The sequence below is a fragment of the Methylomonas sp. AM2-LC genome, assembly GCF_039904985.1.
GTDB lineage: Bacteria > Pseudomonadota > Gammaproteobacteria > Methylococcales > Methylomonadaceae > Methylomonas.
On the sequence record NZ_CP157006.1, the window covers coordinates 171672 to 229216 of the forward strand.

Here is a 57545-nt window from a genome sequence, read left to right on the forward strand (position 1 = left end):
GCTTTGTTATATCTATTTTTCAAGAGCTTTTTTTGCTTTTTTAGTTGTTGATGCACCTATGTATGGTGTAGATAAAAGTTGAAAAATCACTTTGTTTTTTAGGAAATCATCAGGTTGAATCATCACTTTGCAAGGACCAAGCTTATTGTTTTTATCAAAAATTAGATGAAACCACATTTCTGGAACGATAAAGTTGTAATGTTTAAAGTCATCAAGTTTATCTATAGGCAGTGATGAGCAAAACGCCTTAAATTCTTGTCCATAATTTAGGTTTACTATGAGGTTGAAATCACCTTTGCACCTTCCTAAAAGATAGTGTTCAAGCATGCTAACCTCTTCTTGGGAAAGGAGATTCTCAAGGAGGTAGAGTTGCCGAAGTACATACGAAGCAGAAAAGTACTTTAAAGTCTCCGCTTTTTCATTATTAAAATATCCTAGGTCTTTTATCTGTTTATATTCAGAAAAACTAACATCAGGTTTTGCCCTCCTTCGCTGAAAATCGTGGAAACGGAGCGCAAGCGAAGTGAAGATTTTTAGTCCCCGATAGGCGTAGCGCCGGGCGGGTTATCGCAGCGAAGCGAAGAAAACCTGCAAGGCATCGCGAAACGCCGTCAAGCCATTTGGAGCCTAGCTCTTAAGCCGTTTAGGCGCAAGAGCAGGCGACGAGGGCGAATCGGGGCCGCCGGAGGCATTAAATGGTCGCGTAGTTTTTGCCGCTTGTTGGGGCTGGGATGCCCCTAAACAAGCTTTCGCAAAAATAGCGACTCGCTTGAACTCTTCAAATAGTTGAGCATCGTCTGTTGAATAATATTCCTTTGCAAGCTCCTCTTTTTTCATAAGATTAATATCATGGAGGATTCTAGCAAATTTTGTTTCGTTTTTTGAAAGTAGTAGCTCGCAATCCTCACAAAACAATTTATCCTGCCATTGTCTTTGAGTTACATCAATTTGTTTCTTTTTACTGTCAAGTGTTAATAATCCATTCAAGTTATTTGTCGTATCTTGATGCTTACGCATATAACGGTAAATCAATTTTGGAATGACATGACTATCCTTTAATTCTTTTGTTTCCTTGCATAATTTACATTTTCCTAGCATGACACTTTCCATAAATATAACGTTTGACATAACCGACGTCTGTGTTGATGGATGGGTTTGCCGTCATTTTTCTCCGGCTACGAATGAACTGATATCTTGATCGGTGAGTCTTTCGTCTTCCAGCATTTTCTGCATTCCCTGGACAGGTGTGTCAGGTCGCAAGTCTGGGGCGACAAATGGTGCTCCTTCTAGGTGTTTGAGTATGCTTGTAGAGAGGTCAAGAACGTTCGACCACCTGTCAAGCAGGTGAAGCAGCCCAACAAGCCGAACGGTCTCAATTTTAATACTTGTACCATGGTGCGGTTGTGCGCGTGATGAATGTTCAAAGAGTACAGACAAGTTCTCAGATGTATTCGAAAAGTTGAACCGTCGAATCTCGTCTTGAAGGCGTAGTAGAGCGTCGTAGACGGGCGTCTCCTTGTACGAGTTGCTCGAAAGTTCGAATTCAAGGAAAGTTGGCCGTGATAAGACTTGCGGTAAAACGACTGGATGAAGCTGCCGGGCTAAGAGGTGCATAGCAAGCATTGAGATAGCATCCCAGCGTTTCGTGGAAACGGAAATGAACACATCTCTTTTCTCTTCCAGATAGATTGGACATTCCTCGTGAAATCTCTCTATTACAAACCGAGGTGAGTAGACATTGCCTTTGCTTTCAAACTTGACAAGGCATTGACCGACGAATTCACGCAACTCTCGTCGGAGCAGGCGTCGAGCCGCCATGTCCTCAACAGGTATTGAGAAGAAGACCTGCCCTTGAAGGACGTCAACTACATCCCGAAAGACCGAAACCGTGTGAAGCCAGTTTCCAGTGGGTGACGGGGTCTGACCTTGTACCGCGAGCTTCGTCTCTCGATTGCGCCCAACTTCGTTGAGAAAGTTGATGAGAAACTCTGCATCCGTAGCAAACTTGCTAGGGTGATTCTCAATCGACTTGCGTGTTGTTTCACTCAAACCAATCGGCTCAAGAAACTTGGCGAGTTCACGCCGATCTTCCTTCATCTGCCAGACTTCAGATCTTACGAAGCTGAGAATCTTAAGTTTGCCGAGAAGATGCTGTTCGTACGCTTCTCTATATTCTCGTTGTGTAATGGATATGCGATTCGGCTCATCATACCAGCCGCCCACTCTTGCACCAATCAGGAGAACGAAATAGTCGGCGGTGTGGATGGCCTTTAAGCATGCGTCATACGAATGTTTGTCTAGCGGCTTTTCGAAGTCGTTGAACTCGGACGCCAGCACTTTGCAACCTTGCTCCTCAAGATAAAACTTAATTGCGGAACGAAGATCTCGGAAGTCATGGATCGTTGACGATATAAAGAAGGTCGGGCGTTTCATGTGATCTGACACGAGAGTGTGATATGCGAGACTATGGCGGCTAACGCAAAGTTCAGCCGCGTAGCGTTAGGCTTGGTTACTATTAAAGGTCTATTTAAAATTAGGAGTTGTGAAGACGGCATTGTATCCAGCTTTAGTAATAGAAAATATTTCACCGTGTTCATCGCGTCGCTCGAAATAATTAAAAGTGCCGTAGGATATGTTGTGAGGCACGAACCGCATCCTACAGGTTTACCTATTGTGCAACATTTTTTACACATGTAAAGGCGATGGCCGCTATGAAAACAAAAGCAGGCTGTTGAATTTCATCTTCAATGTCTAGAGTGGGTCGTAACAAGACGATCAAGCCCCCATCCAACCAAGCTATAAATATCCGAAAGTCAAATTCCAACCATTTGATCAACTTCAATGATAAAGCCTATCGTTCATCATTCCAACCTCATTTGGCAAATAGCCACAAAAATGGGCTTGACTTAGTTACTGGTTTTTTGTCTCAAAACTTGTCTTACTGCCTGCCGAACAATCCAACAATCAAAATTTCCATACAATAGGCTACGCGAAAATCGATGTTTTCACTATCGTATTTTAGATCTTAAGTCATATACCATAAGACCCAAGACAAATTATTAGGGTTTTTTACATGAATCTACATAAATCGATTAATACAGTGCTAACGTACACAACCGAATCTATTGCAAATGATCATGGATTTTTACAGATAACCTTGCCGAGCGGAGAACGTATCGAAGAAGTTTGTCGAGTTTTTTTGGTTGAAGTTGACGAGACAAGTATTGAAGACTCGAATTCCACCAAGAAAGTCCCGGATTTAATTATGATGTATCCCTCAGGCGGTATGAAGTTAATCGACAAGGAAATACCTTCTTTAGCTTATATTGGCTTAAGAAGCGAGCAGCTTGCTTCAATAGTTTACAATCAAAATAAAGAAATTTTTGATGAAATGTTTGCACTGGCCAATAACGATCACTACTTCTACAGAAAGGATATTAAGCAAGAATTTTGCAATGCAGTATTGACACACGCAAAAACTCTTTCCTCTGAGTATTGGGCTGACAAACGTACCCATATTAATGGTATCTGTTTCGAAGATTCCAATAACTTTAAAAATATTTCTCCTGAGGAATTAATTAAAATTGGAAACGTTAGTGAATCTTCAAGTGATCTAGATGAGTTCGTAATTAGCGACGGCGTAAAAATAGGAAACGTCTTTGGCCAACCAGTTTACTTTGTTGAAAAATACGGTGCCTATTACTATTGCGGAGATCCAAATGGTTGGGGAGTGCTTGAGTTGTGGATTTCAGGTGGCGTGTACCCAGAAGGGTGGTAATCATGGGATGGAAAGCGCTAAAAGAACACTACAAAATTGGTCATAACGTACATGTAACCAAAAAAGGTATCTGCATAGGCTCCGGTTATATTAACGACATTATTGTTATTGATCAAAATGGTTCAATAATTAAAAGGTATTCCGGTAGCAACAACGAACTTAATCGGTATCAACAAGAAATGGAGGCCGATCTCGAAACTCTGCGACAAGTTATTATCTCAGATGATGAGTTCAATCAGCCATCTATAACAGTTTATACCTATAATGAATGCACGATTATCGAAAAACAGTGCGAAAAACTAGGTTGGCCAAATGTTACGCATGACGGAGTAATGATGTACGACAACACTTTTTCAACAGATAAGGATGTGATCATTGCTACAGCAAAACATAACGCGAACTGCGCTATCAGAATCTTTCGTGAGCAAATAATTGAGAAAGAAGAAGATCTAATGCGTACTAGAAAATTGTTATTAAATTACCTAGCTGGGCTTGAAAAACTAGAATCTCTCCACAGTGAACCAGAAATCTAAAACGGCTCTTCGGAGAGTTGTCTGGAATTTACCATGCGGTAGCGCTAAACGCTTCAGGTTGGGGATGAAAGCGACTCAGCGATAGCCGAATAAAAGTTCTAAGTACCCTTACAATATAGTTTGACTCTTTCAAGTTTTAATGTTCTAATAACCGCAAGTCAAAACAATCTGTGCCTCGGGTTACAGAGTTTTCCAGTAATGGGGGTTATTATGTCATCAGCACTTCTATCAGTAGAAGAAAACGACAACCGATTTTGGTTGATAGGTCCAACGTTTGAGTTTCGAAAAATTATTAAACGGCTTGGCGGCAAGTTTGATGCTGCCAAAAAAATGTGGTTTTCAGAAACGCCTGATATTGCCTCCCAGATTGTTATTGCGGTAGATCGGCACGTTGAAATTCAACCAGCTGTATCAATTACCGAAAATATCATCAAAGGCAAAGCAATCTATAAAGGACATGAATACTTTATTCTCCAGGATGTTTTGAAAGGTGACAAACGTATAATCAAACTGGTATACAAAGACGGTTCAAAAGTGTTCCATCCAAAAAGCGCCGACGATGTCGAAATTAAAGCAAAATACGGGAACCACCCAAGATCAATTTACTCATTAAATCAGTTTGAAACAGGCATCGCTTCTATTCGTCGCGAATTGGAGGCCCATTAATATGGATATTCAATACTACCCAACACCTGAAGCGTTAAGCGCTATGGCATGGGCGAAATTTCAAAACAAAAACATAGTTCGCCTGCTTGAGCCATCTGCAGGCGATGGACATCTTTTAAAATGTCGCACGGACTCTGATCATCGTTTTAGCCGAAAAATTATTATCGACTGCTGTGAAATTGATATCAACAAGCACGCCACACTTAAATCACAAGGATTTAATGTTGTTGGAATTGATTTTATGCAGTTCAAAAGCGGTGCGTGTTACGACGCAATACTGATGAACCCACCTTTTATGTCAGGTTGCTCCCACATACTAAAAGCATGGGAGATTCTTTTTGAAGGTGAAATTGTTGGAATAATTAATGCGGAAACGCTAAAAAACCCTTACACAAGAGAACGTAAACACTTAGCAAAGCTTATTGAACGACACGGATCTGTTGAATATTTAAGTGGAATGTTTTCGGTACCGGATGTAGAAAGAAAAACCAAAGTTGATATAGCGCTGATATGGCTTAACAAGAAATCGAATTTTGAAAATGAAATTCTGGGCAATATTTTAGACAACCTGAGAAAAGATCAAGCTAGCAGCGAAGATTTGGCCGGAGATTATCAGGAAACTAATTACCTTGTGCTTCCTGAATCCTTTGTAGAAAACTCTGTTTTGATGTTTGAAGCTGCGCTCGAAGCAACTCGGAGATCAATCATAGCTGAAGCAAGGGCTCGCAAGTATTCCTTAATGATGGGTAAGACCATGGAAGAATTTAACGGTGGTACCGAATTAGAAAAAAGTCATTTAATTAATAACAGTACAGAGTGCTCAGTAGAGTGGGTTAAAGAAACGCTACAAAATCGGTATAGCACCTTAAAAAACAAAGCATGGACTAGCATTTTAAAATCGACGAAGGTAAGCTCAAAGCTGTCCTCAAAGGCTCAAGATCGTTTGGAATCAGATTTTGAAACCATAAAACATTTGGAATTCACTGTACAAAATATCATGGGATTCTTACAGGGGATTTTAGATAGGCAGGGTGACATACAGATATCAATGGTCTGTGATGTTTTTGATCTAATTTCACGTTATCACAGCGACAATAATGTGTGGTTTAAAGGATGGAAGTCCAATACGAAGCATCGCACACTGGGAATGAAAATTAAGTCATCCAGATTCATTATTCCTGGCAATGGCGTTGACTCTTATCACAGCCAAATGCCATACAAAACAATGCAAATGTTTAGAGATATAGACAAAGTTTTTGCGCTACTGGATGGAAAAGTTGAACCAGAACTAAGTTTAGAATCGGTAGCTCACAGTCAATTTAAAAATCTAAAGAGCAGTGAGCGAGTTTCTGGAACTTATTTCGACATTCGCCTATATCCAAAGGCTGGAACCATTCATTTTTTTATAAAGAACAAGAAACTAATTGAACGTATGAATCGAATGGTTGGAAATCACCGTCAGTGGCTGCCACCGGCCGACACATATGCAAGCGAAGATTTTTGGAAACAATACGAAGGTGCCGAAAAATTCAATACAGATTTTGTAAATGAACTGCAAAAACGTATCCAATTCAAAAATTATCACAGAGATGTTTTTTGGATGGAAGAACATGGTGATGAACATGAAAAGCGTCGTGCACAAAAAGCGATGGAAGAGGCTATGAATGAAGTATTAATAAAGCACGGCATTAATCCTGAAGGACTTCTTTCGCATGTCGATACTGATATTCGTTTTCTTGAGTGCGCTCAGAGATAAAAGCCAACAACACCAGCTAAAAGCGCCGGAGATTGGTTTAACGTTTTAAGTTTAGTTTGACCAGGTAAGCGGTACCCAACCGGCTAGGTGATACACAAGGCCGTGATTCAACGCGTAAACGCCCATGGATTATTCGTTAACATTGATAGCAAATCACAAAGGAAATGCGAGATTGGCCGCCTAACAGCGGACGCTATCCCTCCCAGACTAAAGAAATGGGTTTCTCGCGTATTATGATGAATACAAATAACAAACAGCAGAAAATTAACGTTTCTAAGCAGGATATTCCCAAAAAAAACAAATTAGGCCGCCCCAGAGCTGAAAGAATATTTTCTGATGAAAAGGATCGAATAGCGCACAGATACGCAGTCGCATTGCACGAAGCAAATCCAGAAGCCTGGCCAACCATTAGGCTGATTAAATTTCATCAAAAATTCGCCGAAAGCATTGTGGAAATGAATGCATACGAATTAAGTTACCTTGGAGATACTGATAGCAAGGTAGGTAGACAGTTGTTTATGATCGAGACTGGATTTGATTTGCCAGAAAAGGATCCTATAAGATGCCAGGAGCTGTTACGTGAATGGGCTGGAATATCTGAAATAGATCATGCTATTAATATGGCGAAATACAAAGTCTTATTGGAATTCAGAAAAGCCAGCCAGAAAAAAAGTTTTGTCAAAGTATATGGTTGGATTAAAGACACAATTACAAAAGGTTTTAATGTAATAACTACAGATGAAAACAAAAATACGTACTTAGAAAATAGCCAAGGTAAAAGAGTTCCTTTATCTGGGGCGGATTGTATTTTTCCCCTTATACAAAGCGAAATCGCGCTTAATCAACTAATTAAACAAAAAAATGATTAGTAGACGCATCCATTTTTAAGTTTAAAAATTGCAACTATTTCAAACTAGGCTTTTTTTTGGCACCTTTCTGCATAGTAGTTTTGAGTGGTATGGCCTTATTATTAATTAAGCCAGACAAAACGCCATAAGTGTAAATTTGGCCAGCTGAAGCACTGTGACTAAGTGCGTGATTAAATATGCATAATCACAATACCTGTCAGCGCGGGTGTGCTTATGATCCACAGAGTTCATCTACTTTAGCCAGTAGATGAACAGGTCAACCGTGAAGTTCCTTGTTGCATATTATGGCTAAGTTGTTTTGCCACCCGTCAAGCGCGTTACTACTTGACGGGACTTTTTTAACGGTTCGAAAATGGCATTAATTGTAGTGTTATTTTAGAAGCGTTTAAAACGTCTTCTTACCTTCGCCGTTAATGACGGCACACTCAAGCCCGCTTGTGTAAGCTCGCGGGCTCTTTTAAATGAATGAGTAGGGATATACAATTTTTTTATGAACAAGTTATTAGAAAAATTAGATACATTACTTAAAGATGCTCGAATAAAATTCTTCATTATTGGGGTCTTTTTTCTATTCTTCTGTGGAAGAATTACATATCAACAAGTTTTTAGTCATGAAGCCGTTCGTTTGGAAGAATTAAAAAAGTCTTGCGATAAAAAAGATGGTGTTCTTATCTCTAATTCTCTAAGTAACAACAAAATCTTTCCTGTGTGCATTTCGAAAAATCTAACTCTATAGAGTTTCGTGCTCTTATAGCACAACAGTTTTAATAATCTTGATGATAAATACCAATGGCCACAGATACTTATTCCGAACCCCACCTTAAATACATAAAGCTAGCAGCAGATTCCATTGAAGATTTGCGAAAAATTGACGTATATCGAGTGCTTAATGCGGCCGCCGAAGACAACATGCAAACAGTCATTGCCAACTACATAAAAGAAAAACGAAGCGATCTCACAACTGAGATTATCGAACCTCGTCGTGATCTTAAAGAAGCCGCCTAATTTATAAATAATTTCACATGGCATTAAAAATCAACTTAAAGGACAAGAAAAAAGGTTTAAATTTTTATCAAGCTGTGTCAATTATTCCTACTACACTGCGTAACATAAATTTTTTAATCAATGCGATCTGCGTATTAATCTGCCTTTCCGTTGCTTTGGGAGGAATTGCATTCAGTCTCTTTGACAATTTTTTTGATTACGACACGCTAGTTGTCCACTCATTAAACAAAGTGCCTATCTTGCAAAACATAGTAGTAATGTATAAAACAAACTCATTTGTATACGAAAACTTTAATGCTCGTGATTCTGTTATGTTTTTAGCGATTGGATTGGTAGTTGTGGTTTCCCTGGCCGGGGTCACAATAGATCAAATTTTGTACTATTTAAACCTACCTATCCGCAAGGCATCTATCAGGATCGAACAAAAATCAAGACTTGAACAAAACAGACAAAAAATCAAAGCAGGATATCATCGGGAGATTGGAGTTGATAAGCATAATTCTTGAAGCGATACCATTCGCTATATTTTTCATTGCCTACAAAATAGGTGACATTTATATCGCCACAGAGGCTCTGATCGTTTCCAGTTGCTTGCAAATAGCTATTAATGCAGTCATTCAGCGGAAAGTGACACAAACGCAATGGGCTATCCTCGCAATAGTAATAGTTTTTGGCGGGGCCACTCTTTATTTTAGGGACGAACAATTCGTAAAATGGAAACTAACGATTATCGAATGGCTGTTTGGTTTTGCATATCTCATAAGCTCAAAAAAAGAAAAAACGCTCGCAGAACGATCCGTAGGTTTCTTTTTTGATAAAGCATTCGATTCAAAGATTAGATTCTCAAAAACAGCGTGGAGTCATCTAAATAGTTTATGGGTTGGGTTCTTTTTTTTTATGGGATTAATTAATATTTATGTCATCCATCACTACGATACTGACGCATGGATACATTTTAAAACATTCTTTATCCCATCAGTACTTATAGGGTTTACATTACTCCAAACGTACATTGTTTACGAAAGATTCAAAGACCGGCCACGGACAAAAATATGGATAGTGTTTAAGTGGTTATGCACTTGCACAATTTCAATCACTGAAATAATTTGGGCAGTGTCAGCACTCTTTGCAACTATTCTGACTGGATTTTTTATTATCACAATTACCATTGGATGCGGATCTCATTTTGTATCAAGACTCGATCCGTTAACCGTTATTAATGAAATTATTAGCGCCACACAAATTGACTATGTACTTAGCAGTGTCGCATATATTTCAGGAATTCCATCAGGAAATAATCTAACAATGATCATAAGTTTAATCGTATTAACTATTACTTTAAGCATAATATCAAGTCTATTCAACAGGCTAACATCAATTACCAATTTCTATCTTGAACATTTGTCTGCGCACCCCTTTATTAGGCGAGTTCATTAGCTGCTTTTTGCCCAGAGGGTATCAAAAGAACAATTTTGACTTTAATTTTTAGGCGTTGTACCCCCGTTTTTTCTTCAACATCGATAGCAATTAACAAAGGAAATGCGAGATTGGCCGCCTAACAGCGGACGCTATCCCTCCCAGACTAAAGAAATGGGTTTCTCGCGTATTATGATGAAACGCGTGTTACTGTTAATGCTCACTATCTGGCGGCAACGCTTAAAACTGTATTTCAACGCCGGTTATATTGGGGCACTGGTGGGGGTTTTAATTTTAGCGCCAAGTTATGATTATATATACGCGCGCGAACATTCAACGGGCTCCTTGTCATCACTGGGTTTTGTGTTCGATCAATTAAAATACATGGTAACGGGTCGCATCAGCCACGACAATTTTTTACTGCTGTTATTCTATGCTCAAATAGGCGGGATGCTAGGCATGGTCTCTCTTTTTCTGTATACCCTAATTCAAAATCGCTTAAAACATATTGATTTTCTACAAGAAGAGTTGAATAAGGATATTCCTAGTATTGTTAGGCAAGGCGAAGGGCCTTATCTGGAATTCAAATCTTCGTTACGTTGGGATTTGGTTGAATCCAGAGTCAATCGCAGTTTAGAAGCGGTGACTTTAAAAACTATAACAGGCTTTCTAAATAGTGCCATAGGCGGTACTTTATTAATTGGTGTGGCTGATAATGGCGAAATTCTGGGAGTAGAGCATGACTATCAATCCTTAAAAAAACAAAATCAGGATGGTTTTGAGCGAGCCATTATGACTTTTGTTTCAGAGTTTCTTGGCGCAGATTTATGTCCTTTTTTACATATATTGTTTCATGACATTGATGGCAAACAAGTATGCCGGGTGATAGTCACACCGTCGCCTCGTCCGGTTTTTCTGGAACAGAATAATACGCCTAAGTTTTTTGTGCGTACTGGTGGCGCTACCCGCGAATTGAATATTCAAGAAGCCTTAGGTTATGTTGCGGGGCGTTGGCCACGTAATCATTAAAGCCCAATACACGCCAACTGCTTGACACTTATACATTGACATCCTCCCCGAATTAGGCCGGTGATTCCTACTGCTTTCAGCCCAAAAGGGCTGAATAACTTCGGTGAGTTCCTGTTGCTGACGGCATTACTTCACCGTTCACTTGGCAGACAAGCCGGGCATGTCCTGCCCTAAAGAAGTGATCGATGACTTGCGAGACATCTTCACTGGCGTGTTTACCGACTTCGAGGCCGAACTGGTTAAGTTCGATGGTGAAGATGACCACGTTCACCTGTTGGTGAACTATCCGCCCAAGGTCGCGGTGTCGGCACTGGTAAACAGTCTGAAAAGATAAACCAGTCATTAAGGACTGGTTTATTTTAAATGATTAAATGTGCCTTATTTACTGCGGATCCATTAGCGCGACGCGTGGGCTTGGACAGGCCCAGTCTTTCCATGAGTATATTTTCTTGAAACTAAATAAAGTCTCAAATTCTCTATATCACATAATTTTTAGAATACTAACTCAATAACTTCTGAAAATAAATCAATAAAATACTAGTTACCTTCTCTCTTGTAGGAGAATAATAAAGATTCATATACACAATCCTAATCCACCAATTCGGCAAATTCCCCGGAATAGTGTTCTAACTGCACAAATTTGATGACATTTGGATAGATAGACTCGACATCGACACGTAGTTCATCGTTTGTATATTTAGACGACCAAAGCAAGGTTGCTGAATCACTAGTAACCTCAAGAGACGGCCCTTGCCATGTTGGTGCATAACGGGATAATACATCCACTAGCTGGGCAGGTACTTTTGTACCGTTCTCAACATAGTACAAAGTCGGCTCAGATTTATTTTCATCATCCAGAAAATCTGGAAATTCATCAGCATCCAAAAAACCAGCCCCTGCCGGCTCACCTACAAGGTAAAACTCAATTTTTCCTGCTCCAGATAGCTCAAGCGCCGCACGCCCTTTAGAAATTTCTGTGGCATACTTGCTGGGGTCTGTCACATAGAAACCAGGATCGTCAGTCCAATCTGTGCCACCTAATACTGGAAATACTTTAAATTTTGACATATTTATTCCTTTTTATTTCAATTAATAACTTAAGCGGATATCTTAATCCCCAGGGTATCTATACAACGGTTTACTTTGTCTACGCCGTCTAGCCATTTGCGAATAAAATCGCGCACTATCTGTACACTTAGGCATTAATTTCGCTATTAAAAACAGTTTGACTCTTTCGAGTTTTTAGGTATTTTATATGTGGCACAAAAAATGTCAAGAAATATTTTATGTTAGTTATTGATATTAAACGTCTTTCTTAGTTGGAATTGTTTTGGAGTTAAATCTGAAATGGATTTATTTATCGGATTGCGCGAAAAACCCCGTCGTTCAGGGCGAGGATGAATAGCGCGGACACGATAGCGTCCTGATCGCGAATATTTAACGGAACGGTGCTGTAATGCCGTCAGCAACAGAAAATCATCGAATGGACTCAAGCATAGCTGCTCTTCCGCCGTTGTAATAGCCTTTGTTGTGGAATCAAGGATGTCAAATCGTAGATAGCTATAATCTGTAAAACTATAATCTGTTAAAGTCAAAACCAAATCTGACATTCGCTGAAAATCGTGGAAACGGAGCGCAAGCGAAGTGAAGATTTTTAGTCCCCGATAGGCGTAGCGCCGGGCGGGTTATCGCAGCGAAGCGAAGAAAACCTGCAAGGCATCGCGAAACGCCGTCAAGCCATTTGGAGCCTAGCTCTTAAGCCGTTTAGGCGCAAGAGCAGGCGACGAGGGCGAATCGGGGCCGCCGGAGGCATTAAATGGTCGCGTAGTTTTTGCCGCTTGTTGGGGCTGGGATGCCCCTAAACAAGCTTTCGCAAAAATAGCGACTCGCTTGTAAGTTTTTGATGATGGAATAAATCTGGGGTTAAGCAGTACCTCTCAATCATAGACATTAGAAAATCTTCAGCTTTAGAAGCATTTTCGGAATGACTGGCGGCCAAACTAAAACTACGAACATAATCCGCCAAGACCCCTCCGCTAACTAGTTCCGTGAACAATTCGACACGATATCGTTACCATAGTCATTCTAAATTATTAGCCACCTATTCGGTGTGTAACTTTGCTACTCTTTGCCACTTTGGCGAAGTAATATTCTTAGCCACCATATTTTCGGTGAGTACCTGGACATTCACAAGAATAATTCAAACAAAAAGTAGATTAGCATTAAATATCCATTTTTACCATGCGATTTATAGTGGACCCCGATTTTCAGACAATAAATTAAGATGGTAACCTACCCCAAAAGGAGTAGGAAATGAGTGAAACGAAGCGCAAAAACTTTACAGGAGATTTCAAGGCGAAAGTAGCACTTGAAGCGATCCGTGGCGTTAAAACCGTTAACGAAATTGGACAAGAGTTCGGCGTACATCCAACGCAAGTCGGCCTTTGGAAGAAAGAGCTGCAAGATCAGGCTCCAAGCATGTTCGACGCTAAACGCGTACCTAAACCTGTTGACCCCTCTTCAAGTTCAGAACGGCTTTATTCTGAGATTGGTCGGCTGAAAATGGAACTGGATTGGCTGAAAAAAAGTCAGGGATTTGCCTGTAGAGCACCGTAAGCAATGAGTTAGCCAGCTTGAACCACTGGCCCTAACCCGGCAATGCGAACTGACGGGAGCCAACCGCTCAATGGTCTATGCGCCACCAATGGCCGCAATACCCGGTGCGCAATAAGTTGTATCTAAGGTATAAATGCTAAACTCAACAAAAGTACCTTTACTTCCAATACTAGAACTTCTACAGTGAGGACAGTTCATGCCGGATTTTTGGAGGTATTCTGAGTTTTTCATTATTAACAGCCTGTGTATGGGTTGTTGTAAAAGTTATAGTTTCTCAAGTTAGTCAAAATGACCGTTTTTCAACAGGTTGCATAAAGTTGGTATGTATGGCCCATAGTGCAAAATCTCAACTTCGTCATTGAATTTAGACTCAATATCAATAATTTGACTTGAAAATCCTTTTTCGGATAGACCTATCTCGGTAATAGCGTATGCAATGGCGTGTTCGCTTTTAAAGCCAGATGAAAGACAAATTCTTCCATCGAATTCGGCTACAGTCCAAATTTTGTCGTTATATATTTTGGCTATTTCGTTCACATAGACAATATCTTCACCTTCGTTTCTGAAAAGTATTCCAAGCTCACGCCCATTGTCAACATCGACAAACATAGGTTCATCAACATTTAATTTGTTTTCAATTGGCTTAAACGATTCACACCAAGATTGATAGTCCATGGGTAACACCTTTTTTCTAGTCCATAAATTCTTCTTCAGAATTAACTTCTACTGTAAGCTGAGAAATGCCTTTTTCTGAAAATCCTATTTCTGTAATGAAATAACCTAACCGGTTTACATAGTGGTAACCGGACTCAATAAAAGACTTGCCATCCACTTCGATCAACGTCCATACTTTTGAATTATGGTTAGCAGCAATTGCTTTCACATGCTCATGTTCTGCTCCATACGTATTAAATAGTGTCCCGTACTCTCGACCGTTAGCGGTAATAGTCATTCCGGCGATTGGATCAAAGGTATTTTCAATGGGCTTAAATATTTCGCACTAAGTTTCATAATCCATTTTTGACGAATCTAAACCGACCTGATAGAAAGTTGTCAATTCAAGCAATAAATCAGGAATGGTAATAAAATCACCGAATTTTGTAGCAACTAAACAGCGTAGAACAGCGGTCAAAAGATTTGCTCCAGAGAGATAGTAGTCTCGCTTATAAGCAATCCATGCACCTCCATCTTCATCGCGTTCGGTGCCGTGAAAGTCTTCATCATAAGTAGCACTTATTTTTTCGCTTTGCATTAATAAGCCAATTGATTCTAGTAAATAGTTCAATTCGGCTCCACCATCAACCTGCATGTTGATCAAATCAATATCAAATATAGCTGGAGCGGTCATGGTGTGGTTATGCCCGATAGATATATTTTTTTCATAAAAAGACGCGACTGCCCAGTTAAGTGCTATTCCATTTAACTCAGAAACATTAATTTTTGCCATTTCTTACTCCTATTTATAGTTTGACCATTTCAAGTTTTAATGAATTTTATAGGTAAAACTCTACTTGTCAACAATTATTTTGATAAGTTTATTTATGCATTTATTGTGTTTGACTGTTTCAAGTTTAAGAGTTAATATTTCGCAAATATAAAGAGAATGGGTAAGCTACAAATGAGTGACTGGGAACGAAAATCCAGAGTTGAAGCATTATTGGTTGAAGCAGCCAATTTGGGTTATGTTTGCAGTCCAGCTGCCCATCCCTGATTCAATATTTGTGGGTACTCTCGACGAATGGAAAAAATCGGTAAAAATGCGAGTCCTCGAAAGAAAAGAAAACGATACTAGTGGAATCGCTGCATGGAATGCATTGGCCGCCATAACTAATGAGAACATTAGTGAAAGCTTAAATTTTTGCAACGGATAATTATCATGAATAAAACTACCAATCTTAGCCAAATTTGTTTGGCCCACAAGTTATTTGCAGACCGGAGCCTAGCTGAATGCAATAAACTTTTATCTCGAATTGCTAAAAACTTTGAGATCGATCACGACGAATACGCTTTTTCAGGTAAATTTGAATTAGATCAGCCATCCAAAGAAATGGCAGAGAAACTAATCGAAGACGGAAAGCAGGAGTTGGTTGGCGATAAAGATTATTTGGCTAAAAATGATTATTTGCGTTGGGAAATTAGAACAATCATTCAAGTAGATAGTAAATCTCCATACGAAACATATTCACTTGAAGATTTAGTTGAAGAAGAAAACGATGCTGCTGAGATAGTAAATCAGTATTACCACGGTAGCTTTCGATTTGATAAAGACGGAATTTGTTCATCCACTGGCAATGGCGCAACAAAAACAAAACACATGCGTAACGAAGTCAAAAAAATCATCAACAATTGGCTTGAACAAGAATTTGGAAAATAACAGAAGGAGTCAGGGTTTTAGATAGCGTTGTTCATTTCGATCTAGTGCGTTACTCCATATTGAATGAGTCTAAATATACTTTTTTTATTCGCTAAAACGTTTGACTCTTTCGAGTTTTTGTGATTAAATATGTGCAATTGTTTAGTAAAACAGTCATCTGTTTGCAATCGTTCTACACTTCACACAATATAAACTCAGGATAAGAAATGACTCAAAATATCGAAGCCATTAAATCAAATGTTGCTGCAATTATAGCTGGTGGCACTATTCGATCAGTTAGCGATAGCGATCTTATTGGTTATATTGAAAAATTAAATTTTGAATACCGTGGCGGCAATCCTTTGGTTTCTGATGAAGAATACGATCACGTTTTTATTGCGGAACTTGTGCACCGGAACCCAGAGCACCCGTTTTTGAACAACGTGGAGCCTGAATCTGATGACGAAGAGTTTTTGGGTAAGAAAATACCGCTTCCTGAACGAATGCTTTCAACTAACAAGGCATATTCCTCGAAAGCGATTGATAAATGGGCTTCTGAGGTAATTGCCGCAGGCAAATCTATTGGTTTGTCTGCTTCTGAAATTTTCATAAGAATAACACCAAAGTTAGATGGCTATGCCGCTTATGACGACGGAGCAATCCTTTACACCAGAGGCAATGGCAGACAGGGTACAGACATAACGAGAGCGTTTGATAGGGGATTGAAAATTGAGTCAAGTTTTGCTAACGACGAACTATCGCGTGGACTTGGAAAAGGTGAAATCGTAGTCGCAAAAGATTACTTCAAAGAAAAATTATCGGGCGTGTACGATAATACTCGAAACGTAATTGCAGCCGTTATCAAAGAAGGTGAAGTCGATAATTTAATTAGTGAAGCAATTAATGATGGGGCTATTGTATTCAGACCTTTTAATCAAATAATCGGTTTGGTAGGTAATGTTGAAGATGTTAGTAGTAATCTGGGGTTTTACTGGGAAAGTTTGATTGAAAAATCGGTGTACGATACAGACGGCCTGGTGCTTGAGGCGATTACCCAAAGCATAAAAGAAGTAATGGGGTCAACAAATCACCATCATAAATGGCAGGTAGCATTCAAGAAAAACACGGAATCACATGACATTGAAGTAATTGATAATGCATGGCAAACAGGCAAAACAGGACGGATTACGCCTGTTGCATTATTAACCCCTACCATAGTAGGTGGCGTTACAGTTAGTCGCGCTACATGCCATCATGCTGGTAACGTATTAGCTAAAAAAATAGGCAAAGGTGCTATTGTCAAAGTTTATCGCAGTGGGCAAGTTATTCCTTGGATAGCAAGTGTTGTCTCTCCTTCACAAAGTGATTGCAATATACCTACAGAATGCCCTTCTTGCGGTTCTGAAGTGGAATGGGAGGATGATTTTTTAGTTTGCTCTAATAATTATAACTGTCCAGCCCAGCTTGAGAATACATTGATCCACTTCTTTAAAACTATTGGTAACTGCGATGGCTTCGGTGCAAAGGTTGTTCAAAAGTTAGTTGCTCACGGGTATACAACCGTTGAGAAAATTTACAATAGGATGGAACTAAATGACCTATTGGCGGCGGGAATTAGCACAGGCGTAGCAAAAAACCTATTAAAATCGTTAGATGGAAGTAAAAGGGTTCGCCTTGAAGATTGGCGTTTCCTTGCGGCATTTGGGATTCACGGCGTAGGCCGAGGTGGTTGCGAGAAAATACTGCAAATCCATTCCATTAAGGATGTGTTTACTATCACTGAAGATCAGGCAATGCTTATCACCGATATTGGCGAAAAAAAAGCAAAATCACTGGTCTTGACGCTTACACGCATTAAACCTGACTTCGATAACTTGGTCGACCAATTCTGCCTTATATCCTCTGAACCGGTCAATACTACTAGTCCAATTACTGGCAAATCTATTGTATTTACGGGCACAATGGAGCGTGGTAATCGTGAGGATATGGAACGGCAAGCCAAATTGCTTGGAGCAAAGGTATCATCTTCTGTGTCTAATAAAACAATGTTAGTTTGCGGGGCAAAGCCTGGTGCAGGTAAAGTAAAAAAAGCAGTAGAAGTGAATGCTGTTGTATATTCTGAGTCTGAGTATTTGGAGTTAATTGGGGTTGAGGCTGCTTAAGCCAAATAAGAATATCAAAACAATATTTGTTGAGATACAACACTCGATTGAGGCCGCCATAGCGAAATGGCTTACGATGCGTAACGCAGCATGAAGTTAAGCATAATCAGTTGCATAATTGCTGGTCTTTCGTGCAGTGATCATTCGGTTGTACAGATCGAATAGTAGGTAGAAACGTGTAGATGTCAGAAATATATTTCTTTGTTAAATTTGTAAAAACTTGTTGAATATTAAATGTCATTGAAAACTCATCCCAAAAAAAATGTTCCAAAAAAATCTAGCTGGAACAAAACAAATTTTTGACTCAATTTATGAACATGCCCCATTTAAGAAGAAGATTGTTTTAACAGTATCACCCTTACCGGTTATGCCAAAAAGTAAATATTATCTGTTTTCCGAAAAAATGAGCTGGATTAGTAGTAACTTTGAAAAGGCTGTTAACGCGAAAGACCCTGTTGTCATACCATATAACTCATTATTGGCCTATGACGATAGGTTGTTAGTTAATGAGCATTATTTAAGATTGGCTGAAATCATTCAGGCTCTGCCTACCAACGAAACAAGTTAGAGAAAAACATGAACGAAAGCGTTGCAATTTGGATTAAAGAAAAGCAGAAAATGAGGGTATCCATGAGAAAATTAAATCATAGGTTCGGAAAAATACACATTGCTTTTTCGGCTATTGCCTAGCCACTTTTATCCTCAACGTAAAGAAAGGGTTTTTCGTGGCAATTTGATAAAATATGGAATAACATGGCTAATATATACAGATGCGCAAGCATTAATAAACATCTAAGAAATGCTCAAAAAGCTTTTGAAGTAGAAGAACAAATACGACGCAAAGAATTGATGATTAAGTATGGTTATTCGGATATTAACTATGGTAACAATTTATTTGTATTTGACAGTACAAATCCTAGGAAAACAATTATTATTGACGATTTTGATGTAAATTCCGCTCCTAGGCATTTACGTTCATATATGAATTTTGTAAACGGCTATAGCGATATATTAAAAGTTAGTTACGTATTTTTATAAAAAATATGTTTGACACTTTCAAGATATAATGATTTAATAGCATTAAATATATACAGAACAAGTTCTGTATTAAGTGAAAACTATTAATCGGGCAAAACATGAGTACAAACAACACGCATGCCATAAAAAAAGGGCAAATTTTCCAAAGAAAATTACCAGGCGGCCAATTCTTGATAGTAGGTCTTTGCTTCTTTAGTAAGCATAGTTTTGTTCCTAACGAAAATTATTCATATATAGCCTTGTTTAACGATACCCAAAATGCTTCGGTTAGTGGTTTTGAATTAAGCAAAAAAAAACCAGAAGACTACTCAATTTCAGATGTAAACTGCTTATTAAAACAACAAATTTGGCATGCTACTAATTTTGAATATACTGGATGCGTAAGGTTCATTCCTGCTTTTGAAGAAGAAAATGGGTTTATTGTTTTTGGTGCCAGCGTCCACCCGTTTCTGGAAACGCAAAACGATGAAGCATGGTTCTCTGTGGAAAATGGATTAATTGATGAGCTGCCAAGTTTGGTTAAAACGCAAGGATCAAGTGCAAGTTGTATATTAAGGATGCCAGTTTGGCCTTCTATCAACGGAAAGAAATATGCTCTTTTTTCAGGCGCTGTTTGGACAGGAAACTACGCGATAGCGAGTGTCGTCCAAATAGTCCCTGGAAGCGCACAGGTGCCGGGCGGGTTTTCATGGAAAACCTGCAAGGCCTCCCGATAGCGCGTAGAGTCATAAGAGAGCAAGAAGTCCTACCTTCGAGCGACGTGGACGGCCAGGGCGTCGAAGACATTAAGCCGTGCCGGTGTAGACCGATTTTAGGCCAAGGACGGACTAAAATCTTTACGGTTGAATCCGGCACTCGCTTTTACTCGCCCATTTAATAAACTAATGCACGAAGTGAATAGCCTAAGAATTAAAGTGGCCAGGGGAGAAATTACTTGCGATGATTACAAGGAAATTCTAAATGGAAACAGGGATTATTGTAATGTGGCATGTTCACGAACTATCGACATGGAATTTGCCAACTATTTGTCTGAGCTTGATAAAGCAGGTTATTTTGTAAAGATATCCGTTCAAGATGAAGCTGCTTTTAATAAAAAAAACAAAATGATATCTGAAATTTTAATCGAATAGTTCTATTGTCAAATAACGGGGATTTTATGAGTGAATCATTTTCTGTAACAAGTGGCAATTCGTTTAAAGACGATGGATATACCATTAAAAAAATAATGAACTGCCGGATTGTCTATGGCGCTGTACCAATAAGCGAATTTGCAATGTTGACACAAGGATATAGCAAAAAAGCCATATTATCGAGTTCATTGGCTAGTCGAATAGGAGCCACGTTTGTTATTGGTGAACCCGAAGATATTGATCTGCTATCACAATCCACAGACCTTCCTGTTTCCGAGTCCCGGCAAATCGACGTTTCCGAAGCTAAATTAGCTGGACTTCCAGAAACAATCATAACCTGGCTTAAAATAGGGGAAAGAGGATTGTCTTCAGACGCTATGTGCAAAGCTTTTTTCGGTATCCCATCAAGAGCGGGAGTAAATCATCCTCACGATCCTGACGACTTTAAACGCTGCATGGGATTCCTTAATTCCGTTCCATCCTCAGATAAATGGAGGATGAACCAATTGCCTGACCTATCAAAAGAATGGAAATTCTTAAGTAATTCCTGGTTAGAAATAGAGAAGTGTTTACTAGAAGAGTTAGTGGACTTTAAAGATAGCACAGGCAAAACCTATAATCTGATGAATAAAATTTTAAATGGGAAGTCAGATACGTGAAAAAACCAAATACAGGCAGTAGATATCAAAAAATCTCAGATTGGCCACGGAAAGCATTAACCCAGCATACTTTCTCAGCTCCGGATTACGAAGAATTTTCAGTGCGTTCTAGCGATAAATTTGGCAAAAAACACAAAGTCGTGGCCTGATTTCGCAAAGCTGACAGCGTCACTTAATTTCGCAAATACTCCGCGCCATGTTGGTCTATCCCATGCATCGCCGTCCAGACAGCACACCTCATACCTTGTATCACTTGGGAAGTTATCAAACCATTCTTGTTTTTGCTCTAAGCATTGCCGATCCCACTCTTCAACGGGTGTAGTCGGTAAATTGAGTTTTTCGTTCCACTCTTTCACGCGGGCAACATAATATCTGTAATTGAATTTCGCCAACAAGGCTATAATTTCAGTATAGTCCGTAAGAAGTCGGTACAGCAAAATTATCCAAAACGTTAGTATTGTGAACGTGTCTGTGATGCAAGCCGGGCAATTAAAAAGCTTATGGCGATCGATGCTTTGACGGCTGGCCATACCTACCAGTGAGTAGCTTCATGGCGGCAATATAGAAAGGTTTTAGAGGGTAATATAGATAGGTTTCTGGCGATATAGATAAAACACAATAGTTTTTACAGCTAATTAACAATAAAAATAGGTAGGTTTTTGGCGGCATCACCTGCTTTTAGTTTATTCCACAGGATAATATAGTTAGGTTTTTGGCGGCATCACAGAAATAATAGATAGGATAATGGCTGGATAAAATGTAAAAAATAGGTTACTGGCTGCAAAACATGGAGGATAATGGCTGTATTGGGATGGCAAGTTATTGTTTATAGTAATATTTAAAGCTCCTTTCTTCTTTAATCTTTCTTCTATAATCGTTTTAATTCTTTTTAATCTCTTATACTGATTATCAGATATCGAAATTAACTTTACCTCTACACCATATCAGGTTGAATCACAGCTTATTGTGATGACCGCCATATAATTCATCAAGTTAATAAGTGTTAGCGAAATTCAAAGGAATGAGCAAGCGCTGTTTGGCCAAAAAGCTACGCAGCAGCAAGTGTTGACCAAATAGTCACAGGAAACGCAAAGGTGCCGGGCAAGTTTAATAGGAAACCTTCAGGCCTCTCTACAGCGCCTAGAGTCATATTAGAGCGAGAAGCCCACATTCAAGCCACGTGGACGGCCAAGGGTTCGAAAACATTATACTGCTCCGGTGAAGACCGATTTTCAGCCATGGACGGCTTAAAAAATATTTACGGTCAAAATCCGGCACTCGCTTTCCAAATAACCAATAATATGAGTAGGTTTCTGGCGGAATGATTAAGGTTTTATTTAAATACAATAGCTTAAGACAACTGCCTTATGTAGGTTTTTGGCGGCATCAAAGACAATAAATCCACCCATGGACCAATAAAATACATGTAGGTTTCTGGCTGAATGCTTAAATTATTACTATAAACAATGACTTAACATAACCACCTTAGTTAGGTTTTTGGCGGCATCATAGGCGGTGAGTCAGCCCGATGAGCAAGAATACGAGTAGGTTTCTGGCGGCATCCAAAGCCATAAGCCAGCCCGATGACCAAGAATATAAGTAGGTTTCTGGTGGAATACTTAAGGTTTTTTATTTAAAAACAATGACTTAACATAACCACCTTAGTTAGGTTTTTGGCGGCATCATAGGCGGTGAGTCAGCCCGATGAGCAAGAATACGAGTAGGTTTCTGGCGGCATCCAAAGCCATAAGCCAGCCCGATGACCAAGAATATAAGTAGGTTTCTGGTGGAATACTTAAGGTTTTTATTTAAAAACAATGACTTAACATAACCACCTTAGTTAGGTTTTTGGCGGCATCATAGGCGGTGAGTCAGCCCGATGAGCAAGAATACGAGTAGGTTTCTGGCGGAATACGTAAGTATTTTTTTAAAAACAATAGCTTAAGACGACTATCTTATGTAGGTTTTTGGCGGCATTCAAAGCCATAAGCCAGCCCGATGACCAAGAATATAAGTAGGTTTCTGGCGGAATACGTAAGTTTTTTAAAAACAATAGCTTAAGACGACTACCTTATGTAGGTTTTTGGCGGCATTCAAAGCCATGAGCCAGCCCGATGACCAAGAATATAAGTAGGTTTCTGGTGGAATACTTAAGGTTTTATTTAAAAACAATGACTTAACATAACCACCTTAGTTAGGTTTTTGGCGGCATCAAAAGGCGGTGAGTCAGCCCGATGAGCAAGAATACGAGTAGGTTTCTGGCGGAATACGTAAGTTTTTTTAAAAACAATAGCTTAAGACGACTACCTTATGTAGGTTTTTGGCGGCATCCAAAGCCATGAGCCAGCCCGATGACCAAGAATATAAGTAGGTTTCTGGCGGAATGCTTAAGGTTTTATTTAAAAACAATAGCTTAAGACGACTACCTTATGTAGGTTTTTGGCGGCATCAAAGACAATAAATCCACCCATGGACCAATAACATACATATAGGTTTCTGGCGGAATGCTTTAAGTATTACTATAAACAATAACTTAACGTAACCACCTTAGTTAGGTTTTTGGCGGCATCAAAGGCAGTGAGTCAGCCCGATTAGTAAGAATATGAGTAGGTTTCTGGCGGAATGATTTAAGTATTATTATAAACAATAACTTAACTAAGCCACCTTAGTTAGGTTTTTGGCGGTATCAAAGGCAGTGAGTCAGCCCGATGAGTAAGAATATAAGTAGGTTTCTGGCGGAATGATTTAAGTATTATTATAAACAATAACTTAACTAAGCCACCTTAGTTAGGTTTTTGGCGGCATCAAAGGCAGTGAGTCAGCCCGATTAGTAAGAATATGAGTAGGTTTTTGGCGACATCCAAAGCCGTGAGGCAAGCCGATGAGCAAGAATATGAGTAGGTTTCTGGCGATAACCAAGGTAGTGATCATACACATCAAACAATAACATGTGAAAAAAATAGATTGAAAAAGTAACAATAAGAAGATGAATACCAAAAAACATAAGTAGGATGCTGGCGGACTCAAAAAATATTTTTAGGTAGGATGTTGGCTGAGTCATTTTCGCAAGGTATTGAATCAATGTTTTTATTGAAAATAATCACCTTTTAAGCTACCAAAATTACAACAAAAATACTAACAGCCAACCATAAAAATTAATGGATTTTTCCTGCAAAGTTGGTATTGTTTAGGTTAAAGTCAATCTAATTTCATCAATAAATTAATCCTGTAGGAAAAGATATTATGAAGAAAATTAAAAACCATCTAAGGCTGATCGGGGAGAATACTCCCACAGAGCAACCAAACCAGATGGATTTATTTTGCAATCTTCTATGCAACAATGAAGATGAGCGCGAAAAGCTATCTAATACGATTGACGTATGGGATTCCATCTCACAATACAGTATTCCAGTATCAGAGATGAACAGACTTCGTACAAATAATTTCTTACCTAGCATTGAGTTTGATCATATTCACAAAAACCAAAATTACGTAATCAAAATCTCACCAGCACTCGTTGAAGATGATGATGGGATTGAGAGAGCCTATTATCCCTCCAGCAATGAACAGTTGGTAGAAATGGTTCTCAGAAAGATAGCATCAGAAAACAATGGATCAGGATTTATCGACACTAAAAATCAATTACTTGGTGTCTATTTTACAATTTATCAAATAAAGCAAGAGCTTAAATTAAGGAAAAAAACAAGATCACATTCAGAAATCATAAAATCTCTGAAAATTTTGTCTAAATCTAATATTGAAATTTCAATGGCCAACGGGAATGCTCTTACAAGCTCTACCTATCTACCAAGCCTATCTGCAATATCAAAAGAATCGTATCGAACAGACATTAAAGCACGATGGGTAGCTACATTTCACCCATTGGTCATGCAAAGCATTAATCTCTTAACTTACCGTCAACATGATTACGATAAGTTTATGAGGCTAAAAACCGATTTATCCAGATGGCTACAATTACGCTTATCTCAAAATTACACACAAGCATCAATTGGAAATCCTTATAAGATAAAACTATCCACTATTGAAAGGGATTCAAAGATGATTTACGTCGGAGGTAATTATGAAAAAATTCGTAAGGTAGTAAGATGCCTTGAAGAACTTAAAACAATGAACGTAATCATGGGTTACACACGAGAAGATACTGTTAATTCGAGTAGACTTATTACAGATATTTTATTTACATTAGAACCTCACATCGATTTTATAAAAGTTCAAAAAGCTGCAAATAAAAGAAATATAATAAATCTTGAGATAGTAAATAAAACAAAACACGTTATGAATTTAAAATCTATGTGATATTTTAACTCACTATATATTAATTGTATTAATCCATAATGGAATTTATAATAATATTATATAATTAGTTTATTTGTAACAATATTATGATATAATAATCATTATATTATAAATAGGTTATATTATGAGTATTCCAAAACTTGAAAAAGTAGAATCGTCAAATATTGAAGCAGTCGGTCACGATAGCAATTCAAACTCTCTCTACGTGCTTTTTAAATCAAAAAAACTTTATAGTTATTATGACGTAAATCAATTAACTTACAACAATCTTCTAAATGCAACTTCAATTGGAAAATTCATAAACAGGGTTATCAAGAAAAATCATAGCAGCACTCTTATTGATGACTGTTTTGAAATAAACGTAGCCCAAGTAAACACAAAAGATAAAATACGATTTATAGACTTAATAAGTCTGTCTCAAATTGAGTCGTTAATACCTGACTGTTGGTTTTAAGGATGTAGGTGAATAATAAAGTCCTATACAGGGTTCGTCTTAATGTCTATAGAATAAGGCTTTTAGCCTATTTTCGCTTTATAAATTAGATTTCCACTATAGGAATTTATTATTCTCCTACAGTCATCGTGATGGTTAGTAAACACCAATACAGGCACCATATCAACTTCCGCAGAGTTTTACATTCGCCATAAGGTTGATTTCGCCAGTTACTTGCTGGGTGATTACCTGTAGATGTGCCTAGTTGTCTGCAAGGTGCTTTAATGTTGTCATACTAAATTATCATTGGCAGTTACAAGCTTAAGTCCAACTGGATTACCGCCATCATCAAAATTAAAGAGCGATTCTGCTTCTGTCATCGCATTTTCGCACTCGATAATGCGATTATTTGCCAGATCAAGGTCGTGTTGATTGTCGGCCTGTGAAGAGAAAAATTGAGCAGCTTGCCACTCTATGATTAAAGCTTGGTATTTTTCGATTGTATCGGGTACTTGAATTGGTTGCATACATAATCTCAAGTTATTTATTTAAAAACAAATCTGCATCGAAGCTGACGTTCGGTTAGCATAAGACAAATAGCCAGCATCGTTAATCAGAAGATATGTTAATGGTAAGCATTCCACTACTAATGGCTTCGGCTAGGGGTTGGATGATCATAGAACGTGGCGCCATAGAACAAAAAGTGTCTAAATTCTGAATGATGGTCAAATATGAGTCGTTATCGGGCACTATTCTTTCCTTAATGGTTAGGCTGCTGATTCTAAAAACGAAAAAAGGTCAATTTGATTTTCTCTTGAAAATTGGACCTTAATTTTAATAATGATTGACTTTTCTTGTGGCTGCACAACTACTGGAGCCTCTTCTTGTTCTGTTAAGGAAAACAGAAAATTCATATCAACATCTGGCCCGGAAATTCCCAGTGTTTCTTTCATCGAAGATCGTTTCAAAATCTCATCATGAATACTAACTTGTTGCGGAGATAGTGAGATAACACCCAATCTAGCCCACCAGCGATATCCAGCAGTTAAAGCTCGCTTACCATTAGATGAGAGATGCATTTGCATCATCGTATCAAGCTCGTAGTCGATGGCCATTAAAACACTTTCTGTATTTACAGTAAAAGTTGGCTCAGTCTCAACATCAAACACCGTTTTACCGTTCTTTAATTGCCTGGTTGTTCTGCAACCCAGCTCACCAACGGCCTCAAGTAACGGATCGCGCAAACCTAAGAATGTATAGTACGAATCTTTAGCATAATCGCCCGTTTTTATGTATCGTGTTTTTGGGATAGGTTGACGAGGAAACTCTGGGATGTCTGGCACCTTGTACCTTTTTCCCTTGTCTACGATTTCGATATACTCCATTATGGCCTGAAATGGCTTATGCATTGATTGTAGCGACCATATGGCATCAATGGCAACAACTGCTTCAAGTGGCACCAATTCGAAGCGTGGGGGCTTTCCATGGCGATATGCGTACTCTTGCTCAGTTGCGTCAATTGATAACGCGTATCGCAATAATTCAAGGCACATTTTTGGAGAATACACATCAGGTTGAATGGCTATTCGACCTTGATCATCAACAGTTCTGCCTACCCATTGACGACGAGAAAAATCCCATTGGGTATTCAGTAAAAAAGTACGCAATTTGTTAAGTGGCTCAAGATATCCATAGCGCTCTTGATCCATAATAATCATATTGGTTAATGACTTATCATTTCTAACGGCCAAACATGTGTGGCAACCGGTTCTTGCTCCACAAGAACTCCTTGCAGCTTTCATTCCTTCTGTAATCGAATCGGAAATGACTGCACATGACGTACCGCCCGAGTCAGCGTAAATTCGGCATAGTTCGTCAAAATCAGAGTAAGATTTAATTAATTTAGACCGTGTTAACCCAATATACTCCCAAACATCATCTGCATCGAAATTGGCAATTACAGGCCAAACCAAGTCACCTTGCTGATTACGTGTTGGGTGATCTTGAGTTTCGTTTCTCTCAAGCATATTTTTGTTTCGAGCGGCAGATTCACTGAATCGTGTGCCTACAAGGGTTACAACTTCTTTTCCAGAGGAAACTTTGGATTTCTTTAGTAAGGTCTTGCGTAAACGCCTCATGGGATTAATCTTCCAATCCACGGCGCAATCATGATTAGTTTGTGGAAATGAAGGGAGGGCACGTCCACCGATAATTCTTACGGCCCACGTATCATTTAGATGGGGCTTGGCAATATGAAACTGCAAATCTATATCGTTTTCCTTGGCATATTCAACTACTTTTTTTGATTCTGTCTTAACATATTCGGCTATTTCAGGATTTTCAACACCGGTATCACCGTTGGTTACAAGTATAAAAGGGGTGTGACCTTTTTCTTTTGCGGCAATGGCTGCGGATAAAGTAAGATCAAGCAAAACACTTGAATCTTTGCCGAACGAAGTTGCTACTGAGACAGGGATGTCATCAAGAAATAAAGTCTCAATTCTTGCTTTGGCTGCCAAATGCTTTGTGTTTAAGACTTCCATGACAAACTCCACTTAATGCAGTTTAAGGTAACTAGTTTTTGTCCACGGCGAGGGCAGCCCGATACATCCCAAGACCATCTGGCAACAACATTGGTACAAGCTGCATTACGATAAAACACTGTGTCCATTTTGTGTTTAAGACCGTGTTTAATAGATACTGAATCAGTGGTTGGCTCTTTTTTGGCAAACAATGTAATTAGTGTCATATCAACCTCTTTACCTGGTTAATTGGCTTGAGTATTAAGATGTTTTGCTCTGCTTTTCTCATGATTAACATTGACAATCTTTTGCGCAGTAGTGCTTGAAATAGCGCACATGGCGGCAATGCTTTTAATCTTGTAATGAGTGTTTTTGCTAAGACTAATAATCTTTGCTTCTAACTTTTCCCTAGTATCAAATATACCTGTTGTTTTCTTAGCCATTTTAAGTCCGCTATCTGTTGCAGTTGGATATATTAAAACATAATAACTTGAAAACGTCAAACCAGTAATGTATTACTTTTTTCCAAATCCTTAAAACAAAAGGCTATGCTAAAACTGATGCTTTTAACGTAGACGCACAAAACCCTGCGAGATATATTTAACCAACACCAATCGAATAAATAATTATCAATGGCAAAGCGTGCAATTAGAAAAATTATACCGAATCAAGAGTACATAAAATCGCATAAAATTCTTAGGATTTTGGGACCAAAACTTAATCAGCCCAATCTTTGGTTTCTCAATAGGAAGTCAGTATCTTTGGCAATTGCAATTGGCGTTTTTTGCGCGTGGATACCTACACCGGCACAAATGCTAATCTCAGCCGGAATTGCTATGTGGTTAGGATCAAACCTGCCAATTTCCATTTTGGCCGTTTGGGTTGCCAACCCAGTTACGATTGCTCCTATGTGCTATTCGGCTTACATGATAGGAGCTCTGTTTCTAAATCTAGATAACTCGGTAAGCAATATTGATTTTACGCTAACCTGGCTAATCTCAGAAATTGAATCGATATGGCAGCCGTTTGTATTGGGCAGTCTAATTATGGGCATAACTTCAGCATTTATTAGTTATTTTCTTACAATGACGCTATGGAGATTTTATGTTATAAAAAAATGGAGGTTAAAAAAGAGTGAACGTTGGCTTAATACTCCATGGAAAATACCAGGCACAAATCAAACGGGGCCACAAGCGGATTTTGCAAAAGCACCTGGCGGCATTTCCAAATTCCATCTAATTGAATGACGGGTAATGTATACTCACGACTCATTGACTGCTTGTTGAAAAATGAGGTTGGAATCATGAATGATAGGCTTTATTATTGAACTTGATCAAATGGTTTGAATTTGACTTTCGGATATTTATAGCTTGGTTGGATGGGGGCTTGATCGTCTTGTTACGACCCAAAGTTAGCATTGGGTTATAAATTCTAATGTCAGCTATTAGTTCATTACTGTACATAGCTGGCTCACAAAGTCATCTTTCGCTTTCCAAGTGATTCGGATAAATTTGTGGGTTATGCACGGATCGATATTTCAGAGTGTGAAAATTAAACGGCAAGTCAATTAGAGGGAATATGATAGTAATAAAACAAATTGGAAGAGGTGGTTTTGGGAACGTTGATCTAGTTCAGGACCAAAGTTGGATATTTTTATAAAAAACGCTATGGAGGTATTTTTTATGCTTTTTCTTCAGGCAATACCGAATACCATAAGAGACTATTTCAATTCACAATGGGCGCTGGTCTGATCTGGGCACCAGTTAAGCTATACCTATCAGGCTTTCCCGTTCCTGATGTTCTTCCTATATATAATGCTGGAATTTTGCTGTTATCCGTTCCAGTGGCAGGCATGAATGTTTTCGGAGGAATGATAATTGGCGGTTTTCTTTGCAAGGATAGCGCCCTCGCCCAATAGCTTTATGTTGAACAACTTCTCCAGGGCTTTCACTTACCATTAGCTCGATGTCAGGGTTTGGCCGTGCTGCCGATGGATAATGACATCATTTCAGTTGCAAATAATGTCGGTTTGAGCGCCGACAGTTGCATTTAATTCCGGTCGAAAATTGCGCTGATTGCAGGTTTGTGGGTTTTTGATTGCAAGCTGCAACAGCTAGGTATGTGGCATGTGCCATCAATGCAAAGTTTTAGCGCCGGTCGCCTTGATCTCCTCCAGTGTCATTGGTTTATCACCACGAAAACCGCGCCATTTATCAGCATCCGGGTCACGAAGTACGACAAAACAGTAATTTTCCTGTTTAAGATCGTCAACAGCGTTGTCAATCAACCAATTGATACAATGGGACGTGTGTTCTTCGACACCATCATGGTAATCGGATAGATATTCTCTAATTCCCTCGCCAAACAAAACGCTACGTCCTGCCACTAACGCTATAAGCACCGAATTCTCATCAGTAACACAAATCAATATTGCATCAGCATCTGTTTGCCGACCGGCGATTATGGCCTCTTCGGTGAATTCTTGGAGCGACGAAAGATTATCTGTAATACTCGAAAAATTACTGCCAGAGCCGATCAGTTGCTGTCTGATTATACGGCGAACTTTTTTTACTTTCATAAGCAAAATTAAATGTGTTTTTAAGTAGGTACCACGTTAACTGCATATTTTAAACCCTTTCCAGGTTTAAAGGCAGGTACGTTCCCTGCAGGAATGGTAATTTCAGCTCCGGTTTGCGGGTTACGGCCTTTACGCGCTTCACGCGTTTTAACTTCGAAAGTGCCGAAACCAACCAGAACAACTGACTCGTCGTTTTTCAAAGCGTTTTGAATAGCGGTGCTAATGGCATCCAAAGCACGTAAAGCTTCGGCTTTGTTGAGATTAGCATGACTGGCGATGGCTGCTGTTAATTCTGATTTATTCACTTTTATCTCCAAAATAAGGGGAATTTAAATCGCTGTTGGAAAAGATCAACAGTTTGGCGAAATCCTATTATTTTAGCAAAGTAGTGCAACTTATCAAACATGTACACAATAGATGTTTAGCTAGAAAGCAATGGGATAGCAAAAATAGTGAACAAACAGCACCTGACATTCTTGTTTGGGTCATTGTTATGGAGCAGAATTCATCTCTATCTAAATGGATGATATTTTTGTGTTTTTTTTATAGAAAGAGTTGATATGTTTGGAAATTTTTCACTGGAAGCAATTAAGTCAATTAAAAAATAGAAAAGAGCAATAAGAAAGAAGATTGCAATTACAACACCAAGACTAACTAGAAGCATTTGATATTCTCACAAGGAAAGGAGCTTACTCTTATGCAGATAGCCTGCTTTGAGCTGGTTACTGCTGCTGACCAAATTAAATCACAGGTTCGGAAAAATACACAGTGCTTTTTGGCTATTGCCTGGCCACTTTCATACTCCACCTAAAGAAAGAGGTTTTTCGTGGTGACTTGATTAATTCTGAGATCTGAAAACAAGATAGATAAGGATATAAAGAAAGGATATTAAGGAAGGGGATTTTTTTAGCGATTATCGAATTTAAAATCAAAAGGTTGAAAAAAAAGATGCACACAATTTCTACCTATTATTGCACCCAGTTTCTACTCATGCGATTAAGTTGCATGTAGTTTCTACCTAAAATTTAGGTATCTGCACTCACTTTCTACCCATTTCGGTACCACCAACACCCAATTTCTACCCCATCAAGGGTTAAGATGCACTCAAAAACTACCTACTAGATAGAGATTTTTAGACTTTTTAAGGGCAATAAAATAAGTTGCATCCATAAACTACCTAAGATACACCCAGAAACACCACATGTTGCACCTGACTTCTACCTAAGGATGCCTTCTTTAAGCATTAAAAAATAGGAAAATTATCATGATTTTTTCTTAAGTTGCACCTGGTTTCTGCCTATTTGTCGCTGGCATTTTTGATTTTTACATTTCTAGAGCGGTTATGTTGCATCTGCTTTCTATCTACGATATTAGTTAGCTAACATCCTTTTCAACATGGCTTGAAATCGTAAAAAAATGAGTGAAAATCATCAATTGGCTCCAGTTGTGTTGAAAAATAACATCAAAAACTTATCTCACTCGGAAGTTGCACTCAAAAACTATCCATAGTTGCACTTAGTTTCTACCTGGTTAACAAAATAAAATAGCAGTATTTCAATAAGTTAAGTACTAAGCTATAATCGGTATGATAAGTTAAATTTAGAAAAATGTATTTTAAATCAAGTTAAAATTCATTGTGTTGTTTGACGTTTTCTATTTTTAATGTTAAAAATAGATTTGCACTCAAAACGTTTCTGTTTAGGATTTTTAAATTTTTAGCTGAAAATCAGTGCTCGATTTGCAAAAAAACATATGAATGAAATCATTCATAAATAATCAATTTCGACAGGACCATGAAAATAAGTTTCCTAGTAATTAATCTTTCATTTGAACAAAACAGTAGTATTTTCGAAAAATGATAAAGAAATGATAAAGCGAAAAAATGTACTGCCTCCTAGACCAGCTAAAGAAATGAAAGAGGCTCTATTAATTGAACTTGGGGAACGCGCTAAAAATCGCAGAATCGATCTCGGTATTTATTACAAAGATCTTGCAGAGATTATTGGAGTCAATCCGGCAACAGTAAAGAACTGGGAGGGGCGGGGTATTCCACAAGGAATTCAAAGATCGAAAGTAATTGCGTGGGAAAAGGCATTACAAGTACCACCTGGTTGGGTTCTTAATAAGAAAATTGCTACGCCGAAGGCTCCAGAACAAAAAACATTTGTTTTCGAATTAAAAATGACAAAATCATCTATCGAACTAGAAAGATTTGTTATGCCTAAAAGTGTTCAAAATTTTATCAAAGACAGCAAAAAATTTAGGATAGATGGATATGAAACTGAAGTGTTTTTTTCAGTCAAGTCTGTAAGAATATTTCATCTGATACCTATACTTAAAAGTATGGGTTGTGTGCTTGGTGATATCGTAACGATTACGCTGCAGATAGAAAACGAAAGAATGCAAGTAAAAAAGTTAATAAACGCCATTTGACCAAGTCTAGATATCGCATAGATTTCTGGCCAAACAGCGATTAATGAAAATTTCAATAGTTGTTAAATTATAGCCACCTTCTCGGAGAGTAACAACAGCTGGTTTTCGCAGTTTTTCCGCTGTTTGGACAGGAAACTACGCGATAGCGAGTGTCGTCCAAATAGTCCCTGGAAGCGCACAGGTGCCGGGCGGGTTTTCATGGAAAACCTGCAAGGCCTCCCGATAGCGCGTAGAGTCATAAGAGAGCAAGAAGTCCTACCTTCGAGCGACGTGGACGGCCAGGGCGTCGAAGACATTAAGCCGTGCCGGTGTAGACCGATTTTAGGCCAAGGACGGACTAAAATCTTTACGGTTGAATCCGGCACTCGCTTTTCTTCGAATATGCGGTGCACAGCATATTCGAAGGAATGAGCAATAATAACCTACTACCGCTACCGTTGGGAGTTCAAGAAATGCCAGCACGACCACAATTAGTAAACGTCGCTAAGCCCATTGCCATGAGATTTTGGCACAATCAATGTCGCCCCTGTGCAACTAAGTTGCGCGAGGCCTTTATCCGCTCTGGACTGCATGGGTACGTAATTCGATTGGCGACACTAGGCGGTAGAGGCTTCATAGTAATGAGCGACCCGAACTTCCGACTCCCATTCCCCGTTCCACTCGGCCATGATTCCATTGCCAATACCGGGCAGCATTTTGGGGTAGTTGTTGAAGACTTTGTTTTTGACAACATATTTCGTGAAGGGAACCCCTCTTTCAGGTTGGCAAGCGCAATTTGATTGCGACGTTCACCGCTTCATGCAGTTGCAAATCGAGCCGTTTTAACCGAGAATTTCCGGCACCTTATCTAGCGCCAAACTCAATCAGAAAGTGGGATAACGGCGTTTTGGGTGACCGTAAGGATTGCACCGTAAATGGGTAATAGTAAGCAAGATCAGGTGATTTTGGATTATTTGACGTAAAAATCACCATATTTTGTCAATAATTGGGGTTATTGAACCAAAAGAACGGTTTCTTTCACCACACCCCTGTAGCCCTTGGTATTAGTGGCTTACAGCCGAAATATCGATTTCAAATTTACAAATAAGTTTTCGAGTAACCTATTGAATATTGACAATATATTTCGTGAAGCAGGATTCATGCTTGCCAATGAAGGGGTCCTGGGTGAGGAGACTTGGCAGGTCTTCTCACCCAGGACCCCCTTCTACTCATCTTTATATAGCATATATTTTGTCATTAAATTGGCCAATCGACAACCCCAGGAAACAGCTAATTGCTTTTCCACAATAGGAATGCCACTACTCGTAAATAGATGTTTAAAAATATCAGATCAAAAGAGTGGTGTTTTTCGCCACCTTTCACAGGGATGTATTTTTGAATTTTGTGCGTTAATAGGTGCAAGACAATTCTATATAAAATATTAAATGAATTCTTCTACTGTTACAAATCCATTATTCAATTGGAAATGCCTTAAATGCAACAAAAGTCACGAATCTATTCCTGGATCAAATCATTGCAACACATGCGGTGGCTTAGTAATGAGCGAAGCCGGTAAATCATTCACTGTTTTTCCGGGAATCTACTCAGCAGCGAGCGATGGCCAAATGGACTCTGGAAGAGCGCAGGTGCCTAGCGTAAGTAGGATCGGCTAGTCACTAGAGCGAGAAGTCAAACCTTCGCGCGACGTGGACGGTCAGGGTGTCGAAGAGATTTAACGTGCCAGTGTAGAGCGATTTTGAACATAGACTGCCAAAAATATTTAAAGCCTAAATCAGGCACACGCTGATAACTAGTTGATTTTCGAAAGTGAGTGCATGCATCGAAATATTTAGAAAATGTATTTTTAAATCCGAAGAGAATATTTGTGCAATAGTTGAGAGAGATTAAATGAACCATCAGGCCAACAACTCACAAATTGAAGAGCAAAAGCTTGGAAGGTTAAAAGGATTGGGAGTCACTGATATCTACCTTGCTCCTTTGTTACTTCCAAAGTCCTACTTGGATTTAAGGGTAAGTGAGATTACTTATCATTTAAGAGAGGTTGTTGTTGATCAAAGGATTGTGTTTGTTGGTGTTCTCAAGAGTTTTTTTCATAAACGTGACTGTATTCCAAATCGAGTTACCTTAATTATAACGGATGCAAGAGCCACTGAGTTGACTTCAACTTTTTTTATTCCGCAGAATGACACTGTCGATTTTAGTAAAGAACTTGGTAAAAAAACTAATCAGTTTGTCTGTTTGACTGGCACCGTAGGACTATACCAAGAAAAATTACAACTGCATTCACCTGAGTTTATTGATATTAATCTAGTAGGAAAAGTTATTCCAAACTACCCAGGCAAAGCAAAGTATATTTCTTCGAATACCGTACGTGAGCAGATGAAATATTTAGTGCCTAACAATATTGTGCTTGCAGCGGCTTGGATCAAAGAACGATTGGATTTGGGTAGCAAGGAAGAATCTGATTTACTGTCTGTTTCCCCCTTTTTGGCTAAGAATCCAACTATAGAATATTTGATTTCTCAAGCTCATAACCCTACTTCCCCTAAATCTGGAGTACATTGTTGCAAAATACTCAGATTAATTGCAACTTACGACGTATTAAAACGTGCCCGCGAAGAAGCATCCCGCCCCTTAGATGATCAATCAATCATTGATATTAATCCTAGAAATATTGATCAGTTACTTTCAGAAACAGCTCCCGCATTGATACCCACGGACGAACAAAGAGTCGTCATTAATGAAATATGTGACGACCTGAGAAGCAAAAAACCTATGCTTCGCTTATTAAGCGCCGATGTTGGTTTTGGAAAAACATACGTTGCGGCTACAGCAGGTGCAGGTGTCATACGTTCAGGTGGAACAACCCTTTGGCTATGTCCAAACCAACCTCTTGCGGTACAAACGCAACAAAAAATCATGGAATGGTGGCCAGATATTAACCCTGGTCTAGTAATGGGAGACGCAAAAGGGATTACTGATTCTAGATTCTTAATTGGAACAACAGCTTTGTTGCATCGTATTAAGGCCGATATGAACGTAAATTTACTAATAATTGACGAGTCACAAAAATTTGGCAAAGATCAAATGGATTACTTTATAACGCCGGGAACCAACGTACTTTACTCTACAGCAACCTGCATACCAAGAACGGCCGCCTTACTTGAATACGGTGGCCTATCCGTATCGCGGATTACCAAAGCACATGTTCAAAAAACAATTAAGACAAGAATGGTCTTCCTTGAAAATAGAGAGAAACTATTTGATTCACTCCGCCGAAATATTATAGCCGGTCACCAAGCACTGATTATTTATCCTTTAGCTGAATCTAATGAGGATGCGGAAGTGGATCGTAAGTCAGCTGAAGGCGCTTATAAGCTTTGGGAAATAAACTTTCCAGGTAGAGTGCGTTATATGCATGGAAAATTGAGTAATCAAGAGAAAATTAACGCAATTGCCGCAATGCGAAACAACGAGGCCGATATCCTTATCGCCACTACGGCGGTAGAGACAGGGATCGACTTACCTCGGTTACGCCATGTAATGGTGGTACAAGCTGAAAGGCTAGGAGTAAACCAATTGCATCAGTTGCGCGGAAGAGCTAGTCGGACAGGAGGCATAGGCAGGTTCGATCTTTATTTTCCAAAACGAATAAGCGACACATCAAGAGCAAGAATGGAAATTTTGATCAATTTCTCAGACGGATTTGACGTAGCAAACGAAAACATGAAAATTCAAGGTTTTGGCGACCTTGGTACAAATGGTACTGCACAGTCTGGTAAATCACTCAGTTTTTTACCTGGCCATAATATTGATCAGCAATCGGTTGAGTGGGTGTGCGAGCATTGGTTTAAAAACGATTCTTAGTGTGAAATAGGAGTTTGTATGAGTGAAGAAATCGATAAAGATAAATTATTAACCGTAAACACTGGGACTAAGCTAACTATTGAATCGGTGTTCGATTTATTGATAAAAGAAAGGCAGCGACAAGACGCTAAATGGGGGATGTTAGCCGATAAAGATCAATCCTTAGCTGGTTTCTTGATCGTAATGCGATCTAAACTTGATGATGCGGGGTTTGCATGGATGAATAATTCACAGGGAGACGAATCTACGCTTGCGGAATTACTTAAAGCAGTGGCTACTGGTGTCGCCGCTCTGCAGCAATACGGCGTGATCGGTAATCATAAGTAGTTAAACATTCGCTATTTTTGTTTTTAATTCGCAATGAGAATAAATGAAGTCTCTATTTTCAACGTCACTGATTGCTAGATATTTCCAAACAGCACTCGGATTTTTAATTCTCAATGCGATAGCGCATAACGATATGGCAAGACAACCTTTTTATCACATTATAGATAAACCGGTATTTTGGATTGGATATTTAATATTTTGTGTTGCCATGGTGCTGATAATACATGGATCGTATTCCGCGCAAAAAAACTATGTGGAACAAATGAATGCGGGCCAGTATTGATGGGGGTGGTTTTAGCGGTTTTTTCCGTTATTACAATGGATTTTTGGATACGAAAATCACTGTATTGGGATTCTCTAAACGACGACACCGGAAAATAGAAATCGATAGTTGCATAGTCTAATTTTAACAAGGAGTACCCGTGACAAAAGTTTGCAGAAATAAACAAACAGAGGCCGAAATCAATGCAATTACCGCACTAAATAACGCAAGAAATGGCTATATTCAATGGCGTCAGGGAGTCCGGGTTTTAGAGGTGCTGATTAAAACCAATTTAATGTCACTCATTCCTAGCGGCACAAAAGTTAAAAAAGGCGAAAACAGATGTTTACCAGAGTATCTTCGATTAATCAAAATCGAAGAACCCATGGCAACCGATGATTATGAAGAATTCTTAGTAGGAAATATTAATCGAGTCGTTGTAGACATCGAAAACCCACGAAAAACTAAATGGTATGCTAATGCAAATCCAATAGACCACTCAGGAAAAAGAATACTCATTACTGTACAAATTAGCGGGACTCTCGATCCTACAAATCAAGATACTAATCCTGAAGGATGTATGAGTAAATTGTTTATCGCAGCCGAAAATAAATTAATCGATGACATGTCACAAGCAGTCAGGACCTCATAAATATTCCTTGTGAGTATAAATAATGGAAAGGAACGATTCTTTCTCAGAACGAAGAAACTATCAGTATTTATTCTGGTGTTATTGGGGCAATAACAATAGAAATGATGGTCAGGGCATCGAAGGTGGCACTGGTAGCTTTTTCATAAAGACCTGCCTGGTACCCATGTGCGTCTATTGACTATTTGGCAGCCACTATCCGCGAATCCCCGTTCTGTGCTTGCATTTACAAATAACATTCATTAATATTTACTTCAGGTATAGTCAGTACCTGCCGCCGACACGGTAAATCATCTTCGGGTGTATGACTGTTCAAACTTTATTCTGGGTAAGCCTTTTGTTAGCGGCTCCCGGTAGTCGGCACCGAGAAACCGCAAAAAAAGGAAACCTATCATGAAACAAATTCACACAACAACCACTGCAATTCGTAAGATTAAAGCAAAGGCAAAACAAATTAAGTCAGAACTTGGCATTCAATTAGGTAAAGCACTTGATCTTGCTGCAATAGAGTTTGGTTACGAAAATTACCATCACGTAACCCACTGTCTGGAAAAATCAGTCAAAAGCAATTCATTTAACGGACTAGGTTCTCTGGCGTTCATTGTTGAAAAATCCAAAACCGATTGGCCAATTTATGACCAGGAAGGTAATCAGAAAGACTCTGTCAAGATATTTGCTGGTAAATTCGGTCGCTGTTTGGACAGGAAACTACGCGATAGCGAGTGTCGTCCAAATAGTCCCTGGAAGCGCACAGGTGCCGGGCGGGTTTTCATGGAAAACCTGCAAGGCCTCCCGATAGCGCGTAGAGTCATAAGAGAGCAAGAAGTCCTACCTTCGAGCGACGTGGACGGCCAGGGCGTCGAAGACATTAAGCCGTGCCGGTGTAGACCGATTTTAGGCCAAGGACGGACTAAAATCTTTACGGTTGAATCCGGCACTCGCTTTGCACTTGAAAAAAGAAAATCCGTTAATGATGTCACGGATGAGCTAGACGAATTTATGGAAGAAATTGAGGGGGCTGGCATTGGTGATATGACACAAATTCCAACCAATAACCTAAATCAAATAATAAATAAATGTAAAAAACTTACAGCAGCCGAACCCGCATTTGTTGATGGTTACGCCCATTGGGCAGGTGCACTGGTTTCTCTTAAAAAACATAAAGAGTGTATCGCAATGGCAGAACCAGTGTTTAACGCCGTAATCGAATTAATACCAAAAAGCTTTAACGGATTTATTCCATATGATTATTTGTCAAACCGACCATTTCATCGACTTGCTGTAAATCTCATTCTAGCTTATTACGGTGTTGAAAAAAATAATGAAGCAAAGGCTATTGCAGAAAGAATGCTTACTTGGTGGCCGAATGACAATATAGGATTTAGTTTTCTGCTTAATCCAGAAGAGTGATTCTTGACATAGTCATTTTTTAGCCAAGGATGGCTTAAAATGCCCGTCTCGACTGTTTGTCCGTTAGAGATGTCGGTGACGGCCAACACGGACGAAACGCAACTAGGGAAGATTAAAAGCAGCAAGTGATTTTTTATCAATAAAGCTTGACGAATACGAACAATGTTCGTATTATAGGCACATGTTCTGAAAACAGCACACCGAGCTGGCGGTTTCCGGTTAAATCACGAATAGATAGGTGATGAAAATGCAAGCATATATATACAACACCAACACAAAAGTAATCGTAGCTACAATATCTGGAGATGACCAAACAGCCATAGAATCAGAAGCAAGCATTTATGATGGTGACGAGTACGCAGTAACTTATACCCCAGGATTTGGCTCAGTTGATGGTCTGTTAGATACTGGCGAACACGAAGAAATTAAAATCTAATTAACCACAGCCAACAACGACGACTAAACCGAGGATAAATGAAATGCACACGACAATAAATAAGTTAACAACAATAAATCTAGAATTTCACCACCGCGATGCGTGGCAGAGAGTATTTGAGGCTTTTGGCCAAAGTTGGGAGCACGATAAACCAATCCCGTTTTCCAGCATCCTAAAAGTCGCAGACCCAGAAGCAACTATATTTTGTATGAGAGCTGCACCGGAATATAGCAAGGAGTGGAGGTTATTCGCTGTCTGGTGTGCTAGAAGATACGAACACCTTATTAATGACATGAGAGGCATTTCTGCTATTAACGTAGCTGAACGCTATGCGCACGGAATGGCATCAGAGGAAGAGTTAATTGCGGCTTATTGCAATGCCGATTTAGCATATTTTTACTCTGGCGCGGATGCTGCTTACGGAGTAGCCCATAAGGACGCTTGGCGGGCGGCAGAGGTAGCCTCCGCAAGCGCAAGAAGCGGCTCCGCATTATGGGCGGGCAGTGAAATAGCAAGCATAGTACCAAGAAAAAAAGAAATGCTTGCTCAATTTGAATACTTAAAAGGTGTTTTTGAAAGCAGCACGGTACCATTATTTGGAGAAAAAATAGAAGAACAAAAAATTGCAGGCACATTAGGATTATATGCGACATTGTATGATAACACGGTCAATATTAAAAACCGTGGAATATCAAAATCAATGTTTATAGGAAGAACTATTTTTGCCGTTAAGTTTAACGGTGAGTGGCATATAGTACGTCAATGGAATACTGGATTAAATTTTGCAAAGAAACAACTATCAGAATTGATAGTAGTTTCTGACATTTCTGAGCTACCTATTTTTCCTGAAAAAATCCAGTATGGATTAACTGGTAGCGCGCCTAGATCATTTTGCCAATGACAAATTTACGTCCATCTAAACACCTAGCTGCAGCAATGCGGCTATACCCATCTACCAGTAAGATGGTCGATATGTTTCGGCGTGACCGTGGCACTGACATACTCGACTGGCCTGCATGGTGTTTTTTGCCCATGGCTGCATGGTACGCGATTGTCAGTCAGGATAATTTTGATCAGTTATCGCCTGACCGCCGTTTACCGCTGTATTTAATACCTGACGTTGGTAAATTGTCAGCGATTGGAACTTGGCGTTATAGCCAGGGCATTTATCAATTAGATGCGGATCTACAAGAGGCTGTTGCAGATAGTATCATTGCGGGTGATATACCGTCTGAAGTTCTTTTTCGGTTGCCAGAGTGGTGTGTTTATATTGAAACAGCAGGCAAGCAATGGTTTGGAAATGAGCTATATGGTTTTTGGGCGCATTTAGAATTTGATACTAATACCCAGCGCAACGAATTACGTTTGCTGCTAGATACTGAGGAGGGTTTGATACCTATACCCGTGCATATCGGACAATGGACCGTTACCGAGGCTATTGACCGGGCGACTGCTGAAGCTCGAAAGCAGTTGAAAATTGCTAAATTGGATTTTAGATTGCCTGATATGGACGAGGTACAGCAACTTGCTATGAGCATTAACCCGCTTATTTCTATGCTGCTGTATCTATGCTCTGATGAGCCTGATATTGATGACGAACGGGTGCTGGGGTCGTCGCCAAGCAGACCGCAGCCAGTGAAAACTAAAAAAGGCTGGCGGCTGTTTCCCGCTGAAAAACCGCGTGTTTGGACGGTTGGTGCAAAAATTGGTGAGCAGCTGAGACAGGCCAATGCCGATATTTCTGCTGATACAAAACGTGGTGTAAAAGTGCATTTACGCAAAGGCCATTGGCATGGATTTTGGACGGGTCAGAAAACTGAAAAACAGAAATTTGTTTATAAATGGTTGATGCCGATGATTGTGGGCAGTAAAAATGAATAACCCCACACCCGACGAAATTAAAAAAGCTAGAAAGGATGCGGGGTTAACACAGACCAAGGCCGCTGTTTTAATTTATAAAGATTTGCGGACTTGGCAATATTGGGAAAAAGGGGAGCGTGAAATGGATATTGCGCTCTTTGAATTATTTAATCTCAAAACTGGATTAACTAAGCTTTAACCCAGGCAAACTCTTCACGTGTCACACTTTGCGGCCCTCCTCCCACCACCATCGACCAAAAATATGCCCGCCATCGAAAAAGATGCATTTAATAGCGAGGATGAACGCAGGAACAGGGATATTCATAAGCTTACCTTAGATTTAATTGACCGGATTTTCTGTGATCGTATCGCCCGAAAACTCACCGGCATACCACATACCGCCAGAAGGAGTCTCTATAGAACCGTCGGGAAGTAAAAACAAATAACATCGAGTATGAATATCCTTGAAACCAACTCTTTCTTGTAAATTAACACCCATAAGCATGAAGTCGTTAAGCGAGCATTTAATTTTTTGGCCACACTGTCCAGGCAGAAGTGTTTCATTAAGTGCAGCATCCAAAGATTGCCATACCTTGTGCCATTCATCTGAATCTCTGTCAATTTGTCTCATTTTTGTCCTTTTAGTGATTAAGAAGTAGTTTTACGGCAATATCAACCTGACGCTCAGCAATAACAGCCCATTTCTCTCCGGACGGAGCGTTTCTATTAAATGCAAGTGGACTGGTGTGAGGTGTTGGTACAATATAAGGTATCTCGGGCAAAATATTAGACATGCCTTTGTGAGCAAAATCTTTGTAAAGTAATGAGCTACAGTCGTTATATGCGACTTGATCTGTAATCTTTGAATACAAAGATCCCTTACCGAAGAAAATACTTGTCGGCGTTCCTCCTACAGTGAGAATCACTTTTGGCTTGGTTTTCTGGATGAGATCAACAAGAAATGGCAGGCAGGCTTCGATTTCGTTTGGTGTTGGCTTCCTGTTTTCAGGTGGACGACAGCGGCATATATTAGCACGACCGTAATCATTCCGGCCTATGCCGTGGGGCAACAAAAGACGGTCTAATGTTTTACCGGCAATTCCGACAAATCCTTCCCCTTTGACATCTTCTGAATGGCCGGGAGCCTCACCAATGGCTAGCAGACCGCCTTGTTTAGAAGGTGTGGCCAACACAATTTGTGTGCGACATGAAGTTAGATTTTCGCAAAGAGAACAGCTTTTATTGGTCCACTCTAAGTTAAAATCTTTAATCACGGGTATGCATTCCTTGGTTTTAAGATGAGCTAATTATTTCTAATTCGGTTTTGGATTTTGAAGAGAATTTCTCTGGTACTGCTAGTCGGTGTTGAGCCGGATGTTAATTGGCCAATCTCGCTTCTCCTTAGACCAGAATTAGTATTCAACTTTCAGTGAAGTCTCCAAATTTCGATGGTATAAATTATTTAGGAATAAAGCGAGCGCCGGATTCCGACTGTAAATATTTTGCGTCCTTTGCTGCTAATGTTAGGATTAATGAGATTATTTATTTGGAAATAATTTATAAATCTTTGCTGTTTTTTTCTCAGTTAAATCTTGATGGACTTCAGGTTGATTGAAATACAACCCAGATACAACAAGCTGCCAAATTTCAAAAACATCGTCATCAGGTCCATCGAGATTAACGATTAAATTAGATGATAGCAGTGGCTGACCAGCCAACAATTCCATGCCGGCGCTAATAATTAATCTCGATATCAGATTTTCATTTAATACGCCACTGGTTGATTCGATCAATACTGATTCAACATCAATAGATATATCATCTACGGGAAAATTTTGACTAATAAGATGATTGTAGTAATGGTCGAGTGTTTCAGTTAAAAGAACTGTAACATCGCTAATATTCACTTCGTTAACAGGTATGTCTTTATAGAAAGCAACACAATAGGTCGCCGAAACTGATAAACCCACATCAGCAAAACCATTTCGTTCCCGAGATGCCAACCAAAAAAGCCTTCCTATGTCAGTTGGATAATAGATGTGGGTTTTAGAACTCATTAAAAAAGCCAATTAAAAAGATAAGTTAATTTTACTTGATAAATAGCAAAAGGTAATATTAAAAGAATCGCATTTTGCATTACCTTTCAAATAGAACGTCTTTGTACTCTATGACTAACATGTTAGAGTCTGGGGTGAAAACCTGGTAAAAACAGATATAGGTCTTACATCCATTTAGGCAACTCGCTATCGAGAGGAATTGTAGGTTTTCGAGTAAACACGCATGGCAAATGATCTATTTGGCCGTCACTCGCTGCGCGTAGTTTCCTGATCAAACAGCGCAGGATATTTGTCGCCAGGTGGCAAAGTTATTTCGGGGAGGGTTTGAAAAATTGGAGGAAACTGAAAAGGATGTGATTTTTAAAATGTATTAATTTAAAAGTCAGGTGATCATGATTTGGCTAGCGTTAACCTTAAACTAAACTTCTATGGTCGAGAACCCATTTTTTGTCCAAACCTGATTAGTCATTGTTCTCATTAATACACCGCTTATCATTGTGTAAGGGATTATTCACCCAATCACTGACAGGAGTAGCCTGCATCGACTGATAAGATTCATTATCCAACAATTGAAACGCGTGATTTTGGTCGGTCGCTTTACCTAACCAATCTCGGTAATGGTCGCTAGAAATGATCACCGGCATACGTTCATGGATAGGCTGCATCAGCTCTGCCGCTTCGGTGGTAATGATGGTACAGGAGTAGAGAGTTTGCTGTTCCTGTTGCCAATGCTCCCAAAGACCTGCGAAGGCAAATAAATCGTTATCTAGCCTGTGAATATGGAATGCCTGTTTACCGTGCTCTAATTTTTGCCACTCAAAAAATCCAGAGGCGACGATCAAACATCGACGCCTATGAAATGCTGCTCTAAAGGATGGCTTTTCTCTAATGGTTTCGGCTCTAGCGTTGATCAAGTGATGACTATTTTTAGCATCTTTTGACCAGGACGGCACTAGACCCCAAAACAAATTAACCGCCTTTAAAGATTTATCTTCAAGCTCTACGATACACAGAATCTTTTGTTCAGGCGTGATGTTGTAACTTTTTTCAAAGCGCGGCAGCCTCGGCAACTGAAAATGCTCAGCTATACTTTCTGGCGTTGCTGTTAAATTGAAGCGTCCGCACATATGAAAAAACCTCCACCGAAATGCTGATGACTGTAAATATTCTTAGACAAAAAACAAAAAACTAAATGGACATTAACCACCTACTAAAAGCTTTCGGTTCGGTTATTGATGCTTATTCTTGGCTGGCACCAATCCTTCTACTGATCTTGATCGCATTTTTAAAAAGCCCGTTTATGAAAGGCACCATCGGTGAGTTACGAGTTAATATTGCCGCACAGCTCTTTCTTGATAAGAAAATCTATACCTTGTTCAAAAACGTCACCTTAAAAACCGAAGACGGTAGCACGCAAATTGATCATGTTATCGTATCGCGCTATGGCATTTTTGTCATCGAAACCAAAAATATTAAAGGATGGATATTTGGTCGTGCACAGCAAAAAATGTGGACGCAGCAAATTTATAAACGTAAGTGGAAATTTCAAAACCCACTTCTACAAAATTATAAGCACACCCAGACCTTACAATCAGAATTGGCTCTTGACCCCAATAAGCTATTTTCCCTCGTTGTATTTGTTGGTAATAGCTATTTTAAAACACCCATGCCTGACAATGTTGTGTTTACTCGTGGTTGTATTCGCTTTATCAAACGCCAAACTAAAGTATTGATGACCGAAGCTGAAGTCCTGGAGGTGTGTGAAAAAATTCAATCAAAGCGGCTAACACCTATATTCAAGAATCACAGGGATCACGTCAAGCATGTAAAAAGTCTGATCAAAAAAAAACAGCAAGGTAAAACTGATGAATTTTGTCATAAGTGTGGTAGTCCAATGGTGCTGAGAACAGTAAAATCCGGCATCCATCAAGGGCATCAGTTTTGGGGGTGTAGCGCCTATCCAAAATGCACAGCCGTTAGACAAATTTCCTAAAGTAGCCTGCTATTTAATCTGTTATTTATTTTCGCAGATTTTTTTTCGAGTGCGTTTATGAAACCAACACTTTTGTTTGGTAGATTCGATAAAGTCCCAGTCATCCGGGTTATCTATCGGGTTGGTTTCGTTCCTAGCTTCCTCAGGCCTTAAGATTTCTTTACCTTGTACCCGTTGGGTATTATGCTGCATATCATTAGTCATTCGGCCTGTCAGCGTTTTAGCCCAATCATAAGTAGCATTTGTAATCTCCTCGACGACAGAGCCCGCATCACTTGCAATAGGGCATGTTAATAGGCAAAATAACAAAATTGGTTTTATCGTCTTTAAAATCATTGAATAATGGTTAAATGCCTAGTAAAAGGCATGTAATAAGAAAGGTTTGATCTAAAAATCGTGGCTATTTATCACGACATCAATAAAGATTTAGCTTAGAGGTTAAGTATAAATTACTTCGGCGCTCTAAATCCAGAAGCTTCAGCAGCTAAAGGTGTCGCAAAACAGTTTTTGGCCTTAGTACGATCATAATCACGATCTCCCACAACATGATAGATACCTTTCTTAGACACTTTTATCGGTGCGGAGGATGGGCAATTCACGGCTTCATCCGGACTGGTATCTACATTTTCTTGAGGTTTGGTACCGATCACTGCCACTTTATTTGAGACAATGGGTTGTGTCATCGCCTGACTATGCTGTTCAGTCTTTTCACCGGGCAATGGTCCGACATACTTTTCATAGGCCGCAATCCAGTTATTGGCAATGTCCCGTTGTGCTTGTTCGACAGGCAATTGGTGCGAACAGATGAGTTCATGTAGCTTATTTTCGAGTTCATCTTTGATATGCGCATTCAGCGGATGCGTAACAAAGGATTCAGGCCACAAGTTTTTTATAGAATTTGAGCCTCCTAGCTCAAGACTAATCAGGTGATCAACTTCGTATTCACCTGGTTGCCTGCTATAAATACCATAATTGCGATAAGCTTGATCCTTCACTTGTTTTGGCACATTACGAACAGTCTTGGTGTATCCTGGCACACAGATGGCATTGGGGTCGGTTGTCAGTACATCGCCAGGCGTTTTTTGACTATCCGGAGCAATTGGAGAGTCTGCATAACATAGAGTATTTACACAAACCAGAAGCAGTAATATCAACCTGGCTTTAGTAATGATCATGACGACTTTCCTGTAATCTTTGCCACAGTTGTTTGATGATGATCATTGAGACATCATCAGCGTTTAGGTGGTTACACGATGCTATTAATGCACTATCAGACTCATGAAGCCCAAATGCATTACGTATCATTGTTCCTAGACCAAAGTGTAAATTGATTAGATTATCTTGGTCTATGCTCGAAATTTTTGATTTATCTTCATCAGTTAATATTATGAGCAGACGATCGACTGCACTGTCAATTGTTGTCGGTGGCGCAATTTCAGAATCTACGGCTGACCATTTTTTATACAATTTAAACATTCCTGTAATGTTGGCATGGAGTTAGGTGTATTTGTCACTGTTTTGTCACAAGGTTATCCACAGTTTTTGGGGATAAAGTGAATAAGAATATATTAGGATGCGCATTTTTCAAATTATTGGCATCAATTCAGCTGGTTTAGCTGATAGTTTAATACGCCCGCTCAAAATATAAGCCCAAGACAATCTTGATTTATCGGATTGCGCGAAAAACCCTGTCGTTCAGGGCGAGGATGAATAGCGCGGACACGATAGCGTCCTGATCGTTAGCTTGGTGTCTTCTGTTGCTCGATGTACTGCCGAATGATTTCAATCGGCGCACCGCCACAGCTGCTGGCAAAATAACTTGGCGACCATAAAGCGCCGCCCCATAGCTTTTTCTTAATGCTCGGATAATTCTTTTTGCGAATCATCCGGCTCGATACGCCTTTCAAGCTGTTCACTAGCGCCGATACTGCAACCTTGGGCGGATAGTTCACTAACAGGTGAACGTGGTCATCTTCGCCGTCGAACTCTACCAGTTCGGCCTCGAAGTCGGTACATACGCCGGAGAAGATGCCCCGCAAGTCATCTATCACTTCTTTGGTGAACACGCCTCGGCGGTATTTTGTCACAAAGACCAAGTGGACGTGCATGTTAAAAACACAGTGTCTACCGTGCCTAATGTCGTTGTTATTTTCCATAGACCAAGTATAATGGCAAGCATGAAACGCTTGCAAGCCTACAAATACGAACTACAGCCCAACGGCGAACAGCTACGCAATATGCGCCGGTTTGCCGGTGCTTGCCGTTTCGTGTTCAACAAGGCATTGGCTTGGCAAAGCGAGCAGTATGCCGCCGACAAAACAGTCAAATTCAGTTACACCACTTTAGCGAACCTATTGCCATTGTGGAAGCAAGACCCGGCCATTCAATGGCTCAAAGTGTCGCCAAGCCAACCCTTGCAACAAACTCTGAAAGACCTGGAGCGAGCCTACAAAAACTTTTTTGCCAAACGCGCAGATTTTCCGCGCTTCAAGAAGAAAGGCCAATCAGATAGCTTTCGCTATCCGCAAGGCTGCAAACTTGACCAGGCCAACAGCCGGATATTCCTGCCCAAGTTAGGCTGGATTCGCTACCGCAACAGCCGGGAAGTATTGGGTGTCGTGAAAAACGTCACCGTGTCCGGCAAACAAGGCAAGTGGTTCATCTCGATTCAGACTGAGCGCGAGATCGATGCACTGGTACATCCATCGACCGCCATTGTCGGTATCGACATGGGTATCGCCCGTTTTGCCACGCTGAGCGATGGTTCCTATTTCGCTCCGCTCAATAGTTTTAAACGCCAAGAGAATGCCTTGGTGAAGGCTCAACGAGCCATGAGCCGCAAGCAGAAGTTCAGCAACAATTGGAAAAAAGCGAAAGCCAAAGTCCAAAAAATCCATGCCCGTATCGGCAATGCCCGCCGCGACTACCTGCACAAAGCCACGACCACGATCAGCCAAAACCACGCGATGGTGTGTATCGAGGATTTGCAGGTCCGGAATATGTCCAAGTCGGCGGCAGGCACCACCGAAACGCCGGGTAAAAACGTTCGAGCCAAATCCGGCCTGAACAAGTCCATCCTCGATCAAGGATGGCATGAGTTCCGTCGCCAGTTGGACTACAAACTGGCCTGGAACGGCGGGCAACTCGTTGCCGTGCCGCCAAGAAATACCAGCCGGACTTGTCCGTGCTGCAGCCATGTCGCCAAAGAGAACCGGCTAAGCCAGGCGCGGTTCGAGTGCGTGGAATGCGGTTTCGAGGAAAACGCCGATCTGGTCGGTGCGATCAATATGTTAAGGGCGGGACACGCCCGGTTAGCTTGTGCAGATACTTCGCCTGCTGTTGGGGCGTCGGGCCAAGAACCCGCCGAAGCGACTCAGGCAGCATTAGCTGCTTGAGCGCCGTAGGAATCACCGTCCTTTAGGGCAGCGAGGATGTCAATAATCGATAGTAAAACGAATACTTGTAGCATTCATAAGTGCGTTTAACTGGACAAAACTTGGTTCTAACCGGCCATTGGCAATTTCTACTAATTCCCTCACTTCTATTCCAGTAGCATTAGCTAGTCCTATTACAGGGATATCACTTAGATCCATAACGCTACGAAGTGCTAATCCGAAATCGGAGAAGGAATTAATTTTTGGAGTACGGCTTTCTACTTTTTTTATCAAATCATCCTTGGTATAAGGTTTGGGCGGATCACCTACTTTTTTTAAGAAAACCCAGAGATCTTTAACGGCAAGCCAGTATTTTTGAGAGGTAATGTCACTGAGAGTCCGGTGCGATTTCCAATAGCCCAATACATGATTATTTCCAATCTGCCCTAAAGATTGCACTCGGTATTCAACCTCAATCCAGTTTAGAATTTCAGATATTTTTGAAAACTTTTCTTTTCTATAGCGTTTACTGCCATGCTGCATGAACTGTCCATAAAATTTCAATTTGGCCTCTTCAACTAACATTAGTCTTATCCTACATATGTTCTGGTGATCTGTGCACGCTGATGACCTAGCTCAATAGATATCTGTAATCGAGCAGCAGCATCAATTTCCTTAGCTTTTTCAAAATCAATCTTCAGCATGATTGATAAATTTGAGATTCGTTCGCTTTTTGTCCAGCCCGCATTTATTGGGGCAGGAGCTCCAGTTAATTCCGTGTAGCGTTCTTGGGCGTAAAAATGTCGCTCAGAGTGAAATCCTCCTAACTGAACTGCAGTGGCTCGGTTATAACACCATGTATGAAATTCCTTGTATGTCTGACCTGTCGGTATTAATGATCGACCATCTTGAACGGCTGCTGCTTTTTTTAAGGCGTCAAATCCGTATTGATCACACGGGACTGTTCTCGGCTTTCCGCCTTTGGTGCCAGAAATTAATTTAATCTCGTTGTATTTTTTCGCATGTCGAAGAGCAGCCTTTGCGTCAAGTAAACAGGACTCTTTAAACCTTAGCCCAAAAGAGCGTTGCAGATTCATAATGGCAGATAATCTATCGTCATTTAGTTTTGAAATGGCTTCATTATGTTCACCTTCACTTAATGCTTTAGATTCCTTTGGAATATAACTTCTCGCTTGTATGCCGCAATCTTTACCAGGCCTTACTGTTTTCCATTTATCACCAATCGCCAGATGCATAATAGTATTAATTGATGAGATTAAATTCTTAGGTAGAGAAGATGTTTTGTATAAGCCAGAGTCAATTCCTTTCTGAAGGTGTTGACCGTACTGAATAACTATTTCTGCAGTTATATTCTCAAGTTTCTTAACACAAAATGGCTCAGCATAAATACAAAATTTTCTAAATCGTTGTGAGATGTCTGCAATAGATTGATCACTACCTGCAAACTTTTTATTCAGCAATAGTTTTGCCGCTTCACTCATTACTCGACTACCGGCACCATAATTCCTAGACATAAATTAAACCTCGTAAATTAGATGATAATTTAATGCACATTCACAGAGCAATACTTATATTTTATTATTCACTATCAGATAAATAAATGTTGGTTTCACATTTTAGTTTTTAAATTTATTCGACGGATAAGTTAGTGTCTGACTTTAAATATTCTGGTGACCAAGAAAGAATTTCAGAAATAAGACCTTTCGCTATATTCAAATTAATATAAAATATCTAACAAAGAATTTTAATGAGTTAGAGTAGTCAGTGTCAGTGATATTGGTTACTATTTGCGATCCTATTTCTTTGTTTGTAGAAATCGCAAACTATATATTCTCTATAACCGATATTTCCGGGTACGTTTTACGCGGTGTCATCAATAAATCAACAATCAACCAATACCAACTTATTTCAATCAGAACTTTTACATAATGATTGGAAATTTTCCTTTTATCAATTTTATTAAGACGATTCCTATGCGAAAGCAATGAGTATTCGTATTCAAGCGTAAATTGATATGAAATCAACTCGAATTTCGTAATATCAGCAATAAGTTTATAGCCGTCTTTTCCATAGCAAGAACAAATCAGTTTGGCTAAATCAAGCACTACAAAAATATCATCTTCGAATATAGAGGTCTCCGAACTATAGATGCCGGTACGAATATATTGGTGATCAGGTAATCGGTATTTATGGGGCAATCCGTATACTACTGACAGCAAGTTTACATCGCTCACAGAAAATTTCCGGTATAGAAAATCGCAGCTGATGAACCGACTTTGCACTCCAAAAACCCTCGCCGATATAACAGGAAGAATATTTAAGTCAGCAATAATTTCTTTTCGTCTTATGTTTCTTAATATAGCCATAAGTTGTCCAAAATTAGACACACTTTTACCTGGCAAGTGGGAAGCCATTTTTTAAAACACCAGAATTTATCTCCGGTAAAAAATCCATTTCACAACACCACCTCAAAGAATTCTCATAAGGAAAATTCTTTATGGTGGAGTCGTAGGTTGTCCGAATAGTTTTACTTGCGAGCGAGGGGAACCTCGACTCCGAAACCCCTTCTTTCAATGCGGACATGTGCTCGCAAGGTGAAAGTTGATGCACAAGATAATTCTCTTGGCAGGTTAGCATTGACGACAGGGGTTATTACAGACAAGAGGCGTCTGCTAGAAGCATTTGATCTGGATGGGTTGTCAATCGTACATCGAGCCGAATGCTCTCAGTCACTACATCGTTCGCAATCAAATTCTCGGTTGGAATAGTGAAAACCTTAAAAAACCTTAAGATTCTCAGTTGTATGCATATGATTCTATTCGTAAAAGAACGAAAAAAATAATACGTCTCTTTTTAAAAGCCAGGCTTTAAAAAAACAACCAAGGGGGCGCTGTAAGCGCAGATCGAATCGGCGGCGTAATCGCAAAGCGAGAGCGGATAAGATATGCAGTGATGACTCCGGCAAAGGCGGGAGTATAGAAAGCAGCAAATTGCTGCAAAGAATTCGGACAAGACTAGAGCGTGTCCTTTAAATGAACAAAAAATTTGAATGCGTTGAAAATCAACGACTAAGTTTGACGCAAATGCGTATAGGGTGTCGGTTGGTGGCTTCCATGTCACTCGCGACAGGCGTAGTTTCTAAGTGCCTTTCTGTTACTCTTTATTGGTCCGAAACGCTTTTCTAAACCATGCATGGGTTACCCGATGCTCATACGAAGAACCTAAAATGCTAATGATCAGTTGAAATAAAGTCAAGGAATTTTGAGGACACATCTTTTAGATAATGATGGATATTTGATTTGTAAATAATTTGAATTAGGCTTTTTTTTGGCACCTTTCGATCGTTATAAATAGTTAAAAATGTGTAAAAATACTTTAAAAGATATTCGAAATATACGTCGAGATGGCTTGTCGACCAAATGATCGACACAGTCGACCGAGTAGACGTTTCGATATTTATTTGAAAAATTTCTAGTCGACCAATTGGTCGCAACGTCGACCATGTAGACATTTTTATGGTTTTAGAAAAATTGCTAGTCGATCAAGCGGTCGACAATGTCGACAAAATAGCACTCTAATAGAAATATTACTTTAAAAGCAGTATAAAAGATGAAAAAAGGAGTATGTAAATGAGTTTAAATAGTTGTGTTGCTGCAGTTGATATAGGGTATGGAAATGTTAAGTATAGCTATTATAATAACGGGAAAATAGTCCTGCCAAGTCATTTTCCATCAACAGCAAAATTAGTAAATGGTAGCGTAAATAAAGGTGTATTAGACTGGTCTGATCAGTTCGATATTTTAACTGTGATGGCCGAGGGGTTCAAATATATGGTCGGCCCCGATGTGACAAAAACAATGTCGGTAGAAGAAAGTAGAAATAGACCATTATTAAAAGATTATGTTGAAACACCTCAACATATGGCGCTATTAAAAGGTGCGTTGCGATTTATTGGGAAAAGGGAAATTAATATACTAATTACGGGTCTTCCAGTAGATTACTATAATTCATTTAAAGATGTTATGCGAGAAAAAGTAACTGGAATTCATGATTATCCAGATGGCGAAAGAATAGTAGTACATGAGGCTAAAGTTATGCCACAGCCAATGGGCGGTTTTGTAAATTATTTTTTGGACAATAATGAATTAAGCAGATTTAAAGATTTGAGATCTTTAACTATTGATGTAGGTTATTGTACGCTTGACTGGTTAATGTGTGAATCATTAGTAATGAATGATGGCCGCAGTAATTCTATAAGACATGGAATGTCTTCTGTACTGGAAAGATACAAGAACCTGATTAACGCAGATACGGGTTATGAATGTTCCGATGTTAGTCGTATTGACGAAGGGCTTAGAAAAGGTTGCGTTATGAGAATTAACGGTGAAGAATACAATTTCAGTAAATTCACTCCTATAGTAAATCAGTTTATACAGGAAGGAGCAATGTTATTAATGGCTGGAGTTGGTGAGCTTCAGGATATTGATGTAATTTTAATAGTCGGAGGTGGTGCTATATATTTTAAAGAGCAATTTGAGCTTGTTTTGAAACGTAAAATAATTCTATGTGAAGATGATATTTATTCGAATGTACGTGGTTATCTTAAAGCAGGCATTAGTATAAATAAAACTAATGTAGCGACAGTTGAACCTCAAAAGAAAATAGCTAAAAAGTAAGCACTTTAGATGTTTTATATTTGGCAGCCGCACTAAGCCAAGTACAGAGTGCAAAAATAGACTTTCAACCGTTCTTATAATTGCACTGAGGGTGTTTTTAAGGAAGTCGATTGACCAGGAAGCTACGGGATAGAGAACGATAGTCAAATAGTCCATTGAAGTGCCTCATGTGCCTGTACTGTTTACTTGGAAGCATGCATGGCCGCTTATTTAGGGCAAGGGCTCAGCAGTCATTAAAATGCCGGTGTAGACCGATTTTAGGCCAAGGACGGACTATTCTTTGCGCTCGGAATACTGCACTCACTGCGTAATTTATATGCTCTGACATAAACGCTAAAAATCATAGAGTGAAAATTACTTTGGAAAATTCATTTGCGAGCACGGCAGGAAATTAAGTGTGCATACAACCCTCTTTGTTGGGTGGAGACATGATTGACGAAGACGATCGATCAAAAATGAAGTACTCATGTTCAACATGCAGATGGCTATTCATAAACATAGATAGCAAATTACAAAGGAGATGCGAGATTGGCCGCCGTACAGCGGACGCTATCCCTCACAGCTGGTAAATCGGCTGTGTTTCTCGTGTAAATGATGATAAATAATGATAATGAATTGAGAATTCTGTTAAGGGTCACTAAAGATGACGATCCGGAAATTTGGAATTGGTTAAGCAAAATATCACCAAGAAGAAGAGCGTCATTCGTTCGTGTTGGATTAAGGAATGGTTTAGTGGGTCAAGGAATTGGAGTTGTAGGAAAAGAAAAGATTGATCTTAATTCAAATGCAATTGTTAAAAAACAAGATCTTAATGATAATAGTGCAAACTTGGTCGATAATGATTCTGAAAAACAAGTGGAAATAAGTAGAGCTTTCGCAAACTTTTAGATTTTATTGGGTGAAATAGATATTATTTGGCACTGTCAAAAGCCGTCTATCGCTGTTTGGAGATGAAGCTACGAGTGGATCGATGATAAGGGTAATAGCTTTTTGTGTGAAAAACTTGGTTAGGGAGTCAATGCACGTTATAGGCCAAGAGCGGTGGCCAGCAAAGGTCTGCTTTCCAGATCAGTTGTCGAATAATCAAAAATATAAATAGCGAGGGGTGCTTGTTATCGATAGATACCGATGGAGCACGCAACAACTAGATAACTTGGAAGGATCCTATGTTTTTAAAAAGTGTTGACGGCGAGTACGAGCCGTCGTTTTTCATCATTAGACTTCGCACTACGCAAGCAATTTCGGTAGGATTGTCAAAGTTATTGTGACTGAGGTTCCGATTGAAGAACATGGATTCAAACTCTATCAATACGATCTCAGGCTGGATGATGGGTCAACTTACCAGTTCGGGGCTCGGGACCTACTTGAGTACATAGCTTGCAAGATTGAAACAAAGCACTTTCCCTGTGAGCAGAAGCCTCCGGATCTACCTTGCAACTCGGTAGACATTCTTGTCAGGCACTACGGGGGATCTCACCTAAGCGACTTCAAGCGTATAGCCCTAGGACGATTTGTGCCCTTTCGGCGCATTTGCCAAGACGCATGGCCTTGATCAGATTAGTTGGTACGTAAATGACAGACTCGTCTCAATTCAGGGTTCAAACTAGCCTTGATTTATAGATGGTTGTTCTGTGAGCGGGTAATAAAGTTTCATACTGAAAACAAGATTCTTTAACAAAATATCACTTTATTGATTTATAACTACTTGCGCTGTTTGGACAGGAAACTACGCGATAGCGAGTGTCGTCCAAATAGTCCCTGGAAGCGCACAGGTGCCGGGCGGGTTTTCATGGAAAACCTGCAAGGCCTCCCGATAGCGCGTAGAGTCATAAGAGAGCAAGAAGTCCTACCTTCGAGCGACGTGGACGGCCAGGGCGTCGAAGACATTAAGCCGTGCCGGTGTAGACCGATTTTAGGCCAAGGACGGACTAAAATCTTTACGGTTGAATCCGGCACTCGCTTTTTTTTAAATCAATATGCATCTTTATTACTTCACCAGTATGATACTTTATTACCTGGTATGAAACTCTATTGCCTTACTACATGTTCTTTCGACTGCTGTAGCAACTACGTGACACATTTGCCTTAGATTCAATATGTCCATAGTATTGTGCGTTTTTACACAGCCAGGGTCGTTAAAAGACGATCATAAGCCGACCAACCAAGCCATTAATTATCGAAAGTCGAATTCAAATCACTTAATGGTGTTCAATGTTAAAAGCCATCAGTTTTCATTCAAAACGTATTTTTACAAATAGCCTAATAAAGATCCGCAGATAATGCCGGATTTAGATCATGAATATTTTGGGATGTATGGCCAAAAATCGATCTACACCTGAAGGATTAATGTCACCGGCCTAGGGACCGTTCACTTCACTCGAAGATGAGACTTATTGTTTTGGTATAACTATATGCTATATCGGGAACGGTAATACTCGTTGTTAGTTCTGTTATGGTACTTTTGAAACAAATATTATTCAATGTAACATTATGCCTCTCGCGTAACATTATTATGCTAATTAATAATAATGTGCTGGAATTACTAATTTATCGTATACTTTGAAAATAATACAAAAACTGGGTATTTTCAATGAACAATAAATTTAGTGAATTTAGAGATTTTGGTGTTAGGGCTAAACTTGCGCAGGAATTCATCGGCTTTGTAGATGGTAGTAACAGAAAATTTAGATCTTTGTTTGATAGTAAAGGAATTTATGAAAAAATTTACTATCCACACGAAATTCGTCAAGCAAGATTACAGCTATTAGGGCATACAGAGTTAACTGCTTCAAAAAAACAAGCAACACTACCACCAATCATCACTAGTCGAATGGCGAAGGGCGGGACCGGGAAAACGACCCTTTGCGCTGGTGTAGCAACCACTTTAGCTATGAACGGATTAAGGGTTCTACTTATCGACGGTGACCCTCAAGCAAGTCTAACAAGTCTTTTTGGGATTGATTGGAGTAAGGTGGATATTACCCATATTGGCACATTAATGTACAAGTACCACTTTAAGCAGCCATATAACTTACAAGAAGCAATAATTCCACTATATAAGCACGGCATGTTGGACTTAATTGCTTCTGACATTTCTTTAGCTAACGCCGATTCATGGCTAATGTCAGCAACGAATCGGGAGTTTACATTTAAAAAATTACTAGATTCAAACGTTGATGTTTTGAGTAATTACGATGTTGTAATAATTGACTCTGCACCATCTACCAATCTTCTTACCAATACTTTTATGTGCGCATGCAAGAAAATACTTGCTGTCGTTTGGCTTGATGGGCAATCACTTATGGCAATGAAAGTGCTAG

General features: G+C 39.5%; 60 protein-coding genes and 1 pseudogene (1 of these 61 only partly in view). 36 read left to right on the forward strand and 25 right to left on the reverse strand.

Features of this window, described 5'->3' with window-relative positions; all coding sequences use genetic code 11:
• Positions 1 to 12 precede the first annotated feature (12 nt).
• The 3 genes from ABH008_RS23325 to ABH008_RS23335 form a co-directional block, all read right to left on the reverse strand.
• Positions 13 to 327 carry a hypothetical protein gene (locus ABH008_RS23325; RefSeq protein ID WP_347990049.1) on the reverse strand — a complete coding sequence of 105 codons (315 nt, stop codon included), beginning with the start codon at positions 325 to 327 and terminating at the stop codon, positions 13 to 15.
• 300 nt (positions 328 to 627) lie between these two features.
• Positions 628 to 1128, reverse strand: a complete 501-nt coding sequence (locus tag ABH008_RS23330; protein ID WP_347990050.1) for a hypothetical protein — start codon at positions 1126 to 1128, stop codon at positions 628 to 630.
• A 33-nt stretch (positions 1129 to 1161) separates the two neighbouring features.
• Positions 1162 to 2433, reverse strand: a complete 1272-nt coding sequence (locus ABH008_RS23335) for a DUF4062 domain-containing protein (protein WP_347990051.1) — start codon at positions 2431 to 2433, stop codon at positions 1162 to 1164.
• A 640-nt stretch (positions 2434 to 3073) separates the two neighbouring features.
• Between ABH008_RS23335 and ABH008_RS23340 the strand changes: the two genes are divergently transcribed.
• The 10 genes and pseudogenes from ABH008_RS23340 to ABH008_RS23385 all read left to right on the forward strand — a co-directional run.
• On the forward strand, positions 3074 to 3778 hold the full coding sequence (locus ABH008_RS23340) for a hypothetical protein (RefSeq protein ID WP_347990052.1): 705 nt from the start codon (positions 3074 to 3076) through the stop codon (positions 3776 to 3778).
• A gap of 2 nt (positions 3779 to 3780) precedes the next feature.
• A complete protein-coding gene (locus ABH008_RS23345) occupies positions 3781 to 4311 on the forward strand; it encodes a hypothetical protein (RefSeq protein WP_347990053.1) in 531 nt (176 codons plus the stop codon).
• Between the two features lie 210 nt (positions 4312 to 4521).
• Positions 4522 to 4977: a hypothetical protein gene (locus ABH008_RS23350; RefSeq protein ID WP_347990054.1), complete on the forward strand. Its 456-nt coding sequence runs from the start codon at positions 4522 to 4524 to the stop codon at positions 4975 to 4977.
• 1 nt (position 4978) lies between these two features.
• Positions 4979 to 6733, forward strand: a complete 1755-nt coding sequence (locus tag ABH008_RS23355; RefSeq protein ID WP_347990055.1) for a DUF4942 domain-containing protein — start codon at positions 4979 to 4981, stop codon at positions 6731 to 6733.
• A 164-nt stretch (positions 6734 to 6897) separates the two neighbouring features.
• Complete coding sequence (locus ABH008_RS23360; protein WP_347990056.1) at positions 6898 to 7602, forward strand: hypothetical protein; 705 nt, start codon at positions 6898 to 6900, stop codon at positions 7600 to 7602.
• 789 nt (positions 7603 to 8391) lie between these two features.
• Positions 8392 to 8607: a hypothetical protein gene (locus ABH008_RS23365; protein ID WP_347990057.1), complete on the forward strand. Its 216-nt coding sequence runs from the start codon at positions 8392 to 8394 to the stop codon at positions 8605 to 8607.
• 17 nt (positions 8608 to 8624) lie between these two features.
• On the forward strand, positions 8625 to 9113 hold the full coding sequence (locus tag ABH008_RS23370) for a hypothetical protein (protein WP_347990058.1): 489 nt from the start codon (positions 8625 to 8627) through the stop codon (positions 9111 to 9113).
• Positions 9094 to 10044: an inner membrane-spanning protein YciB gene (locus tag ABH008_RS23375; protein ID WP_347990059.1), complete on the forward strand. Its 951-nt coding sequence runs from the start codon at positions 9094 to 9096 to the stop codon at positions 10042 to 10044. Before ABH008_RS23370 ends, ABH008_RS23375 begins: the two co-directional genes overlap by 20 nt.
• A gap of 102 nt (positions 10045 to 10146) precedes the next feature.
• Entirely contained in the window at positions 10147 to 11052 is a 906-nt protein-coding gene (locus tag ABH008_RS23380; RefSeq protein ID WP_347990060.1) for an ATP-binding protein, read from the forward strand.
• Positions 11053 to 11272: 220 nt separating this feature from the next.
• Positions 11273 to 11383: pseudogene (locus tag ABH008_RS23385) on the forward strand (transposase); the annotation flags it as partial.
• 257 nt (positions 11384 to 11640) lie between these two features.
• On the opposite strand, the gene ABH008_RS23390 reads toward ABH008_RS23385, so the two are convergent.
• Positions 11641 to 12120: a hypothetical protein gene (locus tag ABH008_RS23390; protein ID WP_347990061.1), complete on the reverse strand. Its 480-nt coding sequence runs from the start codon at positions 12118 to 12120 to the stop codon at positions 11641 to 11643.
• A 221-nt stretch (positions 12121 to 12341) separates the two neighbouring features.
• On the reverse strand, positions 12342 to 12662 hold the full coding sequence (locus ABH008_RS23395; RefSeq protein WP_347990062.1) for a hypothetical protein: 321 nt from the start codon (positions 12660 to 12662) through the stop codon (positions 12342 to 12344).
• A gap of 703 nt (positions 12663 to 13365) precedes the next feature.
• On the opposite strand from ABH008_RS23395, the gene ABH008_RS23400 reads away from it, so the two are divergent.
• A complete protein-coding gene (locus ABH008_RS23400) occupies positions 13366 to 13668 on the forward strand; it encodes a transposase (RefSeq protein ID WP_347990063.1) in 303 nt (100 codons plus the stop codon).
• Positions 13669 to 13947: 279 nt separating this feature from the next.
• Here the strand turns inward: ABH008_RS23400 and ABH008_RS23405 are convergent, their stop codons facing one another.
• Genes ABH008_RS23405 through ABH008_RS23415 form a run of 3 tightly spaced genes read right to left on the reverse strand, consistent with a single transcriptional unit; the run spans position 13948 to position 15115 of the window.
• Positions 13948 to 14343 carry a hypothetical protein gene (locus ABH008_RS23405; RefSeq protein ID WP_347990064.1) on the reverse strand — a complete coding sequence of 132 codons (396 nt, stop codon included), beginning with the start codon at positions 14341 to 14343 and terminating at the stop codon, positions 13948 to 13950.
• Positions 14344 to 14359: 16 nt separating this feature from the next.
• The gene (locus ABH008_RS23410; RefSeq protein ID WP_347990065.1) at positions 14360 to 14620 is read right to left on the reverse strand and encodes a hypothetical protein; all 261 of its coding nucleotides are present in this window, start codon (positions 14618 to 14620) and stop codon (positions 14360 to 14362) included.
• Between the two features lie 48 nt (positions 14621 to 14668).
• Positions 14669 to 15115, reverse strand: coding sequence for a hypothetical protein (locus tag ABH008_RS23415; protein ID WP_347990066.1), 447 nt, complete (start codon positions 15113 to 15115; stop codon positions 14669 to 14671).
• Between the two features lie 429 nt (positions 15116 to 15544).
• Between ABH008_RS23415 and ABH008_RS23420 the strand changes: the two genes are divergently transcribed.
• The 7 genes from ABH008_RS23420 (at position 15545) to ABH008_RS23450 (ending at position 21010) form a co-directional block, all read left to right on the forward strand.
• Positions 15545 to 16042: a hypothetical protein gene (locus tag ABH008_RS23420; RefSeq protein ID WP_347990067.1), complete on the forward strand. Its 498-nt coding sequence runs from the start codon at positions 15545 to 15547 to the stop codon at positions 16040 to 16042.
• Positions 16043 to 16248: 206 nt separating this feature from the next.
• On the forward strand, positions 16249 to 18183 hold the full coding sequence (locus ABH008_RS23425; RefSeq protein ID WP_347990068.1) for a BRCT domain-containing protein: 1935 nt from the start codon (positions 16249 to 16251) through the stop codon (positions 18181 to 18183).
• A 262-nt stretch (positions 18184 to 18445) separates the two neighbouring features.
• On the forward strand, positions 18446 to 18751 hold the full coding sequence (locus tag ABH008_RS23430) for a hypothetical protein (protein ID WP_347990069.1): 306 nt from the start codon (positions 18446 to 18448) through the stop codon (positions 18749 to 18751).
• Positions 18752 to 18936: 185 nt separating this feature from the next.
• Positions 18937 to 19221 (forward strand): hypothetical protein, encoded by a 285-nt coding sequence (locus ABH008_RS23435; RefSeq protein ID WP_347990070.1) that lies wholly within the window; start codon positions 18937 to 18939, stop codon positions 19219 to 19221.
• Between the two features lie 98 nt (positions 19222 to 19319).
• Positions 19320 to 19937, forward strand: a complete 618-nt coding sequence (locus ABH008_RS23440) for a hypothetical protein (RefSeq protein ID WP_347990071.1) — start codon at positions 19320 to 19322, stop codon at positions 19935 to 19937.
• Positions 19938 to 20105: 168 nt separating this feature from the next.
• Positions 20106 to 20351, forward strand: a complete 246-nt coding sequence (locus ABH008_RS23445; protein ID WP_347990072.1) for a hypothetical protein — start codon at positions 20106 to 20108, stop codon at positions 20349 to 20351.
• A 26-nt stretch (positions 20352 to 20377) separates the two neighbouring features.
• Positions 20378 to 21010, forward strand: coding sequence for a hypothetical protein (locus tag ABH008_RS23450; protein ID WP_347990073.1), 633 nt, complete (start codon positions 20378 to 20380; stop codon positions 21008 to 21010).
• Between the two features lie 98 nt (positions 21011 to 21108).
• Here the strand turns inward: ABH008_RS23450 and ABH008_RS23455 are convergent, their stop codons facing one another.
• The gene (locus ABH008_RS23455) at positions 21109 to 21540 is read right to left on the reverse strand and encodes a hypothetical protein (protein ID WP_347990074.1); all 432 of its coding nucleotides are present in this window, start codon (positions 21538 to 21540) and stop codon (positions 21109 to 21111) included.
• Positions 21541 to 24253: 2713 nt separating this feature from the next.
• Here ABH008_RS23455 and ABH008_RS23460 point away from each other — a divergent pair.
• A complete protein-coding gene (locus ABH008_RS23460) occupies positions 24254 to 25327 on the forward strand; it encodes a hypothetical protein (RefSeq protein ID WP_347990075.1) in 1074 nt (357 codons plus the stop codon).
• 124 nt (positions 25328 to 25451) lie between these two features.
• On the forward strand, positions 25452 to 25781 hold the full coding sequence (locus ABH008_RS23465; protein ID WP_347990076.1) for a KTSC domain-containing protein: 330 nt from the start codon (positions 25452 to 25454) through the stop codon (positions 25779 to 25781).
• Positions 25782 to 26050: 269 nt separating this feature from the next.
• Here the strand turns inward: ABH008_RS23465 and ABH008_RS23470 are convergent, their stop codons facing one another.
• From ABH008_RS23470 to ABH008_RS23485, 4 genes are all read right to left on the reverse strand, one after another.
• A complete protein-coding gene (locus tag ABH008_RS23470) occupies positions 26051 to 26287 on the reverse strand; it encodes a hypothetical protein (RefSeq protein WP_347990077.1) in 237 nt (78 codons plus the stop codon).
• Between the two features lie 240 nt (positions 26288 to 26527).
• Positions 26528 to 28303, reverse strand: a complete 1776-nt coding sequence (locus ABH008_RS23475) for a phosphoadenosine phosphosulfate reductase family protein (RefSeq protein WP_347990078.1) — start codon at positions 28301 to 28303, stop codon at positions 26528 to 26530.
• A complete protein-coding gene (locus tag ABH008_RS23480; RefSeq protein WP_347990079.1) occupies positions 28291 to 28509 on the reverse strand; it encodes a hypothetical protein in 219 nt (72 codons plus the stop codon). Before ABH008_RS23480 ends, ABH008_RS23475 begins: the two co-directional genes overlap by 13 nt.
• Before the next feature lie 18 nt (positions 28510 to 28527).
• Entirely contained in the window at positions 28528 to 28725 is a 198-nt protein-coding gene (locus ABH008_RS23485; protein ID WP_347990080.1) for a hypothetical protein, read from the reverse strand.
• A 189-nt stretch (positions 28726 to 28914) separates the two neighbouring features.
• Here ABH008_RS23485 and ABH008_RS23490 point away from each other — a divergent pair, with 189 nt between their 5' ends.
• Positions 28915 to 29529 carry a DUF2062 domain-containing protein gene (locus ABH008_RS23490; protein WP_347990081.1) on the forward strand — a complete coding sequence of 205 codons (615 nt, stop codon included), beginning with the start codon at positions 28915 to 28917 and terminating at the stop codon, positions 29527 to 29529.
• Positions 29530 to 30416: 887 nt separating this feature from the next.
• Here the strand turns inward: ABH008_RS23490 and ABH008_RS23495 are convergent.
• Both ABH008_RS23495 and ABH008_RS23500 read right to left on the reverse strand, forming a co-directional pair.
• Positions 30417 to 30860, reverse strand: a complete 444-nt coding sequence (locus tag ABH008_RS23495; RefSeq protein ID WP_347990082.1) for a hypothetical protein — start codon at positions 30858 to 30860, stop codon at positions 30417 to 30419.
• A 20-nt stretch (positions 30861 to 30880) separates the two neighbouring features.
• Positions 30881 to 31165 (reverse strand): HU family DNA-binding protein, encoded by a 285-nt coding sequence (locus ABH008_RS23500; RefSeq protein WP_347990083.1) that lies wholly within the window; start codon positions 31163 to 31165, stop codon positions 30881 to 30883.
• A gap of 1522 nt (positions 31166 to 32687) precedes the next feature.
• Between ABH008_RS23500 and ABH008_RS23505 the strand changes: the two genes are divergently transcribed.
• From ABH008_RS23505 to ABH008_RS23550, 10 genes are all read left to right on the forward strand, one after another.
• Positions 32688 to 33293: a helix-turn-helix transcriptional regulator gene (locus tag ABH008_RS23505; RefSeq protein WP_347990084.1), complete on the forward strand. Its 606-nt coding sequence runs from the start codon at positions 32688 to 32690 to the stop codon at positions 33291 to 33293.
• Positions 33294 to 35180: 1887 nt separating this feature from the next.
• Positions 35181 to 37160, forward strand: a complete 1980-nt coding sequence (locus tag ABH008_RS23510) for a helicase-related protein (protein ID WP_347990085.1) — start codon at positions 35181 to 35183, stop codon at positions 37158 to 37160.
• Positions 37161 to 37178: 18 nt separating this feature from the next.
• A complete protein-coding gene (locus ABH008_RS23515) occupies positions 37179 to 37487 on the forward strand; it encodes a hypothetical protein (protein ID WP_347990086.1) in 309 nt (102 codons plus the stop codon).
• Between the two features lie 43 nt (positions 37488 to 37530).
• On the forward strand, positions 37531 to 37770 hold the full coding sequence (locus tag ABH008_RS23520; protein WP_347990087.1) for a hypothetical protein: 240 nt from the start codon (positions 37531 to 37533) through the stop codon (positions 37768 to 37770).
• A gap of 139 nt (positions 37771 to 37909) precedes the next feature.
• Positions 37910 to 38401 carry a hypothetical protein gene (locus ABH008_RS23525; protein ID WP_347990088.1) on the forward strand — a complete coding sequence of 164 codons (492 nt, stop codon included), beginning with the start codon at positions 37910 to 37912 and terminating at the stop codon, positions 38399 to 38401.
• A gap of 390 nt (positions 38402 to 38791) precedes the next feature.
• Entirely contained in the window at positions 38792 to 39808 is a 1017-nt protein-coding gene (locus ABH008_RS23530) for a hypothetical protein (protein WP_347990089.1), read from the forward strand.
• Between the two features lie 247 nt (positions 39809 to 40055).
• Positions 40056 to 40244, forward strand: a complete 189-nt coding sequence (locus ABH008_RS23535; protein WP_347990090.1) for a hypothetical protein — start codon at positions 40056 to 40058, stop codon at positions 40242 to 40244.
• Between the two features lie 43 nt (positions 40245 to 40287).
• On the forward strand, positions 40288 to 41145 hold the full coding sequence (locus ABH008_RS23540) for a hypothetical protein (RefSeq protein WP_347990091.1): 858 nt from the start codon (positions 40288 to 40290) through the stop codon (positions 41143 to 41145).
• A complete protein-coding gene (locus ABH008_RS23545; protein WP_347990092.1) occupies positions 41142 to 42125 on the forward strand; it encodes a hypothetical protein in 984 nt (327 codons plus the stop codon). Before ABH008_RS23540 ends, ABH008_RS23545 begins: the two co-directional genes overlap by 4 nt.
• Positions 42118 to 42303 carry a hypothetical protein gene (locus ABH008_RS23550; protein ID WP_347990093.1) on the forward strand — a complete coding sequence of 62 codons (186 nt, stop codon included), beginning with the start codon at positions 42118 to 42120 and terminating at the stop codon, positions 42301 to 42303. The genes ABH008_RS23545 and ABH008_RS23550 overlap by 8 nt, the downstream gene beginning before the upstream one ends.
• Positions 42304 to 42444: 141 nt before the next feature.
• Here the strand turns inward: ABH008_RS23550 and ABH008_RS23555 are convergent, their stop codons facing one another.
• From ABH008_RS23555 to ABH008_RS23570, 4 genes are all read right to left on the reverse strand, one after another.
• On the reverse strand, positions 42445 to 42735 hold the full coding sequence (locus ABH008_RS23555; protein WP_347990094.1) for a hypothetical protein: 291 nt from the start codon (positions 42733 to 42735) through the stop codon (positions 42445 to 42447).
• A gap of 10 nt (positions 42736 to 42745) precedes the next feature.
• Positions 42746 to 43378 carry a uracil-DNA glycosylase gene (locus ABH008_RS23560; RefSeq protein ID WP_347990095.1) on the reverse strand — a complete coding sequence of 211 codons (633 nt, stop codon included), beginning with the start codon at positions 43376 to 43378 and terminating at the stop codon, positions 42746 to 42748.
• A gap of 264 nt (positions 43379 to 43642) precedes the next feature.
• Positions 43643 to 44161, reverse strand: coding sequence for a hypothetical protein (locus ABH008_RS23565; protein ID WP_347990096.1), 519 nt, complete (start codon positions 44159 to 44161; stop codon positions 43643 to 43645).
• 461 nt (positions 44162 to 44622) lie between these two features.
• Positions 44623 to 45288 carry an SOS response-associated peptidase gene (locus ABH008_RS23570; RefSeq protein WP_347990097.1) on the reverse strand — a complete coding sequence of 222 codons (666 nt, stop codon included), beginning with the start codon at positions 45286 to 45288 and terminating at the stop codon, positions 44623 to 44625.
• Between the two features lie 65 nt (positions 45289 to 45353).
• Between ABH008_RS23570 and ABH008_RS23575 the strand changes: the two genes are divergently transcribed.
• Positions 45354 to 46154, forward strand: coding sequence for an NERD domain-containing protein (locus ABH008_RS23575; RefSeq protein ID WP_347990098.1), 801 nt, complete (start codon positions 45354 to 45356; stop codon positions 46152 to 46154).
• Positions 46155 to 46603: 449 nt separating this feature from the next.
• Here the strand turns inward: ABH008_RS23575 and ABH008_RS23580 are convergent, their stop codons facing one another.
• From ABH008_RS23580 to tnpA, 3 genes are all read right to left on the reverse strand, one after another.
• The gene (locus ABH008_RS23580) at positions 46604 to 47329 is read right to left on the reverse strand and encodes a hypothetical protein (RefSeq protein WP_347990099.1); all 726 of its coding nucleotides are present in this window, start codon (positions 47327 to 47329) and stop codon (positions 46604 to 46606) included.
• On the reverse strand, positions 47316 to 47621 hold the full coding sequence (locus tag ABH008_RS23585) for a DUF6794 domain-containing protein (RefSeq protein ID WP_347990100.1): 306 nt from the start codon (positions 47619 to 47621) through the stop codon (positions 47316 to 47318). Before ABH008_RS23585 ends, ABH008_RS23580 begins: the two co-directional genes overlap by 14 nt.
• A 272-nt stretch (positions 47622 to 47893) precedes the next feature.
• Complete coding sequence (gene tnpA, locus ABH008_RS23590) at positions 47894 to 48310, reverse strand: IS200/IS605 family transposase (RefSeq protein WP_347990101.1); 417 nt, start codon at positions 48308 to 48310, stop codon at positions 47894 to 47896.
• A 21-nt stretch (positions 48311 to 48331) separates the two neighbouring features.
• Here tnpA and ABH008_RS23595 point away from each other — a divergent pair, with 21 nt between their 5' ends.
• Positions 48332 to 49549 (forward strand): transposase, encoded by a 1218-nt coding sequence (locus tag ABH008_RS23595; protein ID WP_347990102.1) that lies wholly within the window; start codon positions 48332 to 48334, stop codon positions 49547 to 49549.
• Between the two features lie 39 nt (positions 49550 to 49588).
• Here the strand turns inward: ABH008_RS23595 and ABH008_RS23600 are convergent, their stop codons facing one another.
• The 3 genes from ABH008_RS23600 to ABH008_RS23610 all read right to left on the reverse strand — a co-directional run bounded on the left by ABH008_RS23600 (position 49589) and on the right by ABH008_RS23610 (position 51783).
• Positions 49589 to 50113: a hypothetical protein gene (locus ABH008_RS23600; protein ID WP_347990103.1), complete on the reverse strand. Its 525-nt coding sequence runs from the start codon at positions 50111 to 50113 to the stop codon at positions 49589 to 49591.
• Positions 50114 to 50118: 5 nt separating this feature from the next.
• Positions 50119 to 51063, reverse strand: coding sequence for an integrase domain-containing protein (locus tag ABH008_RS23605; protein WP_347990104.1), 945 nt, complete (start codon positions 51061 to 51063; stop codon positions 50119 to 50121).
• Between the two features lie 309 nt (positions 51064 to 51372).
• A complete protein-coding gene (locus tag ABH008_RS23610) occupies positions 51373 to 51783 on the reverse strand; it encodes a hypothetical protein (protein ID WP_347990105.1) in 411 nt (136 codons plus the stop codon).
• 1395 nt (positions 51784 to 53178) lie between these two features.
• Between ABH008_RS23610 and ABH008_RS23615 the strand changes: the two genes are divergently transcribed.
• The 3 genes from ABH008_RS23615 to ABH008_RS23625 all read left to right on the forward strand — a co-directional run.
• Entirely contained in the window at positions 53179 to 54225 is a 1047-nt protein-coding gene (locus tag ABH008_RS23615) for a PRTRC system protein D (protein WP_347990106.1), read from the forward strand.
• Positions 54226 to 54816: 591 nt separating this feature from the next.
• Complete coding sequence (locus tag ABH008_RS23620; RefSeq protein ID WP_347990107.1) at positions 54817 to 55113, forward strand: hypothetical protein; 297 nt, start codon at positions 54817 to 54819, stop codon at positions 55111 to 55113.
• Between the two features lie 1702 nt (positions 55114 to 56815).
• Positions 56816 to 57545: the 5' portion of a ParA family protein gene (locus tag ABH008_RS23625; RefSeq protein ID WP_347990108.1), read on the forward strand. 329 nt of this gene lie beyond the right edge of the window; only the first 730 of its 1059 coding nucleotides appear in the window; its start codon is at positions 56816 to 56818; its stop codon lies off the right edge, out of view.

What these genes read in the sequence shown, in the direction of transcription:
- ABH008_RS23530 (WP_347990089.1), top strand. Translation starts at nt 38,792, where the DNA reads ATGAAACAAATTCACACAACAACCACTGCAATTCGTAAGATTAAAGCA.
- ABH008_RS23490 (WP_347990081.1), top strand. Translation starts at nt 28,915, where the DNA reads ATGGCAAAGCGTGCAATTAGAAAAATTATACCGAATCAAGAGTACATA.
- ABH008_RS23515 (WP_347990086.1), top strand. Translation starts at nt 37,179, where the DNA reads ATGAGTGAAGAAATCGATAAAGATAAATTATTAACCGTAAACACTGGG.
- ABH008_RS23495 (WP_347990082.1), bottom strand. Translation starts at nt 30,860, where the DNA reads ATGAAAGTAAAAAAAGTTCGCCGTATAATCAGACAGCAACTGATCGGC.
- ABH008_RS23595 (WP_347990102.1), top strand. Translation starts at nt 48,332, where the DNA reads ATGAAACGCTTGCAAGCCTACAAATACGAACTACAGCCCAACGGCGAA.
- ABH008_RS23555 (WP_347990094.1), bottom strand. Translation starts at nt 42,735, where the DNA reads ATGAGACAAATTGACAGAGATTCAGATGAATGGCACAAGGTATGGCAA.
- ABH008_RS23480 (WP_347990079.1), bottom strand. Translation starts at nt 28,509, where the DNA reads ATGACACTAATTACATTGTTTGCCAAAAAAGAGCCAACCACTGATTCA.
- ABH008_RS23425 (WP_347990068.1), top strand. Translation starts at nt 16,249, where the DNA reads ATGACTCAAAATATCGAAGCCATTAAATCAAATGTTGCTGCAATTATA.
- ABH008_RS23420 (WP_347990067.1), top strand. Translation starts at nt 15,545, where the DNA reads ATGAATAAAACTACCAATCTTAGCCAAATTTGTTTGGCCCACAAGTTA.
- ABH008_RS23620 (WP_347990107.1), top strand. Translation starts at nt 54,817, where the DNA reads ATGATGATAAATAATGATAATGAATTGAGAATTCTGTTAAGGGTCACT.
- ABH008_RS23535 (WP_347990090.1), top strand. Translation starts at nt 40,056, where the DNA reads ATGCAAGCATATATATACAACACCAACACAAAAGTAATCGTAGCTACA.
- ABH008_RS23575 (WP_347990098.1), top strand. Translation starts at nt 45,354, where the DNA reads ATGGACATTAACCACCTACTAAAAGCTTTCGGTTCGGTTATTGATGCT.
- ABH008_RS23410 (WP_347990065.1), bottom strand. Translation starts at nt 14,620, where the DNA reads ATGACTATTACCGCTAACGGTCGAGAGTACGGGACACTATTTAATACG.
- ABH008_RS23330 (WP_347990050.1), bottom strand. Translation starts at nt 1,128, where the DNA reads ATGTCAAACGTTATATTTATGGAAAGTGTCATGCTAGGAAAATGTAAA.
- ABH008_RS23325 (WP_347990049.1), bottom strand. Translation starts at nt 327, where the DNA reads ATGCTTGAACACTATCTTTTAGGAAGGTGCAAAGGTGATTTCAACCTC.
- ABH008_RS23580 (WP_347990099.1), bottom strand. Translation starts at nt 47,329, where the DNA reads ATGATCATTACTAAAGCCAGGTTGATATTACTGCTTCTGGTTTGTGTA.
- ABH008_RS23550 (WP_347990093.1), top strand. Translation starts at nt 42,118, where the DNA reads ATGAATAACCCCACACCCGACGAAATTAAAAAAGCTAGAAAGGATGCG.
- ABH008_RS23415 (WP_347990066.1), bottom strand. Translation starts at nt 15,115, where the DNA reads ATGGCAAAAATTAATGTTTCTGAGTTAAATGGAATAGCACTTAACTGG.
- tnpA (WP_347990101.1), bottom strand. Translation starts at nt 48,310, where the DNA reads ATGGAAAATAACAACGACATTAGGCACGGTAGACACTGTGTTTTTAAC.
- ABH008_RS23470 (WP_347990077.1), bottom strand. Translation starts at nt 26,287, where the DNA reads ATGCAACCAATTCAAGTACCCGATACAATCGAAAAATACCAAGCTTTA.
- ABH008_RS23395 (WP_347990062.1), bottom strand. Translation starts at nt 12,662, where the DNA reads ATGTCAGATTTGGTTTTGACTTTAACAGATTATAGTTTTACAGATTAT.
- ABH008_RS23600 (WP_347990103.1), bottom strand. Translation starts at nt 50,113, where the DNA reads ATGTTAGTTGAAGAGGCCAAATTGAAATTTTATGGACAGTTCATGCAG.
- ABH008_RS23565 (WP_347990096.1), bottom strand. Translation starts at nt 44,161, where the DNA reads ATGAGTTCTAAAACCCACATCTATTATCCAACTGACATAGGAAGGCTT.
- ABH008_RS23520 (WP_347990087.1), top strand. Translation starts at nt 37,531, where the DNA reads ATGAAGTCTCTATTTTCAACGTCACTGATTGCTAGATATTTCCAAACA.
- ABH008_RS23340 (WP_347990052.1), top strand. Translation starts at nt 3,074, where the DNA reads ATGAATCTACATAAATCGATTAATACAGTGCTAACGTACACAACCGAA.
- ABH008_RS23455 (WP_347990074.1), bottom strand. Translation starts at nt 21,540, where the DNA reads ATGGCCAGCCGTCAAAGCATCGATCGCCATAAGCTTTTTAATTGCCCG.
- ABH008_RS23435 (WP_347990070.1), top strand. Translation starts at nt 18,937, where the DNA reads ATGGCTAATATATACAGATGCGCAAGCATTAATAAACATCTAAGAAAT.
- ABH008_RS23570 (WP_347990097.1), bottom strand. Translation starts at nt 45,288, where the DNA reads ATGTGCGGACGCTTCAATTTAACAGCAACGCCAGAAAGTATAGCTGAG.
- ABH008_RS23460 (WP_347990075.1), top strand. Translation starts at nt 24,254, where the DNA reads ATGAAGAAAATTAAAAACCATCTAAGGCTGATCGGGGAGAATACTCCC.
- ABH008_RS23405 (WP_347990064.1), bottom strand. Translation starts at nt 14,343, where the DNA reads ATGGACTATCAATCTTGGTGTGAATCGTTTAAGCCAATTGAAAACAAA.
- ABH008_RS23445 (WP_347990072.1), top strand. Translation starts at nt 20,106, where the DNA reads ATGCACGAAGTGAATAGCCTAAGAATTAAAGTGGCCAGGGGAGAAATT.
- ABH008_RS23345 (WP_347990053.1), top strand. Translation starts at nt 3,781, where the DNA reads ATGGGATGGAAAGCGCTAAAAGAACACTACAAAATTGGTCATAACGTA.
- ABH008_RS23475 (WP_347990078.1), bottom strand. Translation starts at nt 28,303, where the DNA reads ATGGAAGTCTTAAACACAAAGCATTTGGCAGCCAAAGCAAGAATTGAG.
- ABH008_RS23450 (WP_347990073.1), top strand. Translation starts at nt 20,378, where the DNA reads ATGAGTGAATCATTTTCTGTAACAAGTGGCAATTCGTTTAAAGACGAT.
- ABH008_RS23355 (WP_347990055.1), top strand. Translation starts at nt 4,979, where the DNA reads ATGGATATTCAATACTACCCAACACCTGAAGCGTTAAGCGCTATGGCA.
- ABH008_RS23615 (WP_347990106.1), top strand. Translation starts at nt 53,179, where the DNA reads ATGAGTTTAAATAGTTGTGTTGCTGCAGTTGATATAGGGTATGGAAAT.
- ABH008_RS23605 (WP_347990104.1), bottom strand. Translation starts at nt 51,063, where the DNA reads ATGTCTAGGAATTATGGTGCCGGTAGTCGAGTAATGAGTGAAGCGGCA.
- ABH008_RS23390 (WP_347990061.1), bottom strand. Translation starts at nt 12,120, where the DNA reads ATGTCAAAATTTAAAGTATTTCCAGTATTAGGTGGCACAGATTGGACT.
- ABH008_RS23465 (WP_347990076.1), top strand. Translation starts at nt 25,452, where the DNA reads ATGAGTATTCCAAAACTTGAAAAAGTAGAATCGTCAAATATTGAAGCA.
- ABH008_RS23370 (WP_347990058.1), top strand. Translation starts at nt 8,625, where the DNA reads ATGGCATTAAAAATCAACTTAAAGGACAAGAAAAAAGGTTTAAATTTT.
- ABH008_RS23380 (WP_347990060.1), top strand. Translation starts at nt 10,147, where the DNA reads ATGCGAGATTGGCCGCCTAACAGCGGACGCTATCCCTCCCAGACTAAA.
- ABH008_RS23365 (WP_347990057.1), top strand. Translation starts at nt 8,392, where the DNA reads ATGGCCACAGATACTTATTCCGAACCCCACCTTAAATACATAAAGCTA.
- ABH008_RS23510 (WP_347990085.1), top strand. Translation starts at nt 35,181, where the DNA reads ATGAACCATCAGGCCAACAACTCACAAATTGAAGAGCAAAAGCTTGGA.
- ABH008_RS23400 (WP_347990063.1), top strand. Translation starts at nt 13,366, where the DNA reads ATGAGTGAAACGAAGCGCAAAAACTTTACAGGAGATTTCAAGGCGAAA.
- ABH008_RS23440 (WP_347990071.1), top strand. Translation starts at nt 19,320, where the DNA reads ATGAGTACAAACAACACGCATGCCATAAAAAAAGGGCAAATTTTCCAA.
- ABH008_RS23335 (WP_347990051.1), bottom strand. Translation starts at nt 2,433, where the DNA reads ATGAAACGCCCGACCTTCTTTATATCGTCAACGATCCATGACTTCCGA.
- ABH008_RS23360 (WP_347990056.1), top strand. Translation starts at nt 6,898, where the DNA reads ATGCGAGATTGGCCGCCTAACAGCGGACGCTATCCCTCCCAGACTAAA.
- ABH008_RS23350 (WP_347990054.1), top strand. Translation starts at nt 4,522, where the DNA reads ATGTCATCAGCACTTCTATCAGTAGAAGAAAACGACAACCGATTTTGG.
- ABH008_RS23430 (WP_347990069.1), top strand. Translation starts at nt 18,446, where the DNA reads ATGTTCCAAAAAAATCTAGCTGGAACAAAACAAATTTTTGACTCAATT.
- ABH008_RS23540 (WP_347990091.1), top strand. Translation starts at nt 40,288, where the DNA reads ATGCACACGACAATAAATAAGTTAACAACAATAAATCTAGAATTTCAC.
- ABH008_RS23485 (WP_347990080.1), bottom strand. Translation starts at nt 28,725, where the DNA reads ATGGCTAAGAAAACAACAGGTATATTTGATACTAGGGAAAAGTTAGAA.
- ABH008_RS23545 (WP_347990092.1), top strand. Translation starts at nt 41,142, where the DNA reads ATGACAAATTTACGTCCATCTAAACACCTAGCTGCAGCAATGCGGCTA.